Origin of the sequence: Aquitalea sp. ASV11, assembly GCF_016429185.1 — a bacterium.
GTDB lineage: Bacteria > Pseudomonadota > Gammaproteobacteria > Burkholderiales > Chromobacteriaceae > Aquitalea > Aquitalea pelogenes.
The window spans coordinates 1-57,671 of record NZ_JAELUD010000020.1 but is presented as its reverse complement, the minus strand read 5'-3'; the positions used below and the strand labels follow the sequence as shown (position 1 = coordinate 57,671).

The 57,671-nt window shown below is 57.2% G+C and carries 49 protein-coding genes; 27 read left to right on the top strand and 22 right to left on the bottom strand.

Annotated elements, in window-relative coordinates:
- Positions 1 to 89: 89 nt before the first annotated feature.
- The 8 genes from JHD62_RS08960 (at position 90) to JHD62_RS08925 (ending at position 16,241) form a co-directional block, all read left to right on the top strand.
- Positions 90 to 818: a DUF5625 family protein gene (locus tag JHD62_RS08960; RefSeq protein ID WP_199102597.1), complete on the top strand. Its 729-nt coding sequence runs from the start codon at positions 90 to 92 to the stop codon at positions 816 to 818.
- 764 nt (positions 819 to 1,582) lie between these two features.
- The gene (locus tag JHD62_RS08955) at positions 1,583 to 2,518 is read left to right on the top strand and encodes a hypothetical protein (RefSeq protein WP_199102596.1); all 936 of its coding nucleotides are present in this window, start codon (positions 1,583 to 1,585) and stop codon (positions 2,516 to 2,518) included.
- A gap of 281 nt (positions 2,519 to 2,799) precedes the next feature.
- A complete protein-coding gene (locus JHD62_RS08950) occupies positions 2,800 to 3,288 on the top strand; it encodes a hypothetical protein (protein ID WP_199102595.1) in 489 nt (162 codons plus the stop codon).
- 23 nt (positions 3,289 to 3,311) lie between these two features.
- On the top strand, positions 3,312 to 7,100 hold the full coding sequence (locus JHD62_RS08945; RefSeq protein ID WP_199102594.1) for a calcium-binding protein: 3,789 nt from the start codon (positions 3,312 to 3,314) through the stop codon (positions 7,098 to 7,100).
- Between the two features lie 664 nt (positions 7,101 to 7,764).
- A complete protein-coding gene (locus JHD62_RS08940) occupies positions 7,765 to 11,160 on the top strand; it encodes a calcium-binding protein (protein WP_199102593.1) in 3,396 nt (1,131 codons plus the stop codon).
- Between the two features lie 119 nt (positions 11,161 to 11,279).
- The gene (locus JHD62_RS08935) at positions 11,280 to 13,481 is read left to right on the top strand and encodes a type I secretion system permease/ATPase (protein ID WP_199102592.1); all 2,202 of its coding nucleotides are present in this window, start codon (positions 11,280 to 11,282) and stop codon (positions 13,479 to 13,481) included.
- On the top strand, positions 13,478 to 14,821 hold the full coding sequence (locus JHD62_RS08930; protein WP_199102591.1) for an HlyD family type I secretion periplasmic adaptor subunit: 1,344 nt from the start codon (positions 13,478 to 13,480) through the stop codon (positions 14,819 to 14,821). The genes JHD62_RS08935 and JHD62_RS08930 overlap by 4 nt, the downstream gene beginning before the upstream one ends.
- Positions 14,822 to 14,879: 58 nt before the next feature.
- Positions 14,880 to 16,241 (top strand): TolC family protein, encoded by a 1,362-nt coding sequence (locus JHD62_RS08925; protein ID WP_199102590.1) that lies wholly within the window; start codon positions 14,880 to 14,882, stop codon positions 16,239 to 16,241.
- 69 nt (positions 16,242 to 16,310) lie between these two features.
- Here the strand turns inward: JHD62_RS08925 and JHD62_RS08920 are convergent, their stop codons facing one another.
- The gene (locus tag JHD62_RS08920; RefSeq protein ID WP_199102589.1) at positions 16,311 to 16,655 is read right to left on the bottom strand and encodes a YgiW/YdeI family stress tolerance OB fold protein; all 345 of its coding nucleotides are present in this window, start codon (positions 16,653 to 16,655) and stop codon (positions 16,311 to 16,313) included.
- Positions 16,656 to 16,833: 178 nt separating this feature from the next.
- Positions 16,834 to 19,221 carry a phosphoenolpyruvate synthase gene (gene ppsA, locus JHD62_RS08915; RefSeq protein WP_199102588.1) on the bottom strand — a complete coding sequence of 796 codons (2,388 nt, stop codon included), beginning with the start codon at positions 19,219 to 19,221 and terminating at the stop codon, positions 16,834 to 16,836.
- A gap of 333 nt (positions 19,222 to 19,554) precedes the next feature.
- Here ppsA and JHD62_RS08910 point away from each other — a divergent pair, with 333 nt between their 5' ends.
- The 5 genes from JHD62_RS08910 (at position 19,555) to JHD62_RS08890 (ending at position 23,494) form a co-directional block, all read left to right on the top strand.
- A complete protein-coding gene (locus tag JHD62_RS08910) occupies positions 19,555 to 20,376 on the top strand; it encodes a pyruvate, water dikinase regulatory protein (RefSeq protein WP_199102587.1) in 822 nt (273 codons plus the stop codon).
- A gap of 502 nt (positions 20,377 to 20,878) precedes the next feature.
- Positions 20,879 to 21,904 (top strand): tryptophan--tRNA ligase, encoded by a 1,026-nt coding sequence (gene trpS, locus JHD62_RS08905; RefSeq protein WP_199102586.1) that lies wholly within the window; start codon positions 20,879 to 20,881, stop codon positions 21,902 to 21,904.
- Between the two features lie 67 nt (positions 21,905 to 21,971).
- The gene (locus tag JHD62_RS08900) at positions 21,972 to 22,286 is read left to right on the top strand and encodes a chorismate mutase (protein WP_199102585.1); all 315 of its coding nucleotides are present in this window, start codon (positions 21,972 to 21,974) and stop codon (positions 22,284 to 22,286) included.
- A 35-nt stretch (positions 22,287 to 22,321) separates the two neighbouring features.
- Positions 22,322 to 22,795: a CreA family protein gene (locus JHD62_RS08895; protein ID WP_199102584.1), complete on the top strand. Its 474-nt coding sequence runs from the start codon at positions 22,322 to 22,324 to the stop codon at positions 22,793 to 22,795.
- A 12-nt stretch (positions 22,796 to 22,807) separates the two neighbouring features.
- Positions 22,808 to 23,494 carry a YdcF family protein gene (locus JHD62_RS08890; protein WP_199102583.1) on the top strand — a complete coding sequence of 229 codons (687 nt, stop codon included), beginning with the start codon at positions 22,808 to 22,810 and terminating at the stop codon, positions 23,492 to 23,494.
- Between the two features lie 16 nt (positions 23,495 to 23,510).
- Here JHD62_RS08890 and JHD62_RS08885 read toward each other — a convergent pair whose 3' ends face one another.
- The 6 genes from JHD62_RS08885 to mltG all read right to left on the bottom strand — a co-directional run bounded on the left by JHD62_RS08885 (position 23,511) and on the right by mltG (position 28,200).
- Positions 23,511 to 24,293 carry an MBL fold metallo-hydrolase gene (locus JHD62_RS08885; RefSeq protein WP_199102582.1) on the bottom strand — a complete coding sequence of 261 codons (783 nt, stop codon included), beginning with the start codon at positions 24,291 to 24,293 and terminating at the stop codon, positions 23,511 to 23,513.
- A gap of 4 nt (positions 24,294 to 24,297) precedes the next feature.
- The gene (locus JHD62_RS08880; protein ID WP_199102581.1) at positions 24,298 to 25,089 is read right to left on the bottom strand and encodes a TatD family hydrolase; all 792 of its coding nucleotides are present in this window, start codon (positions 25,087 to 25,089) and stop codon (positions 24,298 to 24,300) included.
- A gap of 50 nt (positions 25,090 to 25,139) precedes the next feature.
- Complete coding sequence (locus JHD62_RS08875) at positions 25,140 to 25,505, bottom strand: PilZ domain-containing protein (protein ID WP_045847245.1); 366 nt, start codon at positions 25,503 to 25,505, stop codon at positions 25,140 to 25,142.
- An 82-nt stretch (positions 25,506 to 25,587) separates the two neighbouring features.
- Complete coding sequence (locus tag JHD62_RS08870; protein WP_199102580.1) at positions 25,588 to 26,589, bottom strand: DNA polymerase III subunit delta'; 1,002 nt, start codon at positions 26,587 to 26,589, stop codon at positions 25,588 to 25,590.
- The gene (gene tmk / locus JHD62_RS08865) at positions 26,589 to 27,218 is read right to left on the bottom strand and encodes a dTMP kinase (protein WP_199102579.1); all 630 of its coding nucleotides are present in this window, start codon (positions 27,216 to 27,218) and stop codon (positions 26,589 to 26,591) included. Before tmk ends, JHD62_RS08870 begins: the two co-directional genes overlap by 1 nt.
- Positions 27,211 to 28,200: an endolytic transglycosylase MltG gene (mltG, locus tag JHD62_RS08860; protein ID WP_052694089.1), complete on the bottom strand. Its 990-nt coding sequence runs from the start codon at positions 28,198 to 28,200 to the stop codon at positions 27,211 to 27,213. Before mltG ends, tmk begins: the two co-directional genes overlap by 8 nt.
- A gap of 270 nt (positions 28,201 to 28,470) precedes the next feature.
- Here mltG and JHD62_RS08855 point away from each other — a divergent pair, with 270 nt between their 5' ends.
- The 4 genes from JHD62_RS08855 (at position 28,471) to JHD62_RS08840 (ending at position 31,773) form a co-directional block, all read left to right on the top strand.
- Complete coding sequence (locus JHD62_RS08855; protein WP_199102577.1) at positions 28,471 to 29,142, top strand: DUF3313 domain-containing protein; 672 nt, start codon at positions 28,471 to 28,473, stop codon at positions 29,140 to 29,142.
- A 144-nt stretch (positions 29,143 to 29,286) separates the two neighbouring features.
- Complete coding sequence (locus JHD62_RS08850) at positions 29,287 to 29,556, top strand: hypothetical protein (RefSeq protein WP_045847241.1); 270 nt, start codon at positions 29,287 to 29,289, stop codon at positions 29,554 to 29,556.
- 211 nt (positions 29,557 to 29,767) lie between these two features.
- Complete coding sequence (locus JHD62_RS08845; protein ID WP_199102576.1) at positions 29,768 to 30,496, top strand: FadR/GntR family transcriptional regulator; 729 nt, start codon at positions 29,768 to 29,770, stop codon at positions 30,494 to 30,496.
- Positions 30,497 to 30,498: 2 nt separating this feature from the next.
- Positions 30,499 to 31,773, top strand: coding sequence for an MFS transporter (locus JHD62_RS08840; RefSeq protein ID WP_199102575.1), 1,275 nt, complete (start codon positions 30,499 to 30,501; stop codon positions 31,771 to 31,773).
- Positions 31,774 to 31,795: 22 nt separating this feature from the next.
- Here the strand turns inward: JHD62_RS08840 and JHD62_RS08835 are convergent, their stop codons facing one another.
- The 3 genes from JHD62_RS08835 to JHD62_RS08825 all read right to left on the bottom strand — a co-directional run bounded on the left by JHD62_RS08835 (position 31,796) and on the right by JHD62_RS08825 (position 35,558).
- Positions 31,796 to 32,320, bottom strand: coding sequence for a DUF2946 family protein (locus tag JHD62_RS08835; RefSeq protein ID WP_199102574.1), 525 nt, complete (start codon positions 32,318 to 32,320; stop codon positions 31,796 to 31,798).
- A 62-nt stretch (positions 32,321 to 32,382) separates the two neighbouring features.
- The gene (locus JHD62_RS08830; protein ID WP_199102573.1) at positions 32,383 to 34,869 is read right to left on the bottom strand and encodes an ABC transporter permease; all 2,487 of its coding nucleotides are present in this window, start codon (positions 34,867 to 34,869) and stop codon (positions 32,383 to 32,385) included.
- Complete coding sequence (locus JHD62_RS08825; RefSeq protein ID WP_045847236.1) at positions 34,866 to 35,558, bottom strand: ABC transporter ATP-binding protein; 693 nt, start codon at positions 35,556 to 35,558, stop codon at positions 34,866 to 34,868. The genes JHD62_RS08830 and JHD62_RS08825 overlap by 4 nt, the downstream gene beginning before the upstream one ends.
- On the opposite strand from JHD62_RS08825, the gene JHD62_RS08820 reads away from it, so the two are divergent.
- Complete coding sequence (locus JHD62_RS08820; protein ID WP_199102572.1) at positions 35,559 to 36,158, top strand: arylesterase; 600 nt, start codon at positions 35,559 to 35,561, stop codon at positions 36,156 to 36,158.
- Between the two features lie 4 nt (positions 36,159 to 36,162).
- On the opposite strand, the gene JHD62_RS08815 is transcribed toward JHD62_RS08820, so the two are convergent.
- From JHD62_RS08815 to JHD62_RS08790, 6 genes are all read right to left on the bottom strand, one after another.
- Complete coding sequence (locus JHD62_RS08815; RefSeq protein ID WP_199102571.1) at positions 36,163 to 37,419, bottom strand: GGDEF domain-containing protein; 1,257 nt, start codon at positions 37,417 to 37,419, stop codon at positions 36,163 to 36,165.
- On the bottom strand, positions 37,416 to 38,630 hold the full coding sequence (locus tag JHD62_RS08810; protein WP_199102570.1) for a diguanylate cyclase: 1,215 nt from the start codon (positions 38,628 to 38,630) through the stop codon (positions 37,416 to 37,418). Before JHD62_RS08810 ends, JHD62_RS08815 begins: the two co-directional genes overlap by 4 nt.
- Positions 38,631 to 38,749: 119 nt before the next feature.
- Positions 38,750 to 39,364: a peroxiredoxin gene (locus JHD62_RS08805; protein WP_045847234.1), complete on the bottom strand. Its 615-nt coding sequence runs from the start codon at positions 39,362 to 39,364 to the stop codon at positions 38,750 to 38,752.
- A gap of 296 nt (positions 39,365 to 39,660) precedes the next feature.
- On the bottom strand, positions 39,661 to 41,463 hold the full coding sequence (gene aspS, locus JHD62_RS08800) for an aspartate--tRNA ligase (protein WP_199102569.1): 1,803 nt from the start codon (positions 41,461 to 41,463) through the stop codon (positions 39,661 to 39,663).
- A gap of 79 nt (positions 41,464 to 41,542) precedes the next feature.
- Entirely contained in the window at positions 41,543 to 42,196 is a 654-nt protein-coding gene (locus tag JHD62_RS08795) for a DUF502 domain-containing protein (RefSeq protein WP_062788281.1), read from the bottom strand.
- 6 nt (positions 42,197 to 42,202) lie between these two features.
- Positions 42,203 to 42,445: an FmdB family zinc ribbon protein gene (locus JHD62_RS08790; protein ID WP_045847232.1), complete on the bottom strand. Its 243-nt coding sequence runs from the start codon at positions 42,443 to 42,445 to the stop codon at positions 42,203 to 42,205.
- 296 nt (positions 42,446 to 42,741) lie between these two features.
- Here JHD62_RS08790 and fabI point away from each other — a divergent pair, with 296 nt between their 5' ends.
- From fabI to JHD62_RS08775, 3 genes are all read left to right on the top strand, one after another.
- A complete protein-coding gene (gene fabI / locus JHD62_RS08785) occupies positions 42,742 to 43,518 on the top strand; it encodes an enoyl-ACP reductase FabI (RefSeq protein WP_131358035.1) in 777 nt (258 codons plus the stop codon).
- Between the two features lie 61 nt (positions 43,519 to 43,579).
- The gene (locus tag JHD62_RS08780; protein ID WP_199102568.1) at positions 43,580 to 44,509 is read left to right on the top strand and encodes a phosphate acetyltransferase; all 930 of its coding nucleotides are present in this window, start codon (positions 43,580 to 43,582) and stop codon (positions 44,507 to 44,509) included.
- Positions 44,506 to 45,666 carry an acetate/propionate family kinase gene (locus tag JHD62_RS08775; protein ID WP_199102567.1) on the top strand — a complete coding sequence of 387 codons (1,161 nt, stop codon included), beginning with the start codon at positions 44,506 to 44,508 and terminating at the stop codon, positions 45,664 to 45,666. The genes JHD62_RS08780 and JHD62_RS08775 overlap by 4 nt, the downstream gene beginning before the upstream one ends.
- A gap of 103 nt (positions 45,667 to 45,769) precedes the next feature.
- Here the strand turns inward: JHD62_RS08775 and rpsT are convergent, their stop codons facing one another.
- The gene (gene rpsT / locus JHD62_RS08770; protein WP_045847229.1) at positions 45,770 to 46,033 is read right to left on the bottom strand and encodes a 30S ribosomal protein S20; all 264 of its coding nucleotides are present in this window, start codon (positions 46,031 to 46,033) and stop codon (positions 45,770 to 45,772) included.
- Positions 46,034 to 46,155: 122 nt separating this feature from the next.
- On the opposite strand from rpsT, the gene murJ reads away from it, so the two are divergent.
- A complete protein-coding gene (gene murJ / locus JHD62_RS08765; RefSeq protein WP_199102566.1) occupies positions 46,156 to 47,691 on the top strand; it encodes a murein biosynthesis integral membrane protein MurJ in 1,536 nt (511 codons plus the stop codon).
- Positions 47,692 to 47,713: 22 nt separating this feature from the next.
- Positions 47,714 to 48,553 carry an NADPH-dependent 7-cyano-7-deazaguanine reductase QueF gene (gene queF, locus JHD62_RS08760; protein WP_233160778.1) on the top strand — a complete coding sequence of 280 codons (840 nt, stop codon included), beginning with the start codon at positions 47,714 to 47,716 and terminating at the stop codon, positions 48,551 to 48,553.
- Between the two features lie 70 nt (positions 48,554 to 48,623).
- On the opposite strand, the gene JHD62_RS08755 is transcribed toward queF, so the two are convergent.
- A complete protein-coding gene (locus tag JHD62_RS08755) occupies positions 48,624 to 49,304 on the bottom strand; it encodes a pseudouridine synthase (RefSeq protein WP_199102565.1) in 681 nt (226 codons plus the stop codon).
- 164 nt (positions 49,305 to 49,468) lie between these two features.
- On the opposite strand from JHD62_RS08755, the gene JHD62_RS08750 reads away from it, so the two are divergent.
- Positions 49,469 to 50,179: an alanyl-tRNA editing protein gene (locus tag JHD62_RS08750; RefSeq protein WP_199102564.1), complete on the top strand. Its 711-nt coding sequence runs from the start codon at positions 49,469 to 49,471 to the stop codon at positions 50,177 to 50,179.
- A 74-nt stretch (positions 50,180 to 50,253) separates the two neighbouring features.
- Here JHD62_RS08750 and parE read toward each other — a convergent pair whose 3' ends face one another.
- The 3 genes from parE to JHD62_RS08735 form a co-directional block, all read right to left on the bottom strand.
- Positions 50,254 to 52,224 carry a DNA topoisomerase IV subunit B gene (gene parE, locus JHD62_RS08745; protein WP_370541046.1) on the bottom strand — a complete coding sequence of 657 codons (1,971 nt, stop codon included), beginning with the start codon at positions 52,222 to 52,224 and terminating at the stop codon, positions 50,254 to 50,256.
- A gap of 133 nt (positions 52,225 to 52,357) precedes the next feature.
- Positions 52,358 to 52,924: an RNA pyrophosphohydrolase gene (locus JHD62_RS08740; protein WP_199102562.1), complete on the bottom strand. Its 567-nt coding sequence runs from the start codon at positions 52,922 to 52,924 to the stop codon at positions 52,358 to 52,360.
- A 148-nt stretch (positions 52,925 to 53,072) separates the two neighbouring features.
- Entirely contained in the window at positions 53,073 to 53,228 is a 156-nt protein-coding gene (locus JHD62_RS08735; protein ID WP_161937728.1) for a hypothetical protein, read from the bottom strand.
- Positions 53,229 to 53,321: 93 nt separating this feature from the next.
- On the opposite strand from JHD62_RS08735, the gene JHD62_RS08730 reads away from it, so the two are divergent.
- From JHD62_RS08730 to pssA, 3 genes are all read left to right on the top strand, one after another.
- Entirely contained in the window at positions 53,322 to 54,650 is a 1,329-nt protein-coding gene (locus JHD62_RS08730) for a glutamine synthetase family protein (RefSeq protein WP_199102561.1), read from the top strand.
- Between the two features lie 10 nt (positions 54,651 to 54,660).
- Positions 54,661 to 55,977 carry an FAD-binding oxidoreductase gene (locus JHD62_RS08725; protein WP_199102560.1) on the top strand — a complete coding sequence of 439 codons (1,317 nt, stop codon included), beginning with the start codon at positions 54,661 to 54,663 and terminating at the stop codon, positions 55,975 to 55,977.
- A 109-nt stretch (positions 55,978 to 56,086) separates the two neighbouring features.
- Positions 56,087 to 57,427: a CDP-diacylglycerol--serine O-phosphatidyltransferase gene (pssA, locus tag JHD62_RS08720; protein ID WP_199102559.1), complete on the top strand. Its 1,341-nt coding sequence runs from the start codon at positions 56,087 to 56,089 to the stop codon at positions 57,425 to 57,427.
- Positions 57,428 to 57,671: the final 244 nt, after the last annotated feature.

Sequence of the window (57,671 nt, the reverse complement as noted above, 5' to 3'; positions counted from 1 at the left end):
TTACATGCCGTCATTCAAATAACAAGGCCTACCATGGTGAAATGGCATGATTTATCTCAAAAATGACTTAATCAATAATGAGGCTACTGATGAAACGAAGAAATTTCCTCATGTTACTAGGAGCCACCCCATTTACCATGAAATGCTATAACGCAGACAACAATATTGTCTATACCCCGTGCTTTTTCCCATTTGATGCCAGCCATAAAAATGTCACGTTAACCAAAAGGTTCCGCGTTCGGCTACGGCAGGATTATAACTTCTCCCTCAATTTTTTACACAACGGGGGAGAGGAGGCAGAAGAATTGTATCAATTACTGGATGATGACGAAGCTTTGTTTTTAACTTCCAGCCTAGGCACAGATCATCCAGTAATAATTACTGATGATGACTTCATGGAAAAGACGCAATTTATTTCTCAAGCCGAAAAAATGGAAGAATTAAACAAAGCCGATGATAAATATCGGCATGCAGTAATAGCAGCACGAATTGCACAATTCAAAGGCATAAAAAACAAGTACTCCTATCTGCCACAAAAGAAGCAGGGAATAATTCCACTGCATATTGAATTATGCTCAATAGCAAACGATGAAAGAACAGTTATTTTTCAGAGAGATTGTAATTCGATTGGTTTTAGCTCTGGCGGCAATGGTAAATTTACCAGAAATTTCACTGGCCAAATACTAGTACCTCATACCACTTACGAAGTAACCGTTAAGACAATACAAGACTCTCCATTGTTTTTTGGCAAAAAAATACTTTTAGGCATTGCGTTTGACCCACGCTTTATACCACCAAGAAGTAACTTTGGAGAATGATTATGTCCCTATTTAGCCGTACCTGTTGCTAATGGGGGGCGAGCTGATTAAACGATTGTGTACAAAGTGCGAATCATCCATACAGACCATTTCTATATGTAAGGATAAAACACGTATCTTGAAATAGTTTTCTTTCCTTAAAGTACCATGTCATTCCCTAACGCTCACTGGACCCACCTCGCCTTTCATCTGTTTTCCCCCAGTAGCCCTTGTACAGACCGGAGATAAACCATGACCAGCACCCTGAATCGTGATGCCATACTCAGCACACTTTTTATATAATTCTGACATTTCAGAATTTATTAGAATTAAATCTCATTCAAAAAATTAATGCATTTTATTTGATATGACGAGCTAGTCTCGCATAAATGAGCTCCAAAAAACATTAACCTCTATGATTACACATTGCATTGCCCATAAAGCTCGATATGGCATGAATATTTGCCCTCCCACGCACTCACACTGCGCCAGATTCACTCATTGATTTTAGAAAAATCTCACTCACTTTTACGAATATTCAACAAAGAATACATCAACGCATAAACATACTGACCCTTTGGTCAATTTACACAAACAGTGCAGGCACACTAATTTGTGCAAACCCATTTAGCCCAAGCATCACAAAAAACAATCTTGTTTTATAAAAATCACGAATCGCAAACCTGCATGCAGTAAAAATCACAAGCAGGTATTGAACGATTATTAGTGATTGCAGCCATGCAGGAATAAAAAATCGCACTCCTACCTGTCCAATATTACTCACGTTGTTCATTCACTTCATTCATGCGGATATTGTTTATATGCTAAAAAAATTATTACTGTCATCGCGCTATTTTCCGCTCCGCTTGGCATTGTTTTTATCTGCACTAAGTGCGTCCGCTGTTGCGCTGGAAGCGCTACCCATGCTTGAAAGCGAGCCACCCGCAGCAAAATTTTCTTATGAAGCACGCATTATTCGACACCGTGGAGTGATGGATCGAGACCCCAATATCTACGTCTATACCCCGGCTTTTGCCCAGCGCTTTCAAATGCCGGTGCAATGGGAATCGAAAGCGTTGCGAGGTGCCGATGCCGTCGCCTTTCGCGTGATGCCCAGTTACGCCACCTGCGGCTGGGGGGGCGACCGCCAAGCTTGCCGTGAAGACGAAGTACGCTGTGTGCTGGATGTGTATTTCGATCAGCAGCGTAATCCACTGCCCTGGGACCCAAGGATGCCGCCAGTAGAGCTGGATCTAAGTCAAACTTCATCGGAATTTTTGGCTAGTGCAGGGAACCGGCTAATTCGTCCACGCAGCACATTACCGGGAGCTGGAGTTCGGGTACCACTGACCGACCCCCAAACTGGCAAAGAGTTGGGGTGGATGTATTGGGATAAAAGCGGTAGCTCTGGATGGATCGGAATAATATCTTATGACAAAAATATATTTAATCAAATCAGTATGATTACCTTGAGTACTTCTTGCTACCAAGCACCTGGGGAATTATGGCTCACCACGGAAGTTTTAAATAGATCTGAAGTACCTAACTCCCCACAACTAAAACATCGCGTCATTTTGCCTGACAACTGGCAGCAACGGGTTAAACAAGCAATGGCTGCCAGCGAGCAGCGCAGTCGCGCATTTTATCGAGAGCAGGGTGAAAAAGCGCTCAAAGCCTTGCAAAAAACCCAGCCCAGCCAGCCCCCTTCTTTCCCCCAGTAGCCCTTGTCCAGACCGGAGATAAACCATGACCAGCACCCTGAACCGTGACGCCGCCCTCAGTACCCTGTCAAATGCTGCTTATCAAGACAACTCCCAACACACTTTGAAAGTATGAATAACATCCGATTCAACTATCAGACTAAAATTCACACAAAGCCGCTTTGACATTTAAATTCAAACCTCTGCCACACCATCAGAAAATATAAAAACACTGGCCTGATAGACTATTTACACAAACACAATCACAGCTTTAACTTAACAGTTAATCGCTAGATAAATAATTGAAAACAATGACACACAATTTATATTGCCGTAAATATATATACTTGGCGATTCTGATAATTTCAGCAGTACTATCAGGATGCCACCCCTGCTCTGTGATTCAGTGTGGAAACTGGGTTTCATCCATCGCATACACAGATAAAACTGGAAATTTATATATAGACATAAAAAATAAAGGCACATATGATTACGCAGAACTCACTAGCATTTCAATTAGTAAAACAACCACCAATAATGATAGCGAAGGATTTTGGGCTGCATGGGGGCGCCAACCAGCAGAACAAGTAATACATGGAAATTACTTTCCAATACAATACGGAAAAAAAACAGAATTAATAGACCCATACATCCCAGCAAAAAAAATCACCAACGGTAGATATCAAATACTAGGATTTGTTATTTTCTATAAAAACGGGGAAAAATACCCAACCAACATCAAAGGAGAATTTATTTACCAAAATGGCAGCATCAAAAACATAAATAATTAACAAATGGAAACTGGAGATTAATCATGAGCGAACGAAAACTCACCAACAATGAAATATCCATGCTTAAAGAAGTATATGGAAACTCGATTGATTACTCCAAAATAGTCATCAATACCAGACTATTACCAGGAGACGCTGCCGTCACTACATTTAATACCATTTCATTTCCAGACGAATACTACAAAAATGACTACACCACAGCAGGTGACATGAGCTTTAAAGGATGGTTAGTTCATGAGGTTGCCCATATTTGGCAGTGGCAAGTACAAGGGAAAGTTACTATTTTAAGTGGCATTGGCAATTGGATTGGCAATGGTTTCAGTTACGATAAAAATGTTTACAATTACTCTATCAATGACGATTTCAATAAAATGAATATCGAACAAATGGCCGCAGCCATTACTGATAGATTTTTACTGCAACATGGTCTATCAAAACCATACAACTGCACAGACTGCACAGACAACCCTCTTAGCGATGGGTCTTACAACCGTTTACTCAATAAATTCGATCAAATAAATTCATCTAGTAAAGCAAAATCAATTTCAAGTTCAACATCACTAATTGAACTTGATAGTAATCAGGACGGAAAGGCTGATCAATTATTTTATACTTTCAAAAATTTATATGATACGCCTGACCAATACATCTCCACCGGAAATTCTCTTTTCGATTTGCTGAGCGCAGATCGGCAGATGCGTGATTTCTTTAATCTTGGCCTAGTTTCCAATGCCACCTGGAATGATTACACTAATTTTTCCACCTCGCAATTAGTCTGTCTCAATCCAGCCATTTACACACCTTATTACTATTTTGGTTACGACCCCATCGGCGCTTTCTACGAAAGCAAAGCCATTACCACCGATAACGCTGCTTCCATTGCCAAGCAAACCTTCCGCGTGCTGGATAGCAATGGCAAGGCGATATCGGCAGCGCAATTGCTGGCACGCGATAGTAATAAAGACGGCAAGTTGAGCGGGGCCGAGTTGGATGGGCTGACTGCCTGGCAGGATGGCAATGAGGATGGGGTGGCGCAGACCGGTGAAAACATCACCCTGGCCAGTGCGCTGAGTGGGCTTGGTTTGCAGGCCATCCGTGCCAGTGATGTGGGCTTTTATACGGCAAGTCAGGCGCAGGCCCAAACCGTGGCGCAAAGTACGGCTGTCATCACTGATCGAAAAACCCCGCCAGCTGCATTGGGCAGCAATTACTCCACCCTGCGCAATACCGATAATCGCTTCTGGGTAGCTTCTTATGGATTGATTTATTGGGCCTCGCATCAAGTCAAGATTTCCAGTGACCAACGTAATTTGATTGGTACCGAAGGGAATGACAGTTTCGATATCAATTATTATGCCGAATACAATGGCACGTATTTCAATTTGGGTTTGATCCAGAATTTTTATGCCGGTGGTGGCAACGACCTGATGGGCGGGTCGGATCGCAACGATAACTTATGGGGCGGTACCGGTCATGATGTGTTGTTGGGCTATGCCGGGGATGACCGCCTCTATGGTGAAGAAGGCGATGACGCGCTGGATGCTAATGCCGGCAATGACTTACTGGATGGAGGGAGCGGCAATGACAAGCTGTTTGGCGGGGTCGGGAATGACATCCTGATTGGCGGCGATGGCAATGACTTCATCGTGGGCTTCACCGCTGGTAATGACAGCAAGCAAACCCTGGACCCTGGTGAAAGCGATGATGATGTGTTGTTTGGTGGGGCGGGTAATGACATCCTGCTAGGCGTTTTTGGCCAGGATTATCTGGACGGTGGCAGTGGTGACGATGATATGGATGGCGGCGCTGGCAACGATGTCATGGACGGTGGCAGTGGGGCTGACAATATGTTTGGCGGCGTAGGTGATGACCGCATGTGGGGTGGGGATGGTGATGATTTCATGCAGGGTTTTACCGCTGCTGACGATAGCAAACAAACATTGGCAACTGGTGAAACCGATAATGATGTGATGTATGGCGGGGCGGGTAATGATGTGGTGATAGGTGGGCTGGGTCATGACCAGTTGTGGGGCGGTACCGGCAACGATGAGTTGCAAGGGGATGAGGGAGATGACTGGCTGTATGGCGAAGCCGGTAACGACCGGCTGTTTGGTGGCGCGGGCGATGACGTGATTTATGGTGGCGATGGTGATGATTTGATTGTCGGGGGCATGGCAGATAATGAAACGCCCTTGCCTGCTGGTGCCCGTGACAATAATTTCCTGTATGGCGGTGCCGGGAACGACACCATTATTGGCGGCATCGGCAATGATTATATTGATGGTGGTGCCGGTGCTGACGGCATGGAAGGTGGCAAGGGCAACGATACCTATATCGTTAACAGCGTGAATGATGTGGTGCTGGAACAGCTGGATGAGGGCTACGATACCGTCGTTAGTAGTGTCAATTATATTCTGAATGCCAATATCGAAGAATTGCGCTTACTCGAAGGCTATACCATCAATGGCACCGGCAATAGCCTGGACAACCTGATTATTGGGAACAGCCAGAATAATATCCTGGATGGTGTCACCGGGGCCGATACCATGATAGGTGGGTTGGGCAATGATATTTATTATGTCGACAATGCCGGTGATAAGGTGATTGAACTGGCTGGCGAGGGAGTGGATACGGTCTACGCCAGTATCAGCTACGCCTTGGGTGAGCATGTCGAGAACCTTACCCTGCTGGACTTTGCCAAGCCGGAAAAGGGCCTGGCCAACGGTGTGGATATTCTGGTGTATGGCTATCCCAAGGCCAACGAGCTGGATTATATGCAGGGCAATGCTGTTCCCGGTTTCCGAGGTACTTGCGCGCTGACCAGCATTGCCAACCTCGCCATCCAGGCCAATATTGCCCTGACCGAAGGCCAGGTGGTGCAGCGAGCGATAGACAATCAATGGTGTGTCACCGACCCGGTCAAAGCCGACTACCAGCGCGGCGGAACAAATTACCTCGACCAGCAAGCCTTGCTGGATAGCTACGGCATTCGTAATGGCATGATCGCCGGCTATAACGAGCAAGCCATTGCCAACCTGATCAAGGGTGGGCGCGGGGTGATCATTGCAGTGAACAGTGGCCAGCTGTGGGACGATGCGGATCATTTGGGCGATGGCAACACGAATCATGTGGTGACAGTCACTGGCGTGGCCTGCGATGCCAAGAGTGGCGAAATCAATGGCTTTTATATTGCCGACTCGGGCCGCGGGCTGGTGAGCGACATGACCCGTTATATCCCGCTGGCTGATTTCCGCCGGGATGCGAATGTCTCCAACGCTTACGCCATTTACACCATCGAACCCATCAAGCTATGGGAAGAGAACATCAACGCCACCGGCAATGCGCTGGATAACCAGATTATCGGCAACCGTGGCGATAATGTGCTGACCGGCGGCAAAGGCAATGACACGCTGATTGGCCAGGCCGGTAACGACCGCTATGTATTTAACCGTGGCGATGGTCAGGACCTGATCATCGATCAGGATGCCACGGTGGGCAATACCGATACCTTGCAGCTGAATGGCATCAATCAGACTGATTTGTGGTTTGCCAAACAAGGTATGGACCTGCAAATCCAGGTGCTGGGCAGTACGGACAGGCTGACCATCAAGGACTGGTATACCCCGGGCAGCAGCGGCACGGATAACCAGATCGAGCGGATTCAAACCGCCGATGGCCGCACACTGTATAACAGTGACGTCGCCCAATTTGTGCAGGCCATGAGTGCGTTTGCACCGCCAGCAGCTACGCAAACCAGTTGGGTTAATGGTCAGCAGAGCAATGGCCAGGTGTTGCTGGCGGTCAATCATTAATCCTGCCAAATCATCTTGTTAAGCAGTCAGGTGGCAAGCTTAGCTTGTCACCTGCATGGCACAGATCTCAGATGGTGATTCCACATCATCGCAAGCTGCTGTTTATGGTTTTGACCCCATTCTTACTTTTCTCAAGTCTTGATTCCAAGAACCCCAATCAAATCAGTAGCGCACTATCGTGCTAGTGTTGATGACATCTTATTGATCACCCGACCAAAATACTTACCATCATGACTGTACAACAAACAGCCAAAACCATTGAGATGAAAAATTGGAATCGGCACTGTAATAATCGAATTTCATGTCATGCCCAGGCTGGATTTTTTGAATACTGAATATGGCATCATTAATATAAAAAGAACAAAAACAGAGACTCTACTCAGTAGAATATTCACATCCATTAATCTCATCACTAAACAAAAAACTCGTTTTTCGTCAAGAATTTTATAACTGAACTATAGGTCAGTATTGACAATACCACCAAATCTCCAGCACACCCCTCATCTGCACGAACTCCCCACCTGTCCTTTCCAGACATATTTCCGCCAGAATCACTTATTTATAATCAAAACTTTTCTCTTACTTGTTAAATGAAATTGCTGCAAGTATGTTTGCATAATTTAAAAATTGACAATCCCTTTAGCATAATGACTGGAGGTAATCCATGGGCAATACCACAACAGCGGTAATCGGCAACAAATTCGGCGCATCAGAAATTTTCACGCAAAATGATGCCGATATATTCAATCTTGATCAGCAAGTACGGAATTTATACCAAAAAAAGCTTATCCCTGAAGCAACGTGGTTAGCATACACCTTGGCTTCAACACAAAACCTGGTCAACACCAACAAAGTCATTCAAAAGCCAACAACTCAAATCGGCCTTTTACCAACCGGAATACCAGTCAAACCGCAAAGCACTGCAACAGCCAATACCAACTTATCTACCAAGACTTTTCAAATACTAGACAATAATGGTCAAGCGATATCTGCTGCTCAACTGGCTGCCAAGGATAGCAATAAGGATGGAAAGCTTAGCGGTCCTGAATTGGTTGGACTAACCGCATGGACCGACCTGAATGCCGATGGCAATGCAGTAAAAAATATAGAATTAAATAGCATCTCACAAATATTATACAACATCGGTTTATCATCCATTCGCGCCAGTGATTACCAATTCTATACGCAAGGCAATGCCAATTACCTCACCCAAAGCAATACTTTACCTGCCGCTCCACTCAATACTGCAACTCCACCCGTAACACCATCTGCCAAATTAAGCAATTATGCATATCTACGCAGCACGGACAACAAGTTCACAACAAATAGTGGATGGTTTATTTGGGAAGCAGATCAAATTAAAATATCCAGCGACCAAAAAAATCTGATCGGCACCGATGAAAATGATGTATTCAATGTCAATTACTATGCCGACTTCAATGGCACTCTCTTCGATCTGAATCTGATAAGAAACTTCTATGCCGGCCCCGGTAATGACACTATGGGTGGTTCTAGCTCAGATGACTATCTCTGGGGTGGAACAGGAGATGACATTCTTTTTGGTTATGCTGGCGATGACCATATATATGGAGAGGAAGGTGACGATGCCATTGATGGTGGCTCCGGCAATGACATACTAGACGGTGGCATTGGGAACGATTGGCTATACGGAAGAAATGGTGATGATATTCTGATTGGTGGCTTGGGCAATGATTTTCTTTACGGCGAAAATGGCAACGACACTCTCGATGGCGGTATGGGGAATGATTATTTAGTCGGTGGTGTTGGAAATGACATTTTGATTGGCGGAGATGGCGATGATGTCCTGCAAGGCTTCACCACATCGGATGATGCCAAACAAAAACTTGATCCCGACGAAAGTGACAACGATATCCTGTTTGGTGGCGCAGGAAACGATACTTTGCGGGGTGGCTTGGGAAATGACATTCTGGATGGAGGAACCGGTGACGATTATCTGTCTGGTGGCGCTGGTGATGATCGGCTGTGGGGTGGTGCTGGTAAGGACGAATTGTATGGTGATGATGGTAATGATGTCATGGCTGGAGGTAGTGAAGATGACCTGATGTTTGGTGGATCGGGTAACGACCAGATGTGGGGGGGAACCGGTGACGATAAATTGCAAGGCGGGGATGGCGATGACACTTTATATGGAGAAACCGGCAATGATTATCTATTGGGAGAGGCCGGAAATGATCTGATTTATGGTGGTGATGGTGATGACATCATGCTGGGTGGCTCAGGTAATGACCGAATGTGGGGGGGAAACGGTAATGACGAGTTACAAGGTGGCGATGGCGACGATATGCTATATGGGGAAGCCGGTAATGACCGGCTGTTTGGTGGTGCTGGTGATGATGTGATTTATGGCGGAGATGGTGATGACTTCATTGTTGGAGGCATCGCGAATAATGAAGCACCCTTGCCCTCAGGCGCGCGTGATAATAACTTTCTGTATGGCGGAGCCGGCAACGATACAATTATTGGTGGTGCAGGAAAGGATTATATTGATGGCGGTACTGGTGCCGATGCAATGATAGGTGGAAAAGGCGATGATACATATATTGTCAACTATGAAGGAGACAGTGTATTTGAATCGGCCAACGAGGGATATGATACCGTAGTAAGTAGTATTGACTACACATTGAACTCACATATAGAGTCACTTCGCCTGGTAGAAGGTTATTCAATAAATGGAACTGGAAACAGCCTAGACAATCTTATCATTGGCAATAGCCAAGATAATATAATAGATGGTGGCACTGGCGCAGATATGCTGATAGGCGGTCAGGGAAATGATACTTACTACGTCGATAATACAGCAGATAAGATTATTGAATTCAAAAATGAAGGAATTGACTCCATCAATAGCACTGTTAGCTATTCTCTCGGAGACAATATCGAGAATCTTACCCTGCTTGATTTTTCAAAACCAGCCAAAGTAAATATAAATGGCACTAGCATGCTGGTTTATGGTTACCCCAGAGCCCATGAACTGGATTATACCCAGGGAGATGCGATACCTGGATATAAAGGCACTTGCGCGATGGCCTGCGTAGTCAATATTGCTGCTCAAGCGAATCGGACACTTACCGAAGCAGAAGTCACACAGCGAGCAATTGATAATAAATGGTGCATAACCGATCCAAGCAAAACAGACTATCAGCGCGGTGGAACAAATTACCGCGACCAGCAAGCCTTGCTGGATAGCTATGGTATTCGCAATGGCATCATCGCAGGCTATAACGAACAGGCCATTGCTAACCTGATCATGGGTGGACGTGGCGTCATTCTCGCAGTCAATAGTGGAAAACTGTGGAACGATGCTGCCTATCTGGATGATGGCAGTACCAACCATGTGGTAACTGTGACGGGCGTGGCTTGCAATCCCAGCAACGGAGATATCAACGGCTTTTATATTGCCGACTCGGGCCGCGGGCTGGTGAGCGACATGACCCGTTATATCCCGCTGGCTGATTTCCGCCGGGATGCGAATGTCTCCAACGCTTACGCCATTTACACCATCGAACCCATCAAGCTATGGGAAGAGAACATCAACGCCACCGGCAATGCGCTGGATAACCAGATTATCGGCAACCGTGGCGATAATGTGCTGACCGGCGGCAAAGGCAATGACACGCTGATTGGCCAGGCCGGTAACGACCGCTATGTATTTAACCGTGGCGATGGTCAGGACCTGATCATCGATCAGGATGCCACGGTGGGCAATACCGATACCTTGCAGCTGAATGGCATCAATCAGACTGATTTGTGGTTTGCCAAACAAGGCATGGACCTGCAAATCCAGGTGCTGGGCAGTACGGACAGGCTGACCATCAAGGACTGGTATACCCCGGGCAGCAGCGGCACGGATAACCAGATCGAGCGGATTCAAACCGCCGATGGCCGCACACTGTATAACAGTGACGTCGCCCAATTTGTGCAGGCCATGAGTGCGTTTGCACCGCCAGCAGCTACGCAAACCAGTTGGGTTAATGGTCAGCAGAGCAATGGCCAGGTGTTGCTGGCGGTTAGTCATTAATCCAGCCAAATCACTTTGTTGAACAGTCAGGTGGCAAGCCACACTTGCCACCTGTATTGCGCTCATCCTGGATGGTCATTCAGCACCATCGTTACCCTGTTTGTTATGGTTTTTCTTCCATGTCTACACCCTCTTCCACGCAATCTGAGTCTACCCACACCAGCCAGCTCGACAGCGGCCTGCACAGTTTGATTCTGATGGCCCAATTACACGGCATAGCAGCGGATGCTGCGCAGTTGAACCACCAATTCGGCAGTACGCCGTTTTCAGTACAAACCCTGTTGCTGGCCGCACGCAAGCTGGGGCTGACTGCCAAATGTATTCAACAAGACATGGCGCGGCTGGAACGTGCGCCCTTGCCTGCGATTGGAATATGGCGGGATGGCGGTTTTTTTATCATGGGTAAGGTGGATACCACCCATGAGCCCTGGCGGGTGCTGATTCAACAACCCGGCCAGCCTCCCCAGGTAATGAGCTTGCCGGACTTATTGTCGCGTTGGAACGGAGAATTGATTCTGTTTACCAGCCGCGCCAGCTTTGCCGGGGCCATGGCGAAATTTGATTTCACCTGGTTTATTCCCGCAGTGGTGAAGTATCGCAAGTCATTGGGTGAGGTTTTGCTTATTTCACTGGCGCTACAGCTGATTGGCCTGATCACACCCTTGTTCTTTCAGGTGGTGATGGACAAGGTGCTGGTGAACCATGCAATGACCACACTGAACGTGATAGCCATCGGCCTGATCGCGGCCACACTGTTTGATGCGCTTCTTAGCGGAATCCGGACTGCGGTATTTGCGAATACCAGCAGCAAGATTGATGTGGAGCTGGGTGCACGGCTATTTGACCATTTGCTGTCATTGCCGGTGGCGTACTTTCAGGCTCGGCGCGCCGGAGATTCTGTGGCACGTATTCGGGAACTGGAAAATATCCGTTCTTTCCTCACCGGCAATGCCATGACTCTGGTACTGGATACGGTGTTTTCTGTTGTGTTTTTACTGGTGATGCTGTGGTACAGCGTCCCGTTAACCATGATTGTATTGGCATCCATACCGGTCTATCTGCTGCTGTCGTTTATTTTTACCCCCATCCTGCGTGCCAAGCTGAATGACAAGTTCAATAAAAGCGCTGAGAACCAATCATTTCTGGTGGAAACCCTCACCGGTATAGACACCATCAAATCGATGGCGGTAGAGCCGCGTTGGCGGCAAAAGTGGGACAAGCAGCTGGCAGCTTATGTAGCCGCCGGACTGTCCACTACCAATGTGGGACTGGTGGCCAGTGGTGGTGTCGGCCTAGTCAGCAAGCTGGTAACCGCCGGAATCATGTGGTTGGGTGCCTTGCAAGTGTTGGACAGCAAAATGACGGTGGGCGAACTGGTGGCATTCAATATGCTGGCCGGCCAGGTATCCGCCCCCATTCTGCGACTGGCGCAATTATGGAATGACTTCCAGCAGGTGGGCATTTCAATGCAGCGGCTAGGCGATATTCTGAATACCCATACCGAAGTGGAGGGCCATAAAACCCGTATTCCACGTATTGCCGGTGCCATTGGTTTTGATCAGGTGTCCTTCCGCTATCGTCCGGATGCCAGCGATGTACTGCGTGGCGTATCGCTGGAAATCAGGCCGGGCGAGGTGATTGGTATTGTCGGTCGCTCCGGTTCTGGCAAAAGTACTTTGAGCAAACTGGTACAGCGTCTGTATGTACCGGACCGGGGTCGGGTAACCGTGGATGGCCAGGATATTGCTATTGTAGACACCGCCTCCTTGCGTCAGCAAATCGGGGTGGTTTTACAAGAAAACACCTTATTTTCCCGTTCAATTCGCGACAATATTGCGCTGACCGACCCCGCTGCTCCGATTGAGAAAATCATTCAGGTGGCCAAGCTGGCTGGTGCGCACGACTTTATCTGTGAACTACCCGAAGCCTATGACACGCTGGTTGGCGAGCAGGGTGCCGGCTTGTCTGGTGGCCAGCGGCAGCGGATTGCCATTGCACGGGCATTATTACTTGATCCACGCATTCTGATTTTTGATGAAGCTACCAGTGCACTGGATTACGAGTCAGAAAAAATCATCCAGGACAATATGCGGCGGATTGCTGCCGGTCGCACCGTATTGATTATTGCGCATCGCTTGTCGGCAGTGCGGGATGCAAACCGGATCATCGTGATGGAAAAGGGGCAGATTGCCGAATCGGGCAGTCACGCCCAACTGATGCAACAGCCCAATGGCATTTATCGCCATTTGCAAACCCTGCAAGGACAGGCGGCAGTCAGCCCGGGCGTACATGGCAAGCTTGATACCCGGGAGCAGATATGAGCTTGCGGCACCGGCTACAGGCCGGGTTCGATCTGCTGTGCCGTTATGTTTCGGTTTTCCGGCATTTCTGGCGTATCCGCGATACGCTGAAAACCGATTTTTTCAATAAACAGGAAGCCGAGTTCCTACCCGCTGGTCTGGCATTACGGGAAGCACCCGACTCGGCCACTTTGCGACTGAGTGCCCGAGTGCTGATGAGTTTGCTGCTGGTGGCTATCCTGTGGGCCTGCTTTGGCCGCATCGACATCATCGTCACCGCCACGGGCAAGATCATTCCATCGGCACGCATCAAAACCATTGCCTCGGTCGATGTGGCCAGTGTCAAGGCACTGCATGTGAAGGAAGGACAAACCGTACGGGCTGGCGAGGTGCTGGTTGAACTGGATGCAAGCAGCAGTGACGCCGAGTATGACAAAGCCGCGGATGCCTTGCTGCAGGCGCGCTTGCAAGTGGCCCGTTCGCAAGCCCTGATCGAAGCGGTGGACCAGCACCGTCCGCCACGCCTGCCGGATACCAGTGATATTCCCCAGCAGCAATGGCGCGCGGCCAAGCAACAGCTGGACAGTCAATATCAGGACTTCCGGGCCAAGCTTCAACGCCTGGATAGTGATATCGCCCGCTTTGCCGCCGCACTACCGTTGGCGACACAGCGCGAACGGGACTACAGGATCCTGGCACAGGACAACACGGTGTCACGCCATGCCTGGCTGGAAAAGGAGCAGGCACGGATTGATCTGGCAGGGCAGCTGGCGGATGCACGCAATCAGCGTACCGCCTTGATTGCCCAAACCCGCAAGGAAGCATTCGATGCCATCACCGAAGGCAACAAGATCGTGATTGCCTCCGGACAGGATGCCCGCAGGGCGGGTACGCGTAGCCAGTTACTGAAATTGACCGCCCCGGTTGATGGGACCGTGCAGCAACTCACCGTACACACGGTGGGGGGAGTCGTTCCTGCGGCGCAGCCCTTGATGCAGATTGTTCCACAGCAATCAGCGGTAGAAGTTGAGGCATTTATTGAAAACAAGGACATCGGTTTCATACATGTCGGCCAGACAGCTGCCGTCAAGATTGACGCTTTTGAATACACCAAGTACGGCACCATTCCAGCCCAGGTCAGTCATGTTTCCCACGATGCCATCCAGGATGAAAAGCGCGGACTGCTCTATGCCAGCAAGATCACGCTGGACCGGGACAGCCTGACTGTTGACGACAGAAAACAGGCCCTCACTCCCGGCATGGCGGTCAACGTGGATATCAAAACCGGCAACCGCCGCGTGATTGAATATCTGCTGTCCCCCCTGCTTCGCCACCAGCAGGAGTCCTTGCGTGAACGCTAACACTCGGGCTTATCCGCTACTTACACTCTGTTGCCTTGTATTACCGATGGCGTCTGCCTTGGCTGAAATCAGCAGGCCAAGCTGGCTGTCAGACCCGTTATTGGCCAGCCCGCCCCTGCTGGAAACTGTCGGTGAAAATGGCCCGCCTTGCCAGCTCGCGCAGGACAACACCGCAACAATCATCAGCCTGGCCACGGCACTGGATATGGCACTGTGTTTTAATCCGCAATCGCAGGATGCATGGGCCTCCATCCGCCAATACAGTGCACAACGCGGAGAAGCACGTGCTGCCTACTTGCCAAACATCAGCGCAGGTATCAGCCGTCAGCAGCAGCAATCCCGTTACCCAGCCACCAGTCGCCAGATGGATACCAGCATTAGCACCGATAGCCGTTATGCCAGCCTGACCTGGCGACTGCTGGATTTTGGTGGCAGGGAAGCCAGGCTGCAGGCGGCTGACCATATGCTGAGCGCAGCCCTTGCCAGCCGGGATGCCATCATCCAGAAAATCATGCGGGATGTGATTGCCTTGTACTTTTCCGCCCAATCCGCCCAAGCCGAACGTGATGCCCGCGCAGAAGGCAAGAATATTGCGCAAGAGATCCTGACCATGACCAAGCGTCGCGAAGCGCAAGGCCTGGCTGCTCATACAGATAGCTTGCAAGCGGCAACGGCCCTGGCCAAGGCAGAGCTGGAACTGGCTCGCGCCACAGCCAATGCCGACAAGACAAGCCTGGCACTCGCCTTGAAACTGGGCTTTCCACAAGGAGTGATGCGCTTACCACGCATACAGGCTGCCGATGTCCGTCGTTATAACGTGATCCAGAAAGACCTGAGTGCCTGGCAGGCACTTGCCAGTGAACAACATCCGGCCATTGTGGCGGCGTATGCGCAGTGGCAAGCCGCGAAAGAGCAATACAAGGCCACACGGGCAGATGGCCTCCCTGTACTGGACTTCAGCCATAGCCGCTACCTGAATGGACGGCCCAATCAGGAACTGAGCGCCAGGCAGTCCCGCGAAACGGTCACTGGCCTGACATTGAGCATCCCGCTGTTTGAAGGCTTTGGCCGACACTACAAGCAACAAGGAGCACTGGCACAGATCGCCCAGAAAGAAGCGCAATGGCAGGAAACCCGGAATCAGGTACTGCATGACATCAGTCAAACTTACAGCGAAGCCACGGCCTCCTTGCTCACCCTGGAGGCCTCGGGAAGACTGCTGCGCATTGCAGAGGAAACCATGCAGGCCATACAGCGGAAATATGCAATAGGGCTGGCTGACACGCAGGAAATTCTCAATGCGCAGGCCGGTCTGGCCGATGCACGACAGGAACGGGTACGCACATTGGCCGAATGGCGTTCGGCACAGCTACGTTTGTTGGCTGATGCGGGGAAATTACGGCTGCATGATGTGGAATAACTGAAAGATCATGACCACATGAAAAACCGGACGAGCGTCCGGTTTTTTCATCTTCTTGGGAAGTTAATGCTATTTGAGTATTTCCACTTGCTTGACATCAATCTTGCTACCGGAAAATTCCTTGTCTACTTTGCCTTGCAAACGGATTTTGCTTTGCGCGGTAAATTTTTCAGCCGGCAGATACTTGCTGTCAATTTCCACTTTTGCCGTACCACTGGCATCTTTGAACTCATAATGCTTGTGATCGATCTGGCGGATGATATTGCCCTCCAGCATGACACGGCTGTCGTCAGCGGCCTGCAAGGCCTTGGCAACGGTAGTCAGGGCCGGGGTGCTGCCTTCACCAACAAATTCAGCATGAGCAGCAAGCGGCAGGATGGCAGCGATACTCAGCATGGCGAGAACTTTTTTCATGATGTGTCCTTGTGTGGATGGAAAGTGCTTCACCATTTAAGTCTGATGAGCTTAAGCCATGCTTAAAGCAGTCATTAGCTTACCTGGCCTTTAGATCAGCACCCCTCCCCCGCAATCTGATCATCCATAAAAAAACCGCCCCCGAGGGGCGGTTTTTGCTTAACCGGCAGATGCAGGTTTAGGCGTTCAGTTCGCGAGCCAGGTACAGCCAGGTTTCCACCACGGTGTCCGGGTTGAGGGAGACGGTTTCGATACCCTCTTCCACCAGCCACTTGGCGAAGTCCGGATGGTCGGACGGGCCCTGACCGCAGATGCCGACATACTTGCCAGCCTTGCGGCAAGCCTGGATGGCCATGTGCAGCATGGCTTTCACGGCTTCGTTACGCTCGTCGAAGGTAGCAGCAATCGGGCCACCGGAGTCGCGGTCCACGCCCAGGGTAAGCTGGGTCATGTCGTTGGAGCCGATGGAGAAGCCGTCGAAGAACTGCAGGAACTTGTCGGCCAGCACAGCGTTGGTCGGCAGTTCGCACATCATGATCAGACGCAGGCCGTTTTCACCACGCTTCAGGCCATTCTCAGCCAGGATTTCCACAACCTTCTCGGCTTCAGCCAGGGTACGGACGAACGGGATCATCACTTCCACGTTGACCAGACCCATCTCGTCGCGCACCTTCTTGATGGCGCGACATTCCAGGTCGAAACAGTCACGGAAGGATTCAGCCACGTAGCGTGCAGCACCACGGAAACCGATCATCGGGTTTTCTTCGTGCGGTTCGTACAGCTGACCGCCGATCAGGTTGGCGTACTCGTTCGACTTGAAGTCGGACATGCGCACGATGACCTTTTTCGGAGTGAAGGCTGCGGCCAGGGTGGCAACACCCTCGGCAATCTTGTCCACGTAGAAGTCAACCGGGCTGGCGTAACCGGAGATGCGATCGCTGATGGTCGCTTTCAGGTCGGCCGGCAGGGTGTCGAATTCCAGCAGGGCTTTGGGGTGAATACCGATCTGACGGTTGATCACGAATTCCATGCGGGCCAGACCAACACCTTCGTTCGGCAGCTGCGCGAAGTCGAAGGCCAGTTCCGGGTTACCCACGTTCATCATGATCTTGACCGGAGCGGCAGGCATCTTGTCCAGCTCGAGGTCGATGATTTCCACGTCCAGCAGGCCATCGTAGATGTTGCCGGTATCGCCTTCGGCGCAGGAAACAGTCACCTGCATGCCTTCGGACAGTACGTCGGTGGCATCGCCACAGCCCACAACAGCCGGAATACCCAGTTCACGCGCAATAATGGCAGCGTGACAGGTACGGCCACCGCGGTTGGTGACAATGGCAGCAGCACGCTTCATCACCGGTTCCCAGTCCGGGTCGGTCATGTCGGTTACCAGCACGTCGCCCGGCTTCACGCGGTCCATTTCGGACGCGTCCTTGATGGTGCGTACGGTGCCCTGGCCAATCTTCTGACCAATGGCGCGGCCTTCGCACAGCACGGCGGACTTGCTGTTCAGACGGTAGCGGCGCAGGGTGTCCTTGCGGTCTTCCTGCGACTTCACGGTTTCCGGACGGGCTTGCAGGATGTACAGCTTGCCATCGCCACCATCACGGCCCCACTCGATGTCCATCGGGCGGCCATAATGTTTTTCGATGATCAGCGCGTATTCAGCCAGCTCGGCCACTTCGGCGTCGGTGATGGAGAATTGCTTGCGCAGTTCTGCCGGTACGTCCACGGTCTTGACCGAGCGGCCAGCCTGGGAAGCATCGGTGAATTCCATCTTGATCAGCTTGGAACCCATGTTCTTGCGCAGCACAGCCGGACGACCTGCTTTCAGGGTCGGCTTGTGAACGTAGAATTCGTCAGGGTTGACGGCACCTTGCACCACGGTTTCGCCCAAGCCATAGGAAGCGGTGATGAACACCACGTCTTCAAAGCCGGATTCGGTGTCGATGGTGAACATCACACCAGCAGCACCCGTGTCGGAACGCACCATGCGCTGTACACCGGCGGACAGGGCCACAACGTCGTGGGCAAAGCCTTTGTGCACGCGGTAGGAAATGGCGCGGTCGTTGTACAGGGAAGCAAAAACATGCTTCATGGCATCCTTGACGTTTTCAAGGCCACGAATGTTCAGGAAGGTTTCTTGCTGGCCTGCGAACGAGGCATCGGGAAGGTCTTCTGCGGTTGCAGAAGAACGGACTGCTACGGAAATATCTGCACCACCGGAATCGGCGACCATCTTGTCCCAGGCAGTCTTGATATCTTCATCAAGCTTGGCCGGGAAAGGCGTATCGATAATCCACTGGCGGATTTCCTTGCCAACGCGGGCCAACTCGGTCACGTCGTCGATGTCCAGTTTGGACAGCGCGGCGCTGATCTTGTCAGCCAGGCCATTGTGCTGGAGGAAATCACGGTAGGCATCCGCAGTAGTCGCAAAACCACCGGGGACTCGGACGCCCGAGCCTGCCAATTGACTGATCATTTCGCCCAGGGAGGCATTCTTGCCGCCTACCTGTTCAACGTCAGTCATGCGCAGTTTCTCGAACCAGATGACGTAGTTCTCTGCCATCACTTCACTTCCTGTATTGGATTGGACGGATAGAAAACCCGCATTCTAGCCGAATACCACCGCGTTTGCGTAGCCCATTTTGCGGCGCACAACACAAGGGTTTGCCCCATATCAATGCAAACAAGGCTGATGAATGGTCAATCCGGGGGCGTTTCTTTGCAGATTTGTGACTGAGATGTAGTGTGGCGACTACAACAAAAACCATGGTGGTGGCGGATCAGGGCCAGATCATGGCAAAAACAGCATCAACGCCGACCCGCTGCCGTCGCAAGGGCGACGAGGGGTATAATCTGTCACAACTTTTTTCCCATTGCTTCCGAAACAGGTGCATCCATGCCACACCGCCGCTCCGCCTTTTTCATTTCTGACCGCACCGGCATCACCGCCGAATCGCTGGGCAACACCCTGCTGACCCAGTTTGACACGCTGGATTTCAAGCGCGAAGCCATCCCCTTCATCGATACGGTGGAAAAAGCCCAGGTCGTGGCCCACCACATTCGCGCGGTGGCTGAGGCGGACGATCTCAAGCCTCTGGTGTTCACCAGCATCGTCAACCCGGAAGTGCGCGAAGTGCTGCACATCGACAATGCGCTGGTGGTGGATTTCTTCGACACTTTCATTGGCGAACTGGAAGCCGAGCTGGGCCAGAAGGCCTCGCTCACCCTGGGCAAGGCGCATGGCGTGGGCAGCGAGGAGAAATACGACCACCGTATCGAGGCGGTGAACTTCTCGCTCAATCACGACGATGGCGTGAAGCTGAAAGACCTGGCCGAGGCCGATGTGATTCTGGTGGGCGTGTCCCGCTCCGGCAAAACGCCCACCTGCCTGTACCTGGCGCTGCAATACGGCATCAAGGCAGCCAACTACCCGCTCACCCCGGAAGACCTGGACAGCCCCACCCTGCCCAAGATGTTGCTGCCCTATCGCAACAAGATGTTCGGCCTCACCATCGACCCGGCCCGCCTGCACCACATCCGTCAGGAACGTCGCCCGGATTCGCGCTACGCCAGCCTGGACAACTGCCATTTCGAGGTGAACGAGGCCGAATCGATGTTCCGCTTCCACGGTGTGCCCTTCATCAGCACCACGCACAAATCGATCGAGGAGATCGCCACCACCATCATGCACAAGGCCACACTGAGCCGTCGCTTCTGAGAGTGGGAACGGCTCACAAAACCCCTGTTGCTGCGTTGCGCCTCCTTGCCGTACCCCGTGTACTGTCTGCGTCGGCGCGCCTTGCCCCAGGGGAGCTACGCTGTTTTGTGAGCCGCTCCAGTCATTTGCACAAAACCCCTGGGTGGTTGTTCCTCCTTGTCGTGCCCCTTGTACTGTCTGCGTCGGCGCGCCTTGCCACAGCGACGCTACGCTGTTTTGCGAGCAGCCCGGAAAGCCGCTGAGCAAACCGGCTGCGGCATTGTGGCAAGGTGCAAGGCATAGTGCTTGACGCCTGCCGCTGCGCCGTGGTGTGATAGAAAACATGAACTCCCGCATCGCATTCGCATCCTTCAACTGGTGGTGGCGCCTCTTCTGAGGTGGCACCGGCGACTGCGCACGCATATAACCCGGAGGCTGCCGACAAGGCGGATCCGGGTTTTGTTTTGTCTACGTTCCGCCTTGTCGATGGTTTCCGTTACTTGATCAGCAACAGGAACACGACATGAAACCGAGCGACATCACTTCCCAGGACATCATTCTCACCGGCGACCGCACCACCGGTTCGCTGCACCTTGGCCATTACGTAGGCTCGCTGCGTAACCGCGTGCTGCTACAAGACCGCTGCCAGCAATTCCTGCTGCTGGCCGACGCCCAGGCGCTGACCGACAATATGGGCAATTACCTGAAAGTGCGTGACAACGTGCTGCAAGTGGCGCTGGATTATCTGGCGGTAGGCATCGACCCGGCCAAGAGCACCATCTTCATCCAGAGCCTGGTGCCGGAGCTGACCGAGCTGGCGTCTTACTACCTCAATCTGGTGACGGTATCGCGATTGGAACGCAACCCCACCATCAAGGATGAAATAAAACAACGCGGCTACGAGCGCGACATCCCCGCCGGCTTCCTCACCTACCCTGCCGCCCAGGCCGCCGACATCACCGCCTTCAAGGCCACCATCGTGCCGGTGGGTGAAGACCAGATTCCGATGATCGAACAGACCAATGAAATCGTGCGTCGCTTCAATGCCAGCGTGGAAACCGCACCAATACTGGTGGAAGCCAAGGCCATGGTGCCGGAAGTAGGTGCCCGCCTGCCTGGCATCGACGGCAAGGCCAAGATGTCCAAATCGCTGGGTAACACCCTCACCCTGTCCGCCAGCGCCGATGAAATCCGCCAGGCGGTGAAGATGATGTACACCGACCCCAATCACCTGCGCGTGTCCGACCCCGGCCAGGTGGAAGGCAATGTGGTGTTCAGCTATCTGGATGCCTTCCATCCCAATATCGAACTGGTCAAGCGCCTGAAGGACCACTACCGCCTGGGCGGGCTGGGCGACAGCGTGATCAAGCAGCATCTGGAAGAATGCCTGCAGGAACTGCTGGCCCCCATCCGCCAGCGCCGCGAGGAATACGCCCGCGACCCGGCCGCCGTACTGGCCATGCTGAAGGAAGGCACGGCGCGTGCCCGTCAGGTGGCCGCCGTTACCCTGAGTGAAGTGAAGGCAGCCATGGGGCTGAACTACTACTGATCCGCCGGCATTCGTGATGGCAACACGGCTACCCGGCGGCGGGTGGCCGCCAACAGGAGAAGCACCCATGGAATTTGTCTATCAATGCCAGAATCTGGATGAAGTACGCACGCAAATCGACCGTATCGACCGTGCGCTGGTATCGCTGCTGGCCGAACGCGGCCTGTATGTGAAACAGGCCGCCGGCTTCAAACACAGCAACGAGGAAGTGGAAGGCGGCAAGCGGGTGGATCAGGTGATGCGCCGGGTGGAAAAGCTGGCAGGCGAACTGGGAGCAGACCCCAGGCTGACCGCAGAGGTGTACCGCACCATGATCAGCCACTTCATTGCCAGTGAACTGCAGGAATTCGCCAGCATGGGCAAACCGCTGCCTACGGCTTAGACTGTCAACCTGTCTTCATCCTTCAGGAAACGACCATGACGCTGCTGCGCCCCCTGTTGCTGGCTGCCAGCCTGTGCAGCCTGCTTCCCCAGGCCCGGGCCGAGGAAGTTGGCAAGGTATCCACCACCTTCCGCCTGCTCAGCCCCAATGACAAGGTGGTGGTGGAAGCCTTCGACGACCCATCTGTAGCCGGCGTGGCCTGTTATGTCTCGCGTGCCCAGACCGGTGGCTACAGCGGTGCGGTAGGTCTGGCCAAAGACCCGTCGCGCTTTTCCGTCGCCTGCCGCCAGATTGGCAGCATCAGTTTTGCCAAACCGCTGCCAAAACAGGAAGAAGTATTCAAGGAAAGTGCGTCCTTCATCTTCAAGCATGTGCGGGTGGTGCGCATTGTCGATGCCAGACGCAATACCCTGGTGTATCTGACTTACTCCGACAAGCTGGTCGACGGCAGCCCGGATAATGCGGTCACCGCGGTACCGGTGAGCGGCCAGAACATTCCGCAGAAGTAAGCGGTGGTGTCGATGAACCACACACCGGACCGCCCCACCCCTACCCTGCAACTGGCTGGGCAGTTGTGGGATTTCCTGTCAGCAGGCCGAGGACATCAAGCCTGCGATGTGCTGGTGGTGTGCGGTTCTTACGACCTGAGAGTGGCAGAGCATGCTGCGGCCCTGCTGCAACAGGGCATTGCCCCATACATGCTGATCAGCGGCAATACCGGCAACTGGACCCGCGATTTGTGGAACAGGCCGGAGGCCGAAGTGTTTGCCGAGCGCGTGCTATCCCTCGGCATCAAGCCACAGCAAATAGTGCTGGAGCCACTGGCACGCAGCTTTGCCGAGAACCTGTCCTTTGCGCGCGCCCTCTGCCCGGATGCACAGAGTGTTACCTTCGTCACCAAGCCCAACTCCATCCGCCGCGTCACCCAGACCCAGCCGATACACTGGCCGGATATCGACTTCTCCGTCGATGCGCCGGACTTCGCCTTTCCCTGGGGCGTGTCCAATATGGTGGGGGTATTTGGCCTGATCGAAGAAATGGTGGGCGATGTACACCGCCTGCTGCGCTATCCGCGGCTGGGTTTTCAGCATGCACTACCCATCCCGGCCGAGGTGCTGGATGCCTGGCAACAACTGATTGCACTGGGTTACAACCGCCATCTGCTGCGCGGCAGCGCGCTGGATGACCTGCCCGCACCACGCGGCTAGACAGCAGGATGACGCGTTACAGCTGCACACGCAGCCCGTCGTAGCCCACTTCCACCCCCGGTGGACACAGTGCCGACAAGGCATGGTATTCCAGCCGGTGGATCATGTGGATCAACACCGTGCGGCGGGCGCCGATACGCGCCGCCCACTCCAGCGACTGATGGAAACCCAGGTGCGAGGGATAGCCGTCCATGTTCAGGCAATCCAGAAACAGCACATCCAGCCCTTGCAGCAGTGCCAGGCTCTCATCCGGGATATGCGACAGGTCGGTCAGCCAGGCGGCATTGCCAATGCGCCAGCCCAGGCAGGGCCAACTGCCGTGTTGCAAGGGAATGGGGGTAATGGACAGGCCATCATGTTCGAACGGACCATCCACCACTTCCGGTAGCAGCACCGGCTTGTCCCACACTTTTGAAGGTGCTTGCAGCGCATAGCCAAAGCGGCTGGTGATGTTGTCCATGGTAAAGGCATTGCCGTACAGCACTACTGCACCTTGCTTGACGTAGCAGAAGGCGCGCAGATCGTCGATGCCGTTCAAATGATCGGCATGCGGATGGGTGTACAGCACGGCATCCACCTGACGGATGCCCTCGCGCAGCGCTTGCTGGCGCAGGTCAGGCCCGGTGTCGATCAGCAGGCCGCGCTCGCCGCAGCGGATATAGGCCGAGCAGCGGGTACGATGATTGCGTGGGTCTGCAGAAGTGCAGGTGTCACACTGGCAGCCAATGGCCGGGGTACCGGAGCTGGAACCGCAACCCAGGATGGTGATTTCCATTTCGCCTACACGTGGAGCCGTCATCGCGTCAGGCCGCCCGCCCGGCTTGCGGGCGCTGGATCTTGCTGAACAGGCGATAGAAGTTGTCGCTGGTGGCGGCGGCAACTTCCTCGAAACTGATGCCGCGCAGTTCGGCAATATGCTCGGCCACATGCCGCACATAAGCCGGCTCGTTCAGCTTGCCTCGGTAAGGCACCGGAGCCAGATAGGGCGAGTCGGTTTCCACCAGCATGCGCTCCAGCGGCATTTTCTGTGCCACTTCCTTGATTTGTGCAGCGTTCTTGAAGGTCACGATGCCGGAGAAGGAAATGTAAAAACCGATCTCCAGCGCAGCCTGTGCCACTTCCCAGTTTTCGGTAAAACAGTGCATCACCCCGCCACATTGCTCGGCACCTTCTTCACGCAGGATACGGATGGTGTCGGCGGCAGATTCACGGGTATGAATGATCAACGGCAAACCTGCACGCTTTGCCGCGCGGATGTGGGTACGGAAACGCTGGTGCTGCCATTCCAGATCACCCTTGCACCAGTGGTAGTCCAGCCCGGTTTCGCCAATGCCCACCACGCGCGGGTGAGCCGCATGGGCCAGCAGCTCCTCCTCGCTGAATTCTTCTGCTTCCGGGTCATCCGGATGAATGCCGACGGTGGCGTACAGATTGGCATGGTTTTCCGCCAGTGCCAGCACTTCGGGATATTTGGGCCGCGACACACCGATCACCAGCGCCAGCTCGACACCGTTGTGCTGCATATTGCCCAGCACCTCGGGCAGACGGCTGGAGAGATCGGGAAAATTGATATGGCAGTGCGAATCGACAAGCATGGTGTGTGTTCTGGCTGGCAGTGCCGCCGGCGCTAGCCGGACGGCAGGGTTTACATGGTATGGGTGGGGCGGCTGGAATTGAGCACACCGCCCAGCAGGGTTTCAATCTTGGCCTTGGCCTGATTGCCGGCATCGCCGTAGGCAAACTCCACACCAATGCCCTGCACACGGCTGTTGTTGGCCCCGGCCGGGGTAATCCACACCACCTTGGCCTGCACGGCAATTTTCTGCGGTTCATCCATCAGCGTCAGCAACAGGAAGACTTCTTCACCCAGTTTCATTTCCTTGTTGGTAGGAATGAAAATCCCCCCGGTTTTCAGGAAGGGCATGTAGGCCGCAAACAGGGCACTGCGCTCCTTGATGTGCAGCGACAGCACGCCGGGGCGTGCGGAATCGGGGCGAGGCGTATTGTCCATTGCGCATATCCGCTATTGATGATTGAAGCGCCGAATCATTCGGCAAGCTGTTGCATGGCAAGTACTTCCGGGGCACACCGTGTCAACCTTGGCGGCCACCGGCAAAAATCTTCAGGTAATCCATCAGCAAGGCTTCCAGCTGCAGCCGGGTATTGAGCGTGTGCTGACCAAACGGGGCCAGCTGCTGCAAGGCATCCTGGCAGCGCATCAGCGCCACCGGGTCACAACGCTGTACCAGCGCCTGCAACACCTGCTGCTTGTCTGGATGATAGCGGACAATCCCCGCCAGACTCAAACCAGCCAGATCATGCAGCCATTTCATCAGCCAGCCCAGCGGAATGGCCAAGGGCAGCTTTTGCTTGTCCACCAGCTCGGCCAGGCTGAGGATGCTGGCGAATGTCGGTTGCCCCAGCCCGTCAATGAACTGGCTGCGCAGCTTGGCCAGTACCGGGTCGTGGTCAAACAAGGGCGCGCCGCCGTGATGGGCCAGTTCAGTGTCCGCATTTTCCACCCCTTGTTGCTGCAACCAGGCCAGCGCCTGGGCTGGCGTGGGCGCAGACAGCGGAAACTGGCGGCAACGGCTGCGGATGGTGGGCAACAGACGCTGGGCAGCCTGTGCCACCAGCAGGAACAGTACATCCTGCGGCGGCTCTTCCAGAATTTTCAGCAAGGCATTGGCGGCTGCCGGGTTCAGGTTTTCTGCCGGTTCCACCACGATGATGCGTCGCCCGGCTCGGTGGGCAGTGAGGTGGGCAAACTCGATGACTTCACGCACCGCTTCAATCTTGATCAAGGGCAGCTTGCGGCCGGGTTTGGCTTCCTTGCCCTCTTCTTCGTCATCGGTTTGCGGGGACAGCCGACGGAAATCCGGATGGGTACCGTGGGCAAACCAGCGGCAGGCTTCGCACTGTCCGCAGGGTTGGTGATCAGCCTGCAGCTGCTCGCACAGCAGCGACTGGGCCAGATGCAGGGCAAACTCCAGCTTGCCGGTGCCTGCCGGGCCGATGAACAGCCAGGCATTGGGCAGGCGTGTGCGTTCGCCGTTCAGCCGCTGCCAGTCCTGCTCTTGCCAGGGAAACAGCATCAGCGTTGCTCCAGCAAGGCTGCCAGATGACCGGCAATGTCCTGTTGCAACTGGGCAATGCTGCGGGTGGCATCCAGAATGCGAAAGCGGGAATCAGCGGCGGCACGCTGCAAGTAGGCATCACGCACGCGCTGGTGGAAGTCGGCCTTTTCCTGCTCGAAACGGTCCAGCTGACGGCTGCCGGCCATGCGCTGCTTGGCCACATCCAGCGGCACATCAAACAGCAGGGTCAGATCAGGCTGCAGGCCTTGTTGTACCCAGTCTTCCAGCGCGGCAATGCGCTCGGTCGGCACACCACGACCACCACCCTGAAAGGCAAAAGTGGAGTCGGTAAAGCGGTCGGACACCACCCAGCGTCCGGCCTGCAGCGCAGGGCGGATCACACTGGACACCAGTTGCTGGCGCGAGGCAAACATCAGCAGGGTTTCGGCATCCAGTGACACCTCGGTATCCACCGCCAGCAGCAAGGCGCGGATGTGTTCGCCGAGCGGCGTGCCACCGGGCTCGCGGGTGAACTCGGCCGCAATGCCATGTGTACTCAACCAGTCGCGGATAAAGCCCAGGTGGGTGCTTTTGCCGGCACCGTCTATGCCTTCCAGCGTGATGAAGCAGCCAGTCCGACTAGTCATTGGAGCCTTTCTTCAGAATGTATTTGCGCACCGCCTGATTATGCTCGTCCAGCGTGGCCGAGAAATAAGAGCTGCCATCGCCCTTGGCCACAAAATAAAGGGCCGAGGAGTTGGCCGGATTGGCTGCGGCTTCCAGCGCGGCCTTGCCGGGCATGGCAATAGGCGTGGGCGTCAGGCCGTTGCGGGTATAGGTATTGTAGGGCGTGTCGCGGCGCAAGTCGGCCTTGCTGATATTGCCATGATAGGCGCTGCCCATGCCGTAGATGACCGAAGGGTCGGTCTGCAGGCGCATGCCCTTGTTCAGGCGATTGACAAACACCGCGGCCACCAGCGGCCGGTCTGCGTCCAGCGAGGTTTCCTTTTCCACCAGGCTGGCCATGATCAGCAATTCATACGGCGTGTGATAAGGCAGATCGGCCTTGCGTGCCGACCAGGCGGCATCCAGCTTTTGCTGCATGGTGTTGTAGGCGCGGCGATAGAGTTCCAGATCACTGCTGCCGGGGGTGAACAGATAGGTGCTGGGGAAGAACAGGCCCTCGGCCTGCACGCCATCCAGCCCCAGTTGTTGCAGCAACTGGGCATCAGTCAAATCGCGCGCTTCGTGTTTGATGTCCGGATTGCGGTCAATCGCCTGACGGAACTGGCGGAAATTCCAGCCTTCAATCAAGGTCAGGCTGGCCTCATCCGGGTGGCCGTCGGCCAGGCGCTGCAGGATGTCCCACATCGATGCACTATCGCTGAACTGGTACAAACCGGCCTTGATCTTGCGGTCCATGCCCTGCATGCGACCCAGCAGCATCATGATGTTGCGGTTGCGGATCACCCCTTCATCTGCAAGGCTGCGTGCCACCTGACCCAGCGTACGATTGGGGCCGATGGTCAGCTTGTAGGGGGATTGCGGCAGGTCGACCGGAATGACCACCACCCAGCCCAGCCAGGCAACAGCGGTGAGCACGGCCAGCAACAGGATGCGAGGCCACAAGGCGGGGGATTTTCGTCTGGGTTTGGCAGGCACGGCAGATATCGACGACAGGGTGATTGGGCAAGGGTGTGATGATACCAGCAAGGGCCGTCGCTGGCATGCCACATGGGACGGATCGCCGTGTGCCTGCCATTGACCGGTTTTGCATGCGAGCCAGCAACACATTGTCATGACGGCTATAGTAAGCGCTGCGCCTGGCCACCAATAAGAGGGAACTCCCGGCCCGCCGCCTTCTCCCATGCTGCACACCACATACCGGAGACACCTGCAATGAAGCCGTTTTTCCGCCTTGCCTGCGCCATCATCGCCCTGGGCCTCAGCCACCACGCCATGGCCGGGGAAAATCCGCAGCATTTGTTCAATCTGCCGCCGGAAGCCTTTCAGCCCAATCCGAAAGTGCCCGGCCAGATGATTTATCTCAAACCCGGCACAGATCTGAAACAGTACCACGCAGTCATTCTGGAGCCGCTGTCCTTCCTGGAGCGGCAGAACGACGGCAATTGGCAACTCTTGGTCTCCGCCGAAAAAAACAAGATAGACAGCTTGTACCGCATGAGCATGGAAACGGCACTGCGCAAAGAGAAAATCCGGGTAGTCACCGAACCGGGGCCGGGTGTGGCACGCCTGCGCCTGGCGGTCACCGGCTTCCAGCAGGACAAGCCGGGCCTGGCGGTCAGCGACATCCTGCCGATCAAGGCAGCGTTCAATCTGGCACGTTTCGCCACCGGCACCGACCCCTATCTGCTGAAGGTGTCCACCATGGGCCAACTGGAAGACTCGCAGGAGCATACCTTGCTGGCTGGCGGCGTCAATCTGATCGAGAACCCAGGCAGCAAGACCAGGGATGAAGCGATTACCGCGGATTTACTGAAGAAGATGATCAAAAACTGGACAGCCAAAAACGCCAGCCAACTGGCACAGGCGCTGTCGCCCGCCAATTGAGCCTATCAGGAACAAATTCTGACAAGCGTTGTAACAATCCGTAATGGATAAAGCAGTAAAATCCGTTTATGTTACGCTGCACAAGCAACAGAACATTCTGCTTGTTAACCGGGATACTTCCCACTCAACCAAAAGGAAACTGCAATGCGCAAATTCGTGATGATGGCACTGTTGACCCTGGCCACCGCCAATGTTGCTCTGGCAGCCGATGCCAGCTGTGACGCCAAGGCAGCCGAGAAGAAACTGGCTGGTGCCGCCAAGGCCAGCTTCCTGAAGAAATGTGAGAAGGACAGCAAGGCTGCTGCACCGCAAGCCATGTGTGAAGGCAAGGCCGCCGACAAGAAACTGGCTGGCGCCGCCAAGAACAGCTTTGTGAAGAAGTGCGTGAAAGACGCTGCTTCCGCAGCCAAGTAAGCATGCCGGCGGGCCGGACCGGCCCGCCATCCACTCCCCACTCCCCACTCCCCACTCCCCACTCCCCACTCCCCACTCCCCACTCCCCACTCCCCACTCCCCACTCCCCACACCCAAGCTCCAGCTCCAGCTCCAGCTCCAGCTAAAAACTTGCCTCATCCGTCTGCCCACGTCAAAATACATCGGATGATTGGATGAATAGAGACAAAACATGCTGCCACTGCACCAGGCCAGACGCTCGCTGGTAGACCTTGCCGTCGAAGATATCGGCCAGCGCCTTGCCGCCGGTCAATGGCCGGTCGACAGCCGCATCCCCACCGAACCGGAACTGGCAGCCTTGCTGGGCATCAGCCGCAACACCGTACGCGAGGCCGTGCGGGTATTGCTGTATGCCGGCTTGCTGGAGGTGCGGCAGGGAGACGGCACCTATGTCCGGGCCACCACCAGCCCGGCCGAGGCCATGCGTGCCATCAGCCGGGCCAGCCTGCGCGAGCAACTGGAAGTCCGCGCCCTGCTGGAAGAACATACCGCCCGCCTGGCCGCACAACGCGCCAGCCCACAGGATGTGGTACGCATCGCCCACCTGCTGACGGTACGCGGCGAGCAACAGCAGTATCCGGACGCCGCCGACTTCATCCACCGTGACCTGGACTTTCATCTGGCCATTGCCGAGGCCAGTGGCAATGCGGCACTGGCCGAGCTGTACCGCTATTTCACCCTGACGGTGCAGGACAGCATCCTGCGCACCATGCATGACGAAGCCCTGCCCGACCCCGACCTGGCCTCGCATCAGGCCATTGTCGATGCCATTGCCAATGGAGATGGCAGCGCCGCAGGCAAGGCTGCGGCTGCGGTTACCCGCCCCCTGCTACAGATACTGGACAGCCTGTTGCCAGTCAGCCCGGCCAGCCCCACTCCACCGACACCCACACGAGATTGAGCATGCCCCCTCCATTACCCAGCAACAGCAAGCTGTTGGCAGAAGAACTACTGATTGATGCCGAAATCGACGACGAGGGCGTGCAGCAACAAGCCCCTCCCGCTCGCACACGCGCCATGCTGGTGCTGGGCATGGTGCTGATCGGCATCAATCTGCGCCCTGCACTTTCCAGCCTGGCTCCGGTGCTGGACCAGGTAAAGCACGACCTTGGCCTGACAGCAACCATGGCCAGCCTGCTCACCACCCTGCCGGTGCTGTGTCTGGGCCTGTTCGGCCCGCTGGCACCGCAGCTGGCGCGCCGCTTTGGCAGTGAACGCAGCATTGCCGGCGCGCTGTTGCTGCTGAGCATCGGCATCCTGCTGCGCAGCCAGCTGGGCTATGTCGGCTTGCTGCTGGGTGCCTTGTTTTCCGGCGCGGCCATCGGCATTTGCGGTGTGCTGCTGCCGGGTATTGTCAAACGGGATTTTGCCGACCGGGCCGGGCTGATGACCGGGGTGTACACCATGGCCCTGTGTCTGGGTGCAGCGCTGGCAGCCGGTGCCACCGTGCCGCTGGATCAGCTGTTTGGCCACAGCTGGCAAGCGGCACTGGCGTTCTGGGCCACACCGGCTTTGCTGGCTTTGATTGCCTGGTGGCCACAGCTTTCAGGCCGGCAAGCACAGCATGCCGGCCACTGGCAGGTCAGCGGCTTGTGGCGCGATCCACTGGCCTGGCAAGTCACCGCCTATATGGGTTTGCAGTCTTCGCTGTCTTACATCGTGTTTGGCTGGATGCCGTCCATGCTGATCGAACGGGGCCTCTCGCCCTTACAGGCCGGGCTGCTGATGTCACTGTCCATCATGACGCAGGTACTTTCCTCGCTGGGCGTTCCCTTGCTGGCACAGCGCGGGGCCGACCAGCGCCTGCCGATTGCCTGCGTGATGAGTTTCACCCTGGCCGGGCTGCTGGGCATGCTGTATGCGCCGGTTGGCCAGCTTTGGGCGTGGGCGGTATTGCTGGGCATCGGTCAGGGCGGCGCTTTCAGCATGGCTCTGAGCCTGCTGGTATTGCGGGCGCCGGATGCGCATGTGGCCGCCCATCTGTCCGGCATGGCCCAGGGCGTGGGCTATACCGTGGCCGCATGCGGCCCGCTTGCCGCCGGCATCATCCACGACATGGCAGGCAACTGGGCACCGGTGGGCTGGTTGTTTGGCGGCATTGCCGTGACAGCGCTCTGCTCCGGCGTGCTGGCAGGCAGAAAGAAAACGGTGAAGGCACAAGCCCGGCGTCTGGATTGAATCCGGACGCAACGCTTGCCTGTCAGGCGTGCGGCCTGGCCACTACCCCATAGCGCTGCCACAGCTCAGCCAGACTGTGGCGGCTCAATGGCAAGGGGTGTGCCGCCAGTTGCAAGCTGGCCGGCAGGCGGGTGATGTCGCCATCCCAACCGGCCAGCCCTGCAGCGGCGATGTCCGGCAGGTCGCGATCATCCACCACGGCCAGTTCTCCGGCGATTTCAATGAACAGCTGTCCGTCCTCGGTCATGAAAGCCTCGCGGGCCTGTACATCATCGTCACACGGCAGGGTTTGCCAGCGGCCATCCTGCAGACGTGCCACCAGCGGTGCAGCATCCAGGCTGACAAACACTTTTTGCGGCCCGTTCTGCACGTAATAACGGCCCTGGGCATCACGGCTGTAATTGCGGTTAAAAAAAGCCACCATGCCATCGTGGCTCAGCCTTTCCTCCCGTATCCACCACTGGCCGCGGGCATCCAGCCGCAACCAGCCGAATACTGCCGGGACATTGGGCCACTTGGCCATGGCAGCCAATACCTGGGAATCCATCTCCAAACTCCTTGCAGGCTTTCCTGCCTGCTTTGTCATGGCACGGCGTCGCCTGACGCCGCTCATACGGAACGCAATACCGCCAATGGTGAAGTACGTGTCACCCGTCCCACCAGAGGCCACCCCGCCAGCATGACCACCAGCATGCCACAGCCCATGCCCAAAGGCAGCAAGCCTGCATTGACGCTCCACGGCAGGTTGAACAACTTGCTGGCGGCAATTCCACCCACACCCATTGCCCCCAGTGCGGCCAGCAGGCCAGTGAAGGCCCCCAGCCAGGCCAGTTCAGCCAGAATCACCGCACGGACCTGACGGTCCGAGGCGCCCAGTGCGCGCATCAGGGCAATATCGAACAGGCGCTCGTCACGGGTAGCAGCCAGTGCCGCCCACAACACCAGCACACCGGCCGCCAGCGCCAGCACAAACATGGCTTCGATGGCACGGGTCAGCTTGTCCACCATGGCCCGCACCTCATCCAGAATAGCGCTGACATCGATGATGCTGATATTGGGGAAGGCCGCAACCAGCCGGTTGGCAAAGTCTTCCTGGGCGGTATCCAGGCGGAAACTGCTGATCCAGCTGGCTGGCTGCTGTTGCAACAGGGATGGCGGGGCCAGCACGAAGAAATTCACCCGGAAACTGTCCCAGGCCACGCTGCGCAGGCTGGTGACCATGGCGCGGTATGTCGTGCCGCCGATATCAAATGCCAGCGTGTCGCCCAGCCTGATGCCCAGTGTTCTGGCCAGTCCTTGCTCCACGGAAAACTGCGGCCTTGCTTTTGCTTGCCACCACTGACCGGACAGGATGCGGTTGCCTTCCGGCAGCTCATCCCGCCAGGAAAGATTGAATTCACGCTCGGCCAGCCGTCTTGCCTGTTCATCTTGCAGTGCCGAAGGCCGTACCGGCTTGTCATTGATGGCCAGCAGGCGGCCACGAATCATCGGCGACAATGCCGGTGCCGGCAGGCCAGCCGTCACAAACTGCTGTTGCAGGGCGGCACGCTGGCCTTGCTGGATATTGATGACAAACTTGTTGGGCGCATCGACAGGCACACTTTTTTGCCAGGCGGCAATCAGGTCGTCACGCACCACGGTAAGGGTGAGCAAGGCCATGATGCCCACCGCCAATGCCACGATCTGCACGATGGCCAGCCAGGGGCGGCGCGCCAGGTTCGCCACCCCGTAACGCCAGCCCACCTGCCGCCCTGCGGGCAGGCGTCGCAGCAAGGACAGCATGCCCCAGGCCAGCAGGCCGACACCGGCAAAAAAAGCCAGCATGCCACCCAGCAGCCAGGCCGCCAGTAGCAGATCATCCATTTGCCATGCCGCCAGCAGCAGCAACACCAGCACAGCCAGCAAGGGTGCCACCAGACTGCTGCGCAGCAGCGGGACGTCATTGCGCAGCACCGCCAGCGGCGATACCTGACGAATCGCCAGCAGCGGGGGCAGCGCGAGGCCCGCCAGTAACAGCAGCGATGCCGCGGGCCCCAGCAGCCAGCTTTGCCAGCCAGGGTTGGGCAGTACTTCACCAACAAAACGGCTGCTCAACTGCATCAGGCCCAGCTGCACGGCAAAACCCGCCAGCGTGCCCAGCACACCACTGAGCAGGCCCAGTAACAGGAACAGGCAGACAAACAGACCCAGCACCTCGGATGAGGTCAGCCCCATGCAGCGCAATACCGCCACTGGCTGCCAGTGCCGTGCCAGATAGCGCCGCACCGCCAGCGCCACAGCGGCGGCGGACAGGGCTACGGTCAGCATGGCGGTGAGGCCAAGAAAGCGTCGGGCCCGCTCCAGTGCGGTGCGGATTTCCGGGCGTGCTTCTTCCACGTTTTCCAGGCGGCTGCCAGCTGGCAAGCGCGCCGCCAGCCATTGCCGCAGGTCGCTGATCTGACGGTCATCCCCGGCCAGCATCAGCCGCCAGCGCGCCCGGCTGCCTTCCTGAATCAGCCCGGTGGCGGCCAGGTCGGCACTGTTGAACATCAGCCGTGGCACAAAATTGTACAAATCCATGGCGCCATCCGGCTCGCGCAGGATTTCGCCATCCAGTTGCAGCGCGATATTGCCGACATTGATACGCTCGCCCAGCTTCACCCCCAGCTTGCGCAGCAGGCGCGCATCGGCCCATACCATGCCAGCTGCCGGGTGCAGCTTACCCGTCTGCAACTGACCGCCCATCCGGCGCACCGTCACTTCACCGCGCAGAGGATAGCTGTTGCTGACTGCCTTGTAAGTGGCCAGCGTAGCCTGGCCCTGGGCAAACACCATGGAGGGAAAGCTGATGTTATCGGCCAGTTGCAGACCGCGGCGTTGCGCCTCCTGGCGGATGGCGGCCGGGGCCGGCTGATTGCTGTTGAGCACCAGGTCAGCCGCCAGCAGCTGGGTGGCCTGGGTGGTGAGCGCCCGCGCCACCCGGTCGGAAAAGAAGCTGACACTGGTCAGCGCGGTCACCGCCACCAACAGCGCAAGGGCCAGAATGCTCAGCTCGCCAGAGACGATTTCCCGCCGCACAAAGCGGGCAGCCAACAACAGGCGGCTCCACCAGCTCATGCACGCGCTCCATTCAGACGGCCGTCCACCAGACGGTAGATGGCATCGCAACGGCTGGCCAGTTCATTGTCGTGAGTTACCAGCACCAGCGAGGTATGCTGTTCGCTATTGAGCTGAAACAACAGGTCGATGATCTGGCGGCCGGTGGCGGCATCCAGATTCCCGGTGGGTTCGTCGGCAAACAGGATGCCCGGATGGATGGCAAACGCGCGTGCCAGCGCCACACGCTGCTGCTCGCCACCGGACAGGTGCCTGGGGTAATGGCGCAGCCGGTGTGCCAGGCCGACATGGCCCAGCATCTGGCTGGCGGTGTCACGCGCATCCTTGTGCCCGGCCAGCTCCAGCGGCAGCATCACGTTTTCCAGTGCGGTCAGTTGCGGCATCAGCTGGAAATTCTGGAACACGAACCCCACCTTGTCCCTGCGCAGCAAAGCGCGGCCATCCTCGCTCAGGCCGGACAGCGACTGGCCAAACAGGGAGACATCGCCCTGACTGGGCTGGTCCAGTCCGGCCAGCAAGGACAGCAAGGTGGATTTGCCAGAACCGGAAGCTCCGACAATGGCCACACTCTCCCCCGCTTGTACGCTCAGGCTGGCCGCGTGCAGGATGTCCAGCGGCGCGCCGTTGAAAACAACTTGTTTGGCCAGATCCCGCGCCGACAATACCGCCTTGTCATGTATTGGAGTCATATGCTTTCTGCAAAATTGAAGCTGTGGTGCACGCTGTGCATCAGCCTGCTGGCCTTGCCGGTCAGCGCCGCCACCATTCTGGTGATGGGCGACAGCCTGTCGGCCGGTTACGGCCTTACACCGGGGCAAGGCTGGGTCAGCCTGTTACAACAGGATCTGGAGCCAAAGCACCGGATTATCAATGCCAGTATCTCGGGCGAAACCAGCGACGGGGGCCTCACGCGGCTGCCCGATGCCTTGCGCCGTCACAAACCCGACATCGTGGTGCTGGAACTGGGTGCCAACGATGGCCTGCGTGGCTTGCCGCTGAACCGCATGGAAAACAACCTGCAGCAGATGGTAGACCTGTCGCGCAAGGCGGCAGCCCGGGTGGTGCTGGTGGGCATGGCCTTGCCAAGCAACTATGGCCCGCAATACACCGCAGAGTTCCGTGCGGTGTACGACCGTGTTGCCAAGCGCAACCAGCTGGCCTATGTCCCGCTGCTGGTGGCCGGCTTTGCCACCGACATCAGCAAATTCCAGCCGGACGGGCTACACCCGGTGGCCAGCGTACAAGCTACCATGATGCGCACCGTCAAGGCCAAGCTGCCCTTGAAATAAAACTTCAGGAAGAGTGGGAGAACCCCTGCAGCACAGGGGTGGCCAGCTCGCTGGCCATGCAGATGCGATTGCGGCCGCGATGCTTGGCAGCATACAGCGCCATGTCGGCCTGTTGCAGGCTGTGGTTCACCGGGTCGCCGGGCTGACAGGCAACCACGCCGGCAGAAACGGTTTGCTGCCAGGAGGCCGGCAGCGCTTCCCAGCGCGAGGTTGACAGCTGCTGGCGAATGGCATCCAGCACGGCGGCCAGTTCCGCCGCCGGCTGCTGCGGTGCCAGCACGACAAACTCCTCTCCCCCGTAACGGTACAACTGCATTCCGTCCGGCAGCAATTCGCACACCTTGTGTACCAGTTGCTCCAGCACGGCATCGCCAGCCTGATGACCAAAGGTATCATTCACCTGCTTGAAGTGATCCAGGTCCAGAATGGACAACGACCAGCCCTGTCCATTTTCCACACTCTGGGCGGCATACAGGTCCAGCTGACGACGCAATGCCCGCTGATTGAAACAGCCGGTCAGCGCATCGCACTCCAGCAAACGCTCGCCCTCGGCCAGTGCGGTTTGCAATGCCAGGCGATTCTGTTCCAGGTTTTCACGCTTCATGGTGGCCTGCACATGCATTTCCACCAGCTGCTCCATCATGCTTTGATTGGCATGTTTGAGTTGTACCGTCTCGAACAGGGTATGGCGGAAACCGCGCACAAAACGCCATTGCGACAACAGGTACAACACCACCCCCAGCAGGGCGACCATCTCCAGCCGCTGTCCGTCATTGAGCAAGGAAAACACCGGGAAAGCCCAGAACGCAGCAAAAAACAGCACATGGATATCGCGACAGGCGGCCATCATGATGCACAGCAAGGCAAAAATGCCCGATACCCACAGCAGCAGCAACATTTCATAAGGCCGGTCCGGCTGGGTGGGTGCCATGAACCAGATACAGCTGCCCCACAGCAGGCTGCTGGCCAGCAGGCAATCGCGGATGGCCGGATAATACTGATACACCACCAGCGGATGGGTGTCGTTGCGGCGAAAACTGCGAACCACCAGAATCAGCCGCCATTCCACCAGCCAGAACAGCGCCATCCAGCACAGCATGCGCCATAGCGAAGCGTGTTCGTAAGCAATCCAGGCCAGCACCGGTGTGCTGCACACCGCAGGGCCGATGGACTGGTAGGCTGCATCGACAAAATATCGGGTGAGGTCGGCCTCTTCACGCCAGTGCGGGCTTTCCTGCTGCAGATACGCCAGCCGCTTCATGCCAGCCCCTTGACCAGTTGCCGGGCCAGTGCCTCGGTCAGCACCTGATTACGCCCGGCCCGCTTGGCGGCATACAGCAAGTCATCCGCCCGCTTGATCATCTGCGGCAAGTCCAGTCCCGGCTGCCAGTGCATCAGCCCCATCGACACCGTCACCCCGCGCGAACCCAGCAAGCCGGACCAGTCATGCCGGGCGATGTCCTCGCGGATGCTCTCCAGCCGCAACATGGCCACCTCAAGGTTCATTCCTTCCAGCAGCAGCATGAACTCCTCGCCCCCATAGCGGCCCAGGCTGTCGTTGCAGCGCATTTGCGCGCCAACCAGGCGACAAACCTGGCGCAGGACTTCATCCCCCACCAGATGCCCGTAACCATCATTGATGGATTTGAAATGATCCAGGTCCAGCATGGCCAAACAGAAGGCTTTGCCCGCTGCCGCCTCCACCAGACGGTGCTCAGCCTGAATCATGATGGCGCGCCGGCTCAACACCCCGGTCAGCGGGTCATGCGCCACCAGGGTTTCTACGCGTGCCAGCGCAATATCCAGCTCGCGACCACGCTGTTCCAGCTGCTGGTTGTACTGGTCCAGCGTTTCCTGCTGGGCAGTCATGTCTTGCAGCAAACGGTTGTTCTCTTCGCGCGCCGCGTAGTTCTCACGCAAATAACGATGCAAGGGCCAGGTCATGGTGATCAGTACGGCAGTAAACAGCAGCACGGACAAACCAGCCAGGTGCAACACCGGGGAATCAGCCATCCACAAGCGCGGTAGCACAGTCAGCAGCATCAGGCCAAGCACCAGCAAGGGCAGGGAACGGATACCGGTCAGATAAGCAGCATAAGAAGCGGCAACTGCTGCCAGCCACAGCATGACCACGATCAGGTAAAGAGGATCTGCGTCCGGCACCAGCCACCACACTGCACTACCCCACCAGATGCCAGCCAGGGTGGTCAGCAGGACAAAACCGTTAAACTGACGCGACGTCAGTCCGCCGTTGGTGGCAGCATTCAGCCAATGACTTATGCATTTGGCATAGAGACACTGCCAGCTGAACAGCACACCCCACCACAGCAAGATATTACGCAAGGGCGCATGCCAGGACATGGCGAGCGCCAACAAGGCACCGGCCACAATGGAATACGGCAGTGCAGCGCGAAAGCGCTTGATGATGTGCAACTGGACTGCCGCGTCCTCTCCGGATGGCGACGTGCTCAAATTGGCCTCCGCTGTCTGCTTGATCTGTTAATAAGGTATAGCAGATCACATGAAAAACCCCGCGCAATGGCGGGGTTCAGACAACATGACAGAACGGCCGAGCCGATCAGCAAGGCTGCTTACAGCTGGGCTGCGTTTTCAGCCAGGTAGGAAGCCACGCCTTCGGCGCTCGGCTTCATGCCCTTCTTGCCCTTGTTCCAGCCAGCCGGGCACACTTCGCCGTGCTCTTCGGTGAATTGCAGTGCGTCAACCATGCGGATCATTTCATCCACATTGCGGCCCAGCGGCAGGTTGTTGACAACCTGATGCTGTACCACGCCAGCCTTGTCGATCAGGAAGGAACCACGGAAAGCCACGCCACCGTCGGCTTCCACATCAAAGGCCTTGCACAGGTCGTGCTGGATGTCGGCCACCAGGGTGTAACCAACTTCGCCAATGCCACCCTTTTCCACCGGGGTGTTGCGCCATGCAGCGTGGGTGAACTGGCTGTCGATGGACACACCGATCACTTCCACATTGCGGGCCTTGAATTCAGCCAGACGGTGATCGAAAGCGATCAGCTCGGACGGGCAGACGAAGGTGAAGTCCAGCGGGTAGAAAAACACCACGGCGTATTTGCCGGCAGTGGCTTCCTGGAAGGAGTAGTTGTCAACAATCTGACCATCGCCCAGAACGGCGGAGAAGGTTTTTTCACCAGCGAAGAACGGTGCTTGCTTACCAACGAGTACGGCCATGCGGATCTCCTTGTGTTGTTGATGTGGCAGCGTTTGCGGTATCGGGCAATACGCAAACGCTGCGGAATGCGGGGGCTTTATAAATCAGGCGGCAGAGAACGAGCAAATTGTAAATCCATATCATGTCGATAAAGTTTCACAATGAATGCCGCCGAAATTTGCTACCCATATCAGATGAGGCCAGCCATTGCCGGTTTCAAGCCTCGCTTTCCGGACAGCTTCTGCCTGGCGGCTTGCAGCATGAAAAAAACGGACACCTGGGTGTCCGTTCTTGTTTGCTGCCATTGCCATCAGGCTCAGGCTGCCGGTTCGGCTTTCTGACGCAGACGCAGGTTCAGTTCGCGCAGCTGCTTGTCGTCCACCGCATTCGGTGCATTGGTCAACAGGCACTGGGCGCGCTGGGTCTTGGGGAAGGCAATCACGTCGCGGATGGACTCGGCACCGGCCATCAGGGTAACCAGACGGTCCAGACCAAAGGCCAGGCCACCATGCGGCGGCGCGCCGAACTTCAGGTTGTCCAGCAGGAAGCCGAACTTGTTCTGCTGCTCTTCCGGGGTGATCTTCAGCGCAGCGAATACCTTTTCCTGCACATCGGCACGGTGAATACGCACCGAACCACCACCGATTTCCCAGCCGTTCAGCACCATATCGTAGGCACGTGCCAGGCAAGCACCCGGATCAGTGTCCATCAGGTCTTCGTGACCCGGTTTCGGGCTGGTGAACGGATGGTGGCAGGCAGTCCAGCGGTCGGCTTCTTCGTCGTGTTCGAACATCGGGAAGTCCACCACCCACAGCGGACGCCATTCACGTACGAAGTAACCACCCTTCTCGCCATGCTCGTGACCAATCTTGATACGCAGCGCGCCAATGGCTTCGTTCACCACCTTGGCCTTGTCGGCACCAAAGAAGATGATGTCGCCGTTGTCGGCACCGGTACGGGTGATGATTTCTTCCAGCGCAGCCACCGACAGGAACTTGACGATCGGGGATTGCAGGCCGCTGGTTTCGTCGTTGGTGATCTTGCTCTTGTCGTTGACCTTGATGTAAGCCAGACCCTTGGCACCATAGATGCCGACAAACTGGGTGTATTCGTCGATTTCCTTGCGCGACAGGGCAGCACCACCCGGTACACGCAGGGCCACCACGCGGCCGTTCGGCAGATCAGCGGCACCGCGGAATACCTTGAATTCCTCGGTCTTCATCAGATCGGTCAGCTCGGTGAACTTGAGCGACACGCGCAGGTCCGGCTTGTCCGAGCCGTAGTAGAACATGGCATCGTTGTAAGTCATGCGCGGGAACTTGCCCAGCTCGACATTCATCACGTCGCGGAAGATTTCCTGCGCCATGTTTTCGGTGATGTCCATGATCTCGTCCTCGTTCAGGAACGAGGTTTCGATATCGATCTGGGTGAATTCGGGCTGACGGTCAGCACGCAGGTCTTCGTCGCGGAAGCACTTGGTGATCTGGTAGTAGCGGTCGAAGCCGGCCACCATCAGCAGCTGCTTGAACAGCTGCGGCGATTGCGGCAGGGCAAAGAACTCGCCCGGATGCACGCGGGACGGCACCAGGTAGTCACGCGCACCTTCCGGGGTGGAACGGGTCAGCATCGGGGTTTCGATGTCGATGAAGCCCTGCTTGTCCAGGTGATTACGCACGCCCATGGCCACGCGGTAGCGCAGACGCAGGTTCTTTTGCATCGGCGCACGACGCAGGTCGATCACGCGATTCAGCAGACGCACGTTTTCCGAGATGTTCTCGTCGTCGATCTGGAACGGCGGGGTGGCGGCGCTGTTGAGGATTTCGATTTCCTTGGCCAGGATTTCGATTTCGCCGGAAATCATCTTGCTGTTGGCAGTACCGGCCGGGCGCTCGCGCACGATGCCGGTGATGGCCAGCACGTACTCGTTACGGCTGCTGTCGGCCAGCTTGAAGGCTTCCGGGGTATCCGGGTCAATCACCACCTGTACCAGGCCTTCGCGGTCGCGCAGGTCGATGAAGATCACACCGCCGTGGTCACGGCGACGATGCGCCCAACCTTTCACGGTGACGGTCTGGCCGAGGTATTTCTTATCAATAAGTCCGCAGTAGTCGGTACGCATCGGGTAACCCTTAGTATTGAATTCTGTATTGGTCATTCTGAATGAAACGAGCGTCTGCCGGAGCATGCCGGCAGAACGCTTAAGCTTGCTGGTTCTTGTTGCCACCCTGGGCATCTGGCGCCGGGGCGGGAACCACCACACCCATGGAAATCACGTACTTGAGGGCATCATCCACGCTCATGGCCAATTCGCGTGTATCGCGCTTGGGCACCATGATGAAATAGCCGGAAGTCGGGTTCGGTGTGGTCGGCACATACACACTGACGTGTTCTTCCTCGCCCATTTGCGCCACCACCTGCGGTGCCGGCGAACCGGTCTGGAAGGCTACCGTCCAGCTGTCCTGGTGTGGCCAGCGCACCAGCAGGGCCTTTTTGAAGGCCTGGCCGGAATCCGACAGCAGCGTGTCGCTCACCTGCTTGACGCTGCTGTAGATGGACTTGACGAAGGGCGTGCGCGACATCAGGCCATGCCAGAAATCCACCAGCCTTTGCCCCAGCACGTTGGCGGCCAGCATGCCGGTGCCCAGCAGCATCAGGAAGGCAAACACCACGCCCAGGCCCGGAATGCTGAAACCGAACAGCTGTTCGGGCTGCCATTCATGTGGCAGCAGGTTCAGCGTCTGGTCCAGGGAGCCAATGATCAGGCTCAGCACCCACAGGGTGATACCCAGCGGCAGCCAGATCAGCAGGCCGGCAACCAGGTAGCCCCGTACGGTCATTTTGATGTGTGTCATGGGGGTTTAAGCGCACCCGCCGCCGCAAGAGCCGTTGCCACAGCTGTGACCACCACCGCCAGAGCTGCCGTTCTTGAAGTCGGTTTCATACCAGCCGGAACCCTTCAGCTGGAAACCGGCAGCAGACAGCTGCTTGTGATAGTCGGCACTGCCACAAGCCGGGCACTGGGCGATCGGATCGTCGCTCATCTTCTGCAAATGTTCCTTGGCTGCGCCACAGGCGGTGCAGCGGTATTCGTAGATCGGCATATTCCTTGCTCCAACCACTATCTAAATGGCATAAATGGCGTATTCTTGCTACAGTGCAACATGAATTTTTGCTACGGTGCAACATAGACTTTGCTACGGTGCACAATAACGCGGGTCATGTGACCTATGATGCAAAATGCGGTCAGGACAGGCAAATGCAAGTCGCCAGCCCGCAAACGGACGATTATATCCGACTGACGCCGCAATACAAAAATGCTGTTTTTCACGCACTCGCAATATCGCGCTGCCAGGATGCATCAAACCCGTCATCGACCCGCCAAACCCAAGAGGATTCCATGGACAGCATCCGCAACATCATCAGTGGCAAAAAAGGCCTGATTGTCGGTATCGCCAACGAAAACAGCATTGCCTATGGCTGCGCCAGCGTGCTGCGCGAGCTGGGTGCCGAAGTGGCCGTCACCTACCTGAACGCCAAGGCGGAAAAATACGTCCGCCCGCTGGCGGAAAAACTGGAAGCCCCGCTGGTACTGCCGCTGGACGTGGAACAGCCGGGCCAGATGCAAGAGGTGTTCGCCAATATCGAACAACTGTGGGGCAAGCTGGACTTTGTCATCCACTCCATTGCCTTTTGCCCGATGGAAGACTTGCATGGCCGCGTGGTGGACTGCTCGCGTGAGGGCTTCCAGCAAGCCATGCATGTATCGTGCTACTCCTTTGTGGAAATGGCCCGTCATGCCGAACCGCTGATGAAGGACGGTGGCTCGCTGATTACCATGAGCTACTACGGCGCGGACAAAGTGGTGGAAAACTACAACATGATGGGCCCGGTGAAGGCGGCACTGGAGAGCGTGTCGCGTTACATGGCCAGCGAACTGGGCCACAAGGGCATTCGCGTGCATGCGGTTTCGCCCGGCCCGCTCAAGACTCGTGCCGCCTCCGGCATTGCCCATTTCGACCAGCTGATCGACGACGCCATTGCCCGAGCACCGCAAAACAAGCTGGTGGACATCGAAGACGTGGGCATGACCTGCGCCTTCCTTATTTCCAACGCCGCCCGCAGCCTGACCGGCCAGACCATCTACGTTGATGGCGGCCACCACATCATGGCCTGATGACACCACGGCCAGCAGCCTGACCGCTGGCCTCCTCCTGCCTGCGCTCCGGAGACCCTGAATGACCCGCGATGACAAAGCATTTGACGACATCCTGCAACAGGCCACCGCACAAGGCCCGCTCCCCATGGCTGTGGCCCATCCCTGCAGCCGTGAAGCACTGCTGGGTGCGGTAGAGGCCGCCGATCACGGCATTGCCACGCCCATCCTGATTGGCCCGCGCAGCAAACTGGTGAAGCTGGCCGAAGAGCTGGATGTGGACATCAGCCGTTTCGAGCTGATCGACACCCCGCACAGCCATGCATCGGCCGAACAGGCGGTCAAACTGGTGCGTGACGGCTATGCCGACATCCTGATGAAGGGCAGCCTGCATACCGACGAATTCATGACTGAAGTACTGGCGCGCGACACCGGCATCCGCACCGACCGCCGCATCAGCCACGTGTTCATCATGAAAGTGGAAAGTTATCCGCGTTATCTGTTCATCACCGACGCTGCCATCAGCATCGAACCGGACCTGATGACCAAGCGCGACATCTGCCAGAACGCCATCGACCTCACCCATGCGCTGGGCATTGCCCGCCCCAAGGTGGCCATTCTGGCGGCGGTGGAAACCATCAACCCGGCCATGCGCGCCACGCTGGATGCCGCGGCGCTGTGCAAGATGGCTGATCGCGGCCAGATTACCGGTGCCGTGCTGGATGGCCCGCTGGCTTTTGACAATGCCATCTCGCATGAAGCCGCCGACACCAAGGGCATTGTGTCTCCGGTGGCGGGTGATCCGGACATCCTGCTGGTGCCTGAGCTGGAATCCGGCAACATGCTGGCCAAGCAGCTCACTTATCTGGCGGCTGCTGCCTCCGCCGGCATCGTGATGGGCGCACGCGTGCCCATTGTGCTGACCAGCCGCGCCGAAGACGCCACCGGCCGTCTGGCCTCTGCCGCCGTCGCCAATGTACTGGCCCATCGCCGCCGCGGAGCCAGCCAGTGATCAAGGCCCTGATTGCCGTCAATGCCGGCTCCTCCACGCTCAAGTTCCGCGCGTATGCCATGGAGGGCGGTGCGCTGCTGATGCGCGGCCTGATCGACCATTTCGGCCAGCCGCACACCAGCCTCAGCCTGCACGACACCCTGCATAAGCAACTGGAAGAGCGCGAGCTGGGTGATGACAGCCGCGAAGCTGCCGTGGCCGCCATGCTCAACACTCTGGCCGATCACGGCATTGCCGTCACCGCCGTGGTGCACCGCGTGGTACACGGCGGCAGTCGCTTCCATCAGATCACCCTGCTGGACGAGTCTGTCTGCCAGGCACTGGATGACTATGTGCCGCTGGCCCCGCTACACCAGCCGGTCAGCCTGCAAGTGATCGAAGCTTTCCGCACCGTGGATGCCGGGCTGCTGCAACTGGCCTGCTTTGATACCGCCTTCCATGCCAGCCAGCCGGAAGTCGCCACCCGCTTTGGCATTGCCCGGCACTGGCATGAAGAAGGCGTGCGGCGTTACGGCTTTCACGGTCTGTCCTATGCCTCCATCAGCCATCGCCTGCCGGAGCTGAACCTGGCCGAGCGCAAGGTGGTGGTGTGCCATCTGGGCAGTGGCAGCAGCGCCTGCGCCATCGAACATGGGCAAAGCGTGGCATCCAGCATGGGCTTTTCTGCGGTGGACGGGCTGATGATGGGCACGCGCCCCGGCTATCTGGACCCGGAAGTGGTGCTGTACTGGATGGAACATGAAGGCATGGGGGTACGCGAGGTACGGCGTGAGCTGTACAAGAACTCCGGCCTGCTGGGCGTCTCCGGCGGTCTGTCGGCCGACATGCGCGAGCTGCTTGCCAGCAAACTGCCTGCGGCACGCGAAGCGGTAGAGCTGTACTGCTACCGCATCGTGCGGGAAATTGCCTCGCTGGCCGCTGCCATGAAGGGGCTGGATGCCATCATCTTTACCGCCGGCATTGGCGAACATTCGGCAGAAGTACGTGGCCGGGTGCTGGGCCAGCTGGGCTGGCTGGGTTTTGCGGTCGACCATGCGGCCAACCTGGCACATGCCCGCCAGCTGACCGCAGCCAACAGCCAGCACCACGCTTATGTGCTGGATACCGACGAAGAAGGCGAGATGGCCAGACAGGCGTTTTCCTTGCTAAACCAGTAGGCAATATGGCGTGGCAAATGCACCACACCCCACGCCACGTGGACAAACAAAAAGCCCCGCAACGGCGGGGCTTTCATGCATTTCTTGCAGCGCTGGGCTGGAATCAGGCCATGGCCTTGATCTGAGCGGACAGACGGCTCTTATGACGAGCTGCCTTGTTCTTGTGGAACACGCCCTTGTCAGCGATACGGTCGATTACTTTGGTGGAAGCGTGGAACACAACCTTGGCCGCAGCCTTGTCACCACCTTCAATTGCCTTAAGCACTTTCTTTACTGCAGTACGGAACGCAGTACGCAGGCTGGCGTTGTGCGCGCGCTGCTTAAGGGCTGTGCGTGCACGCTTGCGAGCTTGTGCGCTGTTAGCCATGAATCTTTCTCCTGATGAGCGGAATCTGAAACCCGCGATTCTAAGCCTTAACAGCAGGTTTTGCAACAATAAACCCGCCAGCGTAAACTAGCCGGCTTGCTCAACCCTCCCACCCATCATCAATGAACCTGCTCAAGGCGCTGGCTGCAGTCAGCAGCATGACCATGGTGTCGCGCATTCTCGGCCTGGTCCGCGACACGCTTATCGCCCGCGTATTTGGTGCCGGCATGTCGGCAGATGCCTTCAATGCTGCCTTCAAGATTCCCAACATGTTGCGCCGCCTGTTTGCCGAGGGCGCATTCTCGCAAGCCTTCGTCCCCATCCTGGGTGAATACAAGAACCAGAAAACCGAAGAGGAAACCCGCGAATTTGTCGCCAAGGTCACCGGCGTGCTGGGTTCGGTGCTATTGCTGGTCACCGCCATCGGCATGCTGGCCGCCCCGGCCATCATGTGGATTTCCGCCCCTGGCTTTTATCGTGAACCGGCCAAGGCGGCCTTGTTTGCCGACATCCTGCGCGTGTCGTTTCCTTATATCTTTTTCATTTCGCTGTCCTCGATGACCGGCAGCATTCTCAATAGCTGGGGCAAGTTCTCGATTCCGGCCTTCACGCCCACTTTCCTGAACCTCAGCTTCATCGTGTTTGCGCTGTTTTTCACCCACAGCTTTCACCCGCCCATCATGGCCATGGCCTGGGCGGTATTTGTTGGCGGGCTGATCCAGCTGGTTTGGCAACTGCCCTTTCTCAAGCAGATCGGCATGCTCACCATGCCCATCTTCGACTTCAAGGATGCCGCGGTATGGCGGGTGATCCGCCAGATGGGCCCGGCCATTTTCGGCGTGTCGGTGGCGCAGATCTCGCTGTTGATCAACTCCACCTTTGCCTCCTTCCTGCCCACTGGCAGCGTGTCGTGGATGTATTACGCCGACCGTCTGATGGAATTCCCTTCCGGCGTGCTGGGCGTGGCACTGGGGACCATCCTGCTGCCCTCGCTGTCCAAGCACGCAGCCAGCAAGTCGGATAGCGAATTCAGCGTACTGCTGGACTGGGGTATCCGCCTGTCGCTGCTGCTGGCAGTACCGGCTACCGTGGGGCTGGGCCTGTTGTCCGGCCCCTTGCTGTCCACCCTGTTCATGTATGGCCGCTTTACCGCCCACGATGCGCTGATGTCGCAGCAGGCGGTGATTGCCTACTCCTTTGGCCTGCTGGGGCTGATTCTGGTCAAGGTACTGGCACCAGGCTTTTATGCACGGCAGGACATCAAGACGCCGGTGCGCATTGCGCTGATTACCCTGTGCTGCACCCAGCTGATGAATCTGGCCTTTGTCTTCCCGCTCAAGCATGCCGGGCTGGCACTGTCGATCGGCCTGGCCTCCTGCCTGAATGCCGGCCTGCTGCTCTCCACCCTGCTCAAGCGCCAGATCTACCAGCCGCAAGCGGGCTGGAGCAGCTTCCTTGGCAAGATGGCACTGGCTATTCTGGCCATGGCTGCGGTATTGCTGTTGCTGCAAGCCGTACTGCCCATCCACTGGGACGGCCACGCCTGGCAACGGGTGCTCTGGCTGACGCTGCTGGTGGTGGCCGGGGCCATTACTTATTTCGCCATGCTGTTTGCGCTGGGTTTCCGTCCGCGCCAGTTCATGCGCCGTGAACATTGATACCGTTTTGCAAGGAGTCGCCATGAAACCCCAAGCCATGTCACCGGAACAGTCCCCGCTGGGCAAGACCGTCAGCTATCAGGACCAGTACGACGCCAGCCTGCTGTTTCCCATTCCGCGCAAGATGAAACGCGATGAAATCGGCGTTAACGAACAGGCACTGCCGTTTGCCGGTGTGGATATCTGGACCGGTTTCGAACTGTCCTGGCTGAATGCACGCGGCAAACCGCAGGTGGGCATTGCCACCTTCCGCATTCCGGCAGACAGCCCCAACCTGATCGAATCCAAGTCGTTCAAGCTCTACCTGAACAGCTATAACCAGACCCGCATCGCCAGCCTGGCCGAATTGCAGGCCCAACTGGCGCTGGACCTGTCCAACGCTGCCGGCGGCAGCGTCACGGTCAGCGTGCAGCTGCCGCAGGACTTTGCTGCCGAGCGCATTGCCGAACTGGCTGGCGACTACATCGACGAGCAGGACATCGCTGTGGACAACTACGCACCCTGCCCGGACATCCTGCGTGCCGATACCAGCAATATCGTGAGCGAAACCCTGTGCAGCAATCTGCTGAAGTCCAACTGTCTGGTGACCGGCCAGCCGGACTGGGGCAGCGTGCAAATCCGCTACACCGGCCCCAAGCTGGACCGAGAAGCGCTGCTGCGCTACCTGATCGGCTTCCGTCAGCACAACGAATTCCACGAGCAATGCGTGGAGCGCATCTTCACCGACATCCTGCGCGCCTGCGCACCGGAACAGCTGACGGTATACGCCCGCTACACCCGCCGTGGCGGCCTGGACATCAACCCCTGGCGCAGCAATGCCGAGCAGGCACCGAAGGACAATATCCGGACGGCACGGCAATAAAGTACTTCACCGCGCCAAATAAAAAAGGATGCCACCAGGCATCCTTTTTTGTTTGCTTGCCACACCACACTCAAAACGGCGTGGGCGCGTCGAATTCCATCTCTTCCTGCGTCACCGGGTGACGCAACACCAGCCGCGATGCATGCAGCAGCAGACGGTCGGCCTTGGCCAGCGCCTCCGGTGGCGCGTAGATGTCATCACCCAGAATCGGGTGGCCGCTTTCCAGATGCAGCATGTGCATGCGCAACTGGTGGGCGCGCCCGGTTTGCGGGTCCAGCTCCATGCGTGAGGTCTGGCGTGCGGTATCTCGCGACACCACACGGTAATGGGTAATGGCCTCTTTGCCTTCGACATGGTCGATTTTCTGGCGCGGGCGATTGGGCCAGTCGATGATCAGCGGCAGGTCGATGGTGCCGCTATTGCTTTCCACAATACCGTCCACCACAGCGATATAGCGCTTCTTCACCTTGCGGTCCATGAAGGCAATGGACAGCGCCCGCTGCATGGCAGCACCACGACCAAAGATCACCAGGCCTGATGTGGCCATGTCCAGCCGGTGCACAGTCAGCGCATCCGGATACACTTTTTGCACCCGGCTGATCAGGCAGTCGTCCTTGCCCTCGCCACGGCCCGGCACCGACAGCAGGCCGGAGGGCTTGTCCACCACCAGCAGGCAGTCATCCACGTAAATGACTGACAGGCCGGTATCCGGCGGCGGCGTGTAGTTTTCCAGATTATGGGCTTGGCTCATGGCGGCAACAGGGGAACAGAATAAGTAAAGAGCGGCGATTATCTTACCCCCGGCCCAGCTTCACAAGCTGTCACCCTGCATTTGCCGGGGAATTGCCACTTGAAATGGCAGCGCAACGCCATCACCCTGTCATGATCAGATCATTCCCCATGCAAGGAGCAGTCATGCCGGAGCGTTTTTACCTCGACCCATACCAAACCACCCTGGAAACCACGGTCATCCGTCATGACGATGCCGGCCTGGTGCTGGCAGACACCCTGTGTTACCCGCTGGGTGGCGGCCAGCCGGGTGATACCGCCACGCTCACCCTGGCAGACGGCAGCACGCTGGCCATCAGCGATACCCGCCGCAACCGCGAAACCCGCGAGATTCTGCACATCACGGCGGCCGATGCACAGCGACTGGCTGCGGGCAGCGCCGTCACCCTGACGCTGGACTGGGCGCGCCGTCATCGTCACATGCGGGTGCATACCGGCCTGCATCTGCTGTCGGTGGTGATCAAGGCCGGGGTCACCGGTGGCAATCTGACCGCAGAAGGCGGTCGACTGGATTTTGATTTGCCGGAAGGCATGGAGCTGGACAAGGACGAGATCGAGGCCGGCCTGAATGCGCTGGTGGCACAGGACCTGGCGGTGAGCATCCAGATGACCAGCGGCGCAGCGCTGAAAGCCCGTCCGGAGCTGATCAAGACCATGTCGGTCACCCCGCCGCTGGAGCTACCGGAAATCCGCCTGATCGAAATCGACGGCGTCGACCTGCAACCCTGTGGCGGCACCCATGTGCGCCGCACCGGAGAAATCGGCCGCCTGCTGGTGAAAAAGATTGAAAGCAAGGGCGCGCGCAACAAGCGGGTGGTGGTGACGCTGGCCGACTGAGGCCTGCCTGACAAGTACTGCATGAAAAACGGGACCTCACGGTCCCGTTTTGCTTGTGCTGGCAGCCTGCGGAATCAGATATCCGCTTCCACCTCGTTACCCTTGGCTTCCATCCAGCTACGGCGGCTGGAGGCCTCGCCCTTGCCCATCAGCATGACAAAGGTGGACAGGGTTTGCGCCATTTCACCCGGACGAACCTGCACCCGCGACAGACGGCGAGTATCCGGATTCATGGTGGTGTCCTTCAACTGCTCCGGGTTCATCTCGCCCAGACCTTTGAAGCGCGAGATGCCCCAGCTGCCTTCGCGCACATTCTCGCTGCGCAGACGGTCCAGAATGGCATTGAGCTCGCCTTCGTCCAGCGCGTAAATCTTGCGTGGCGGACGGTTCTTGCCCGAACCCGGCACATCCACGCGGAACAGCGGCGGCTGGGCGATGTAGATATTGCCGTTTTCGATCAGCCGCGGGAAATGGCGGAAGAACAAGGTGAGCAACAGCACCTGGATGTGCGAGCCGTCCACGTCGGCATCGGACAGGATGGCAATCTTGCCGTAACGCTGGCTGGACAGGTCCGGGTGATCATCCGGCCCATGCGGGTCCACCCCGATGGCGACGGAAATATCGTGGATTTCGGCATTGGAAAACAGCTGGTCCTTGTCGGTTTCCCAGCTGTTGAGCACCTTGCCACGCAAGGGCAGGATGGCCTGGTATTCCTTGTCGCGCGCCAGCTTGGCCGAGCCACCGGCCGAGTCACCTTCCACCAGAAACAGCTCGTTGCGTTCGATGTCTTCGCTTTCGCAATCGGTCAGCTTGCCCGGCAACACGGCTACGCCGGAGCCCTTTTTCTTTTCCACCTTCTTGACTGACTTCAGTCGCGACTGCGCCTGGCGGATGGCCAGCTCGGCAATCTTCTTGCCGGCCTCCACATTCTGGTTCAGCCATAGTTCCACCGGGTCGCGCGCCAGGCTGGAAATCAGTTTCAGCGCATCGCGGCTGGTGAGCTTGTCCTTGGTCTGGCCCTGGAATTGCGGGTCCAGCACGCGGGCCGACAACACGAAGCGCACCCGGCTCCACACGTCTTCCGCCATCAGCTTGACGCCGCGCGGCAGCAGGTTGTGGTGGTCAATGAAGCTCTTCACCGCATCAAACACGCCTGCGCGCAAGCCAGCCTCGTGAGTACCGCCGGACGGGGTGGGAATCAGGTTGACATAGCTCTCGCCACTGGCACCGTCCTCAAACCAGGCCATCGCCCACTGCACGCCTTCGCCCTTGGCAAATTGCTCGTGGTCGTCACCGATATAGGCCTCGGCGGCAAACAGCGGTGCAATCGGCTCGTCGCCGTTGCACAGCTCGGCCAGATAGCTCTTCAGGCCCTGCGGATACTGCCATACCTTGACCTCGTCGCCACTGGGCTTCTCAACGGTCAGCGATACCGCCACGCCGGGCAGCAACACCGCCTTGGCGCGCAGCAGGCGCTCCAGTTCCGGCAAGGAATAACGCGGGCTTTCAAAATACTTGCCATCCGGCCACACTCGCACACGGGTGCCGCTGGTACGCGGGCCGCAGTCGCCAACGCGGGCCAGGGGTTCAATCACATCACCGCCGGAAAACACTAGGCGGTGCACGCCACCCTCACGCTTGACCTCGACTTCCAGCCGGGTGGACAAGGCATTGGTGACTGACACCCCCACCCCGTGCAAACCACCGGAGAAGGCATAGGCACCGCCATCCTTCTTGTTGAACTTGCCGCCAGCATGCAGCCGGGTGAATACCAGTTCCACCACCGGCACGCCCTCTTGCGGATGCAGGCCAACCGGAATGCCGCGACCATCGTCTTCCACCGACAAGGAACCATCCTGGTGCACGGTAACGGCAATCTTGCGGGCATAGCCGCCCAGCGCCTCGTCAGCCGCGTTATCAATCACTTCCTGACAGATATGGGTGGGGTCGGTGGTGCGGGTGTACATGCCCGGCCTTTCCTTGACCGGCTCCAGCCCCTTGAGCACTCGTACCGAAGATTCGTCGTACTGTTGAGTCATAAATATATCGTCGCCTGTAGCGGCCCTGTGCGCAGGGCCTGCCTGGTGATGTCACCATCCCCGCAGGGATGGCCATGATGCTCAAACGGCAGCCCAGGGCCGCCGCTTGCTAGATGGGTGAAGCAAACCGCCAGGCGGTTCAGTGATCCTGCTGCGGGCCCGGCAGGCCTTCGACCAGCGGCGCCGCCTTGGCCGGCTGGCGCATGCGCTGCAGGAACGCGTCGTAGCTTTCCATTCCCTTGAGGAAACGGGACAGCTCGGTCAGCGCGCGGATATACACATCACGCTTGAACTCGATGACGGCATCCACCGGTGCCCAGTAATCATTCCAGCGCCAGCCGTCAAATTCCGGATGGCTGCTGGCACGCAGGCAGACGTCGCAATCCCGCCCGGTCAGCCGCAACAGGAACCAGATCTGCTTCTGCCCCTTGTAGCTGCCACGCCATTCGCGGCGCACCCAGTTGCTGGGCACTTCGTAACGCAGCCAGTCGCGGGTTCGCCCCACAATCTTGACATGTTGCGGCAACAGCCCGACTTCCTCCAGAAGCTCGCGGTACATTGCCGCTTCCGGACTTTCGCCCGGCTTGATGCCTCCTTGCGGAAATTGCCAGGAATGTTCGCGTACCCGCTTGCCCCAGAACACCTCATTTTTTCCGTTGATGAGGATGATTCCGACATTGGGGCGATATCCGTCCCGGTCCAGCATGAAAAAAACCTGCAATTCGTCTAGTTGACCGAATTTTTGCACATTTCGACAGCTCTTGCCATGCGCCTGACGCGAGGCACAAGCTGCGATTCCACCACACTGGCTTTACCCGGGCATGAAATAAATTGACGGTACAGGGCAAAGGCGTTTAAAAATCCAGCACAACAACTGTTTCACTCCACACGGAAAACCAAGCGACCATGCCCGTCCATTCACCCATCGCCATGCGCCATGCACTGCCTGCTGCAGTGTCGGTGCCGTGCGCCTGGGTCAATCCGACCGCCCTGTCGCTGGGCTTTTTCATCCAGCCATTCACTGCAGTCGGTCACCGCTAGCGTCTTGCCGTTTTGCCCGCCCAAAGGGCGGCTCTCGACAAATCAACGCACAAGGACCCTTCATGCACACTTCTGCAGAATGGCTGCATCAGCACGGCATTCGTCATGTCGAATGCCTGTTTTCCGACATCACCGGTAGTGCACGCGGCAAGATTCTCCCCGTTAGCAGCGTGGCCAGCGGCAGCGAATTGCGCTTCTCCCAGGTAGGCCTGATGCAAAGCATCACCGGCGACTGCCTGCAAGAGCTGGTTCCCGAACTGGACCCGGACATGGTGCTGCACCCTGACTACAGCACACTGCGCCGCCTGCCCTGGTGTCGCGAACCCACGGCCATGCTGATTCACGACTGCCATCACGAGGACGGCAGCCTGGTGGAATTTGCACCGCGCAATGTGCTGCGCCGCGTACTCGAGCGCTACCGTGCACAGGGGCTGACGCCGGTAGTTGCACCTGAGATGGAGTTTTACCTGTTCGCCCGGCGCCAGGGGCTGGATGAGGCACCGCAAGCCCCGGCCTGCTACGGCAAGGACGGCGACAGCCTGCGCCAACCCTATGCACTGGACCGGCTGCACGACCTGGAGGCCGTGCTGGAAGACATCCGCCATGGCTGCGAGCTGCTGGGCATTGGCGCCGACACCCTGCTGCAGGAAGTCGGCTGCGGTCAGCTGGAAATCAATCTGCAACACGGCGATGCATTAGCCTTGGCCGACCAGGCCTTCCTGTTCAAGCGGATGGTGCGCCACGCGGCGGCACGCCATGGCCTGGAAGCCTGTTTCATGGCCAAGCCGCTAGCCAATGATGCCGGTAGCGCCATGCATATCCATCAGAGCCTGATCCATGCCGACAGCCAGCGAAATGCCTTCTCGCAGGACAACGGCCAGCCTGCCGCGCGCTTTGCCCACTATATCGGTGGCCTGCAGCGCTATCTGCCCGATGCTCTGCTGCTGCTTGCCCCTTACGTGAATTCCTATCGCCGGCTGGCACCGTTCACCGCAGCGCCCATCAATGTGGAATGGGGCCATGACAATCGCACCTGTGGTCTGCGTGTTCCGCATAGCGGTCCACAGGCACGCCGGGTGGAAAACCGGCTGCCGGGCGTGGATGCCAACCCCTATCTCGCTCTGGCCACCACGCTGGCCTGCGGTTTGCTTGGCATGCAACAGGAGCTGGAACCAAGTGCCCCGCTAGATTGCAGCGCCTATGGCCGGCCTTATGCTTTTGCCCGCACGCAGCTGGAGGCTATCGAACGTCTGGCTGGCAATCAGGCACTGGCCGAACTACTGGGACCGCACTTTGTTGCAAGCTATTGTCAGCTCAAGCTGAGCGAATGGCAGGCATTCAACCAGACCGTGACTGCCTGGGAATACCGCCATCTGCTTGGTCAGGCATGAAAGAGGCCAGATGAAACGCGAACATGCACCCCATCTCAGTCAGTTTGACGGACATCACGTCAACTCCTGGTACGCCGCCAGTGCTCCCCTGCGCGAGCGCTACCCGGTGCTGGGCGAAGTGGTGCGCTGCGATGTTTGCGTGGTGGGAGCGGGGCTGACCGGATTGTCAGCCGCGCTCACCCTGGTGGAAAAGGGCTTGTCGGTAGCCGTACTGGAAGGTGCTCTGGTGGGCTTTGGCGCATCCGGACGCAATGGCGGGCAAATCCTGCATGGTTTTGCTGCCCCCTTCCGGGTCTTCGAGCAGCAATTGGGCACCCGTGCCGCCCGCCAATGCTGGGAAGCCTCGCTGGACGGACTGGCGCTGATTGCCAATCGTATTCACCAGCACCACATCGACTGTGATTTGCGCTGGGGTTTTCTCACCACCGCCAGCAATCGCCACCAGCATCAGCAGTTACGCAAACAATTGTCGACGCTGCACAGCTGTGGCTACCACGATGCACAATGGCTGGAAGGCAAGGAACTGGCGGAACAGATCAATTCACCTGTCTATACCGCTGCGCTGCACGACAGCGGTTGCGGCCACCTGCATCCACTAAAATATGCACAGGGGCTGGCACGCGCAGCATCCCGCGCCGGTGTCAGGCTGTTCGAACACAGTCCGGTGACTTCCATTGACGAGGACAGGCTGGGACTGCAAATCGGCACACCCGGCGGCTGGATCCGGGCGGACAAGATGGTACTGGCCTGCAATGTCGATATCGGAGCACTGCAACCGCAGCTGCGTCGCGCCATCCTGCCGGTTGAGTCGCACATCCTCGCCACAGCCCCGCTCACAGCCGAACACGCCGCCAGCTTGCTACCCGAAGGCGCTGCCGTTTGCAGCAGCGACAAGCTACTGGACTACTTCCGCCTGACGCCAGACCACCGCCTACTGTTTGGCGGGCGCACCAGCCGGCCCTATGCGCAACGACAAGCGCTGATTGCGGATCGGCATGCCCGCATGGTCAGCATTTTCCCCAGCCTCAACAATAGTCCGATCGACTACGCCTGGAGTGGGCATGTGGATATCGGCCCGGCCCGTCTGCCCCAGATTGGCCGTCAGGGACAGCGCGTCTACCATGCGCAGGGCTTTGCCGGACATGGGCTGGCCTTCACCGGTGTGGCCGGACAGATGATTGCCGAAGCCATTGCCGGAGACCTGGGCCGCTTTGACATCTTCAACAAGCTGTATGCCCACCCGCTACCGCTGCCGGCCTCCATGGAAGAAAGCCTGATCCGGCTGGGCAGCCTGTATTACCGCCTGCGCGATGCGCTAGGTTTCTAGACATCATGCAGCCAGGACTTGCGCCACAACAGACCTCAGGCAGCTGCATCCCCCAAAACAGGCAAACGATGCTAGGATGCCCCGATCAACTGTTTTACGCGTAATTCACATGGCATTTCTACTTTCCCGTCCCTCCCTGGAGCGTCTGCCACGCTTTGCGCTGACGGCCAGCGATTTTGCTTCCCTGCCATCTGCCGCCGACTTCCGCCAGACGCTGCTGAGCAAACTGGATTGCGCGCAACAGCGCATTTATATCGCGGCACTCTACCTGGAGCAGGACGAAGCCGGACAGGAAATACTGGCCGCCATCTTCGCTGCCAAGCAGCGCAACCCGGCACTGGATGTACGCATTCTGGTGGACTGGCATCGTGCGCAACGTGGCCGCATTGGCGAGAGCAATGTCAGCTGCAATGCCGCCTGGTATCGGAAAGAGGCCAGCCTGCATGCGGTAGAAGTACCCATTTATGGCGTCCCGACCCAAACCAGGGAGCTGTTCGGTGTTCTGCACCTGAAAGGCTTCATCATTGATGACCTGGTGATTTACAGCGGTGCCAGCCTCAACAATGTCTACTTGCACAAGCAGGACAAATACCGCTTCGACCGTTACCACCTGATTCAGAACATGGCATTGGCTGACTGCATGGCCAGTTTCATCCTGCAACACATCTGCAATGACGAGGCCGTATTCCGGCTCGACAAACCGGTTCCGGCCACGCGCAGCATCCGCAAGGAAATCCGTGCATTTCGTGCCCGACTGGAGCAAGCCCACTACCACCTGCCGCGACAGCAGATCAGCCAGCAAGGCATGGGAGTCACACCGATTGTCGGCCTGGGCAAGGGCAATCCGCTCAATCGTCTCATCCTGCAACTGATTGCTCATGCCCAGCACCGCCTGGTCATTTGCACTCCTTACTTCAACTTCCCCATGGCGGTGCTGCGCGCCATCAACCGTGCACTACGCCGTGGCGTTGAAGTCACCATCATCGTGGGCGACAAGACCGCCAACGATTTTTTCATTCCCGAATCCGAGCCATTCAAGCTGATCGGTGCCCTGCCCTATCTGTACGAAATGAATCTGCGCCGCTTCGCCAAGCGCCGTCAGGTCCAGATCGAAAACGGCAAGCTCAATCTGTGCCTGTGGAAAGATGGTGACAACAGCTATCACCTCAAAGGCATGTGGTGTGATGCACGGCACATCCTGCTGACCGGCAACAACATGAACCCGCGAGCCTTCCGACTGGATCTGGAAAACGCCTTGCTGATCCACGATCCGGAACAACAGCTGCAAGCCCAAAGCCATGCAGAGCAGCAACATATCCTGCAGCACACCACCCGCATCCATCACTACCGCCAACTGGAAAGTGTGCGCAGCTACCCGCTCAAGGTCCGCACCATCCTCACCAGGCTGAGTCGGGTACGTATCGACCGCATGCTCAACCTGATGCTGTAAGATAAAAAATTGCCGGCACCAATGCAAAAAGCCACCCCAGGGTGGCTTTTTGTTTGACTCTGCACGCTTTCGGGGCCGCAAATTAGTGGCAATTTTCCTCATGAGCAGTACCAATCCGCCAGCATTGCGCATGGCTGTTACCGCAGCCAGAATGCACAAAGCCCAGCTCGGTTGAGCTGGGCTTCGAATGGGGAGTCTGGCGGTGTCCTACTTTCACATGGCGAATGCCACACTATCATCGGCG

Excerpts from the sequence above, each read along its gene's own strand:
- JHD62_RS08960 (WP_199102597.1), top strand. The coding sequence starts at position 90 with ATGAAACGAAGAAATTTCCTCATGTTACTAGGAGCCACCCCATTTACC.
- JHD62_RS08945 (WP_199102594.1), top strand. The coding sequence starts at position 3,312 with ATGAGCGAACGAAAACTCACCAACAATGAAATATCCATGCTTAAAGAA.
- JHD62_RS08940 (WP_199102593.1), top strand. The coding sequence starts at position 7,765 with ATGGGCAATACCACAACAGCGGTAATCGGCAACAAATTCGGCGCATCA.
- JHD62_RS08935 (WP_199102592.1), top strand. The coding sequence starts at position 11,280 with ATGTCTACACCCTCTTCCACGCAATCTGAGTCTACCCACACCAGCCAG.
- JHD62_RS08930 (WP_199102591.1), top strand. The coding sequence starts at position 13,478 with ATGAGCTTGCGGCACCGGCTACAGGCCGGGTTCGATCTGCTGTGCCGT.
- JHD62_RS08920 (WP_199102589.1), bottom strand. The coding sequence starts at position 16,655 with ATGAAAAAAGTTCTCGCCATGCTGAGTATCGCTGCCATCCTGCCGCTT.
- ppsA (WP_199102588.1), bottom strand. The coding sequence starts at position 19,221 with ATGGCAGAGAACTACGTCATCTGGTTCGAGAAACTGCGCATGACTGAC.
- JHD62_RS08910 (WP_199102587.1), top strand. The coding sequence starts at position 19,555 with ATGCCACACCGCCGCTCCGCCTTTTTCATTTCTGACCGCACCGGCATC.
- trpS (WP_199102586.1), top strand. The coding sequence starts at position 20,879 with ATGAAACCGAGCGACATCACTTCCCAGGACATCATTCTCACCGGCGAC.
- JHD62_RS08900 (WP_199102585.1), top strand. The coding sequence starts at position 21,972 with ATGGAATTTGTCTATCAATGCCAGAATCTGGATGAAGTACGCACGCAA.
- JHD62_RS08895 (WP_199102584.1), top strand. The coding sequence starts at position 22,322 with ATGACGCTGCTGCGCCCCCTGTTGCTGGCTGCCAGCCTGTGCAGCCTG.
- JHD62_RS08890 (WP_199102583.1), top strand. The coding sequence starts at position 22,808 with ATGAACCACACACCGGACCGCCCCACCCCTACCCTGCAACTGGCTGGG.
- JHD62_RS08885 (WP_199102582.1), bottom strand. The coding sequence starts at position 24,293 with ATGACGGCTCCACGTGTAGGCGAAATGGAAATCACCATCCTGGGTTGC.
- JHD62_RS08880 (WP_199102581.1), bottom strand. The coding sequence starts at position 25,089 with ATGCTTGTCGATTCGCACTGCCATATCAATTTTCCCGATCTCTCCAGC.
- JHD62_RS08875 (WP_045847245.1), bottom strand. The coding sequence starts at position 25,505 with ATGGACAATACGCCTCGCCCCGATTCCGCACGCCCCGGCGTGCTGTCG.
- JHD62_RS08870 (WP_199102580.1), bottom strand. The coding sequence starts at position 26,589 with ATGCTGTTTCCCTGGCAAGAGCAGGACTGGCAGCGGCTGAACGGCGAA.
- tmk (WP_199102579.1), bottom strand. The coding sequence starts at position 27,218 with ATGACTAGTCGGACTGGCTGCTTCATCACGCTGGAAGGCATAGACGGT.
- JHD62_RS08855 (WP_199102577.1), top strand. The coding sequence starts at position 28,471 with ATGAAGCCGTTTTTCCGCCTTGCCTGCGCCATCATCGCCCTGGGCCTC.
- JHD62_RS08850 (WP_045847241.1), top strand. The coding sequence starts at position 29,287 with ATGCGCAAATTCGTGATGATGGCACTGTTGACCCTGGCCACCGCCAAT.
- JHD62_RS08845 (WP_199102576.1), top strand. The coding sequence starts at position 29,768 with ATGCTGCCACTGCACCAGGCCAGACGCTCGCTGGTAGACCTTGCCGTC.
- JHD62_RS08840 (WP_199102575.1), top strand. The coding sequence starts at position 30,499 with ATGCCCCCTCCATTACCCAGCAACAGCAAGCTGTTGGCAGAAGAACTA.
- JHD62_RS08835 (WP_199102574.1), bottom strand. The coding sequence starts at position 32,320 with ATGGATTCCCAGGTATTGGCTGCCATGGCCAAGTGGCCCAATGTCCCG.
- JHD62_RS08830 (WP_199102573.1), bottom strand. The coding sequence starts at position 34,869 with ATGAGCTGGTGGAGCCGCCTGTTGTTGGCTGCCCGCTTTGTGCGGCGG.
- JHD62_RS08825 (WP_045847236.1), bottom strand. The coding sequence starts at position 35,558 with ATGACTCCAATACATGACAAGGCGGTATTGTCGGCGCGGGATCTGGCC.
- JHD62_RS08820 (WP_199102572.1), top strand. The coding sequence starts at position 35,559 with ATGCTTTCTGCAAAATTGAAGCTGTGGTGCACGCTGTGCATCAGCCTG.
- JHD62_RS08815 (WP_199102571.1), bottom strand. The coding sequence starts at position 37,419 with ATGAAGCGGCTGGCGTATCTGCAGCAGGAAAGCCCGCACTGGCGTGAA.
- JHD62_RS08805 (WP_045847234.1), bottom strand. The coding sequence starts at position 39,364 with ATGGCCGTACTCGTTGGTAAGCAAGCACCGTTCTTCGCTGGTGAAAAA.
- aspS (WP_199102569.1), bottom strand. The coding sequence starts at position 41,463 with ATGCGTACCGACTACTGCGGACTTATTGATAAGAAATACCTCGGCCAG.
- JHD62_RS08795 (WP_062788281.1), bottom strand. The coding sequence starts at position 42,196 with ATGACACACATCAAAATGACCGTACGGGGCTACCTGGTTGCCGGCCTG.
- JHD62_RS08790 (WP_045847232.1), bottom strand. The coding sequence starts at position 42,445 with ATGCCGATCTACGAATACCGCTGCACCGCCTGTGGCGCAGCCAAGGAA.
- fabI (WP_131358035.1), top strand. The coding sequence starts at position 42,742 with ATGGACAGCATCCGCAACATCATCAGTGGCAAAAAAGGCCTGATTGTC.
- JHD62_RS08780 (WP_199102568.1), top strand. The coding sequence starts at position 43,580 with ATGACCCGCGATGACAAAGCATTTGACGACATCCTGCAACAGGCCACC.
- rpsT (WP_045847229.1), bottom strand. The coding sequence starts at position 46,033 with ATGGCTAACAGCGCACAAGCTCGCAAGCGTGCACGCACAGCCCTTAAG.
- murJ (WP_199102566.1), top strand. The coding sequence starts at position 46,156 with ATGAACCTGCTCAAGGCGCTGGCTGCAGTCAGCAGCATGACCATGGTG.
- queF (WP_233160778.1), top strand. The coding sequence starts at position 47,714 with ATGAAACCCCAAGCCATGTCACCGGAACAGTCCCCGCTGGGCAAGACC.
- JHD62_RS08755 (WP_199102565.1), bottom strand. The coding sequence starts at position 49,304 with ATGAGCCAAGCCCATAATCTGGAAAACTACACGCCGCCGCCGGATACC.
- JHD62_RS08750 (WP_199102564.1), top strand. The coding sequence starts at position 49,469 with ATGCCGGAGCGTTTTTACCTCGACCCATACCAAACCACCCTGGAAACC.
- JHD62_RS08740 (WP_199102562.1), bottom strand. The coding sequence starts at position 52,924 with ATGCTGGACCGGGACGGATATCGCCCCAATGTCGGAATCATCCTCATC.
- JHD62_RS08735 (WP_161937728.1), bottom strand. The coding sequence starts at position 53,228 with ATGAAAAAGCCCAGCGACAGGGCGGTCGGATTGACCCAGGCGCACGGC.
- JHD62_RS08730 (WP_199102561.1), top strand. The coding sequence starts at position 53,322 with ATGCACACTTCTGCAGAATGGCTGCATCAGCACGGCATTCGTCATGTC.
- JHD62_RS08725 (WP_199102560.1), top strand. The coding sequence starts at position 54,661 with ATGAAACGCGAACATGCACCCCATCTCAGTCAGTTTGACGGACATCAC.
- pssA (WP_199102559.1), top strand. The coding sequence starts at position 56,087 with ATGGCATTTCTACTTTCCCGTCCCTCCCTGGAGCGTCTGCCACGCTTT.